General features: G+C 46.2%; 49 protein-coding genes and 1 pseudogene. 33 read left to right on the forward strand and 17 right to left on the reverse strand.

Going from position 1 to position 42,249, the window contains the following annotated elements; translation table 11 throughout:
- Window positions 1-1,324, forward strand: a 1,324-nt coding sequence (gene ltrA / locus AN618_RS07915) for a group II intron reverse transcriptase/maturase (RefSeq protein ID WP_222926422.1), incomplete at its 5' end; no start/stop codon positions are given.
- Between the two features lie 85 nt (window positions 1,325-1,409).
- Here the strand turns inward: ltrA and dapA are convergent.
- The 8 genes from dapA to AN618_RS07955 all read right to left on the reverse strand — a co-directional run bounded on the left by dapA (window position 1,410) and on the right by AN618_RS07955 (window position 7,631).
- Window positions 1,410-2,285, reverse strand: coding sequence for a 4-hydroxy-tetrahydrodipicolinate synthase (dapA, locus tag AN618_RS07920; protein ID WP_066353726.1), 876 nt, complete (start codon window positions 2,283-2,285; stop codon window positions 1,410-1,412).
- Window positions 2,286-2,380: 95 nt separating this feature from the next.
- Window positions 2,381-3,088: a zinc metallopeptidase gene (locus AN618_RS07925; protein ID WP_066353727.1), complete on the reverse strand. Its 708-nt coding sequence runs from the start codon at window positions 3,086-3,088 to the stop codon at window positions 2,381-2,383.
- Between the two features lie 60 nt (window positions 3,089-3,148).
- A complete protein-coding gene (locus tag AN618_RS07930) occupies window positions 3,149-3,982 on the reverse strand; it encodes a PSP1 domain-containing protein (protein ID WP_066353728.1) in 834 nt (277 codons plus the stop codon).
- A gap of 1 nt (window position 3,983) precedes the next feature.
- Entirely contained in the window at window positions 3,984-4,787 is an 804-nt protein-coding gene (locus AN618_RS07935) for a DNA polymerase III subunit (RefSeq protein WP_066353730.1), read from the reverse strand.
- Window positions 4,780-5,232, reverse strand: coding sequence for a YaaR family protein (locus AN618_RS07940; RefSeq protein WP_066353732.1), 453 nt, complete (start codon window positions 5,230-5,232; stop codon window positions 4,780-4,782). The genes AN618_RS07935 and AN618_RS07940 overlap by 8 nt, the downstream gene beginning before the upstream one ends.
- Complete coding sequence (locus AN618_RS07945) at window positions 5,229-5,552, reverse strand: cyclic-di-AMP receptor (protein ID WP_066353791.1); 324 nt, start codon at window positions 5,550-5,552, stop codon at window positions 5,229-5,231. Before AN618_RS07945 ends, AN618_RS07940 begins: the two co-directional genes overlap by 4 nt.
- A 14-nt stretch (window positions 5,553-5,566) precedes the next feature.
- Window positions 5,567-6,199 (reverse strand): dTMP kinase, encoded by a 633-nt coding sequence (tmk, locus tag AN618_RS07950; protein ID WP_066353734.1) that lies wholly within the window; start codon window positions 6,197-6,199, stop codon window positions 5,567-5,569.
- On the reverse strand, window positions 6,192-7,631 hold the full coding sequence (locus AN618_RS07955; RefSeq protein WP_066353735.1) for an aminotransferase class I/II-fold pyridoxal phosphate-dependent enzyme: 1,440 nt from the start codon (window positions 7,629-7,631) through the stop codon (window positions 6,192-6,194). The genes tmk and AN618_RS07955 overlap by 8 nt, the downstream gene beginning before the upstream one ends.
- Before the next feature lie 90 nt (window positions 7,632-7,721).
- Between AN618_RS07955 and AN618_RS07960 the strand changes: the two genes are divergently transcribed.
- Entirely contained in the window at window positions 7,722-7,970 is a 249-nt protein-coding gene (locus AN618_RS07960; RefSeq protein ID WP_066353737.1) for a hypothetical protein, read from the forward strand.
- Here the strand turns inward: AN618_RS07960 and gyrA are convergent.
- The 8 genes from gyrA to dnaA all read right to left on the reverse strand — a co-directional run bounded on the left by gyrA (window position 7,967) and on the right by dnaA (window position 17,106).
- Window positions 7,967-10,399: a DNA gyrase subunit A gene (gene gyrA, locus AN618_RS07965; RefSeq protein ID WP_066353739.1), complete on the reverse strand. Its 2,433-nt coding sequence runs from the start codon at window positions 10,397-10,399 to the stop codon at window positions 7,967-7,969. The two genes, AN618_RS07960 and gyrA, sit on opposite strands and share 4 nt — an antisense overlap.
- A 14-nt stretch (window positions 10,400-10,413) precedes the next feature.
- Window positions 10,414-12,324: a DNA topoisomerase (ATP-hydrolyzing) subunit B gene (gyrB, locus tag AN618_RS07970; protein ID WP_066353741.1), complete on the reverse strand. Its 1,911-nt coding sequence runs from the start codon at window positions 12,322-12,324 to the stop codon at window positions 10,414-10,416.
- Between the two features lie 16 nt (window positions 12,325-12,340).
- Window positions 12,341-12,598 carry an extracellular matrix regulator RemB gene (gene remB, locus AN618_RS07975; protein WP_066353743.1) on the reverse strand — a complete coding sequence of 86 codons (258 nt, stop codon included), beginning with the start codon at window positions 12,596-12,598 and terminating at the stop codon, window positions 12,341-12,343.
- A complete protein-coding gene (locus AN618_RS07980) occupies window positions 12,558-13,070 on the reverse strand; it encodes a DciA family protein (protein WP_066353745.1) in 513 nt (170 codons plus the stop codon). Before AN618_RS07980 ends, remB begins: the two co-directional genes overlap by 41 nt.
- Before the next feature lies 1 nt (window position 13,071).
- Window positions 13,072-14,193: a DNA replication/repair protein RecF gene (gene recF / locus AN618_RS07985; protein WP_083515129.1), complete on the reverse strand. Its 1,122-nt coding sequence runs from the start codon at window positions 14,191-14,193 to the stop codon at window positions 13,072-13,074.
- Window positions 14,186-14,404, reverse strand: coding sequence for an RNA-binding S4 domain-containing protein (locus AN618_RS07990; protein WP_066353748.1), 219 nt, complete (start codon window positions 14,402-14,404; stop codon window positions 14,186-14,188). Before AN618_RS07990 ends, recF begins: the two co-directional genes overlap by 8 nt.
- Window positions 14,404-15,510, reverse strand: coding sequence for a DNA polymerase III subunit beta (gene dnaN / locus AN618_RS07995; protein WP_066353749.1), 1,107 nt, complete (start codon window positions 15,508-15,510; stop codon window positions 14,404-14,406). Before dnaN ends, AN618_RS07990 begins: the two co-directional genes overlap by 1 nt.
- A gap of 246 nt (window positions 15,511-15,756) precedes the next feature.
- Complete coding sequence (gene dnaA / locus AN618_RS08000; RefSeq protein WP_066353750.1) at window positions 15,757-17,106, reverse strand: chromosomal replication initiator protein DnaA; 1,350 nt, start codon at window positions 17,104-17,106, stop codon at window positions 15,757-15,759.
- 150 nt (window positions 17,107-17,256) lie between these two features.
- Between dnaA and rpmH the strand changes: the two genes are divergently transcribed.
- The 21 genes and pseudogenes from rpmH to AN618_RS08100 all read left to right on the forward strand — a co-directional run bounded on the left by rpmH (window position 17,257) and on the right by AN618_RS08100 (window position 34,909).
- The gene (gene rpmH, locus AN618_RS08005; protein WP_066353751.1) at window positions 17,257-17,391 is read left to right on the forward strand and encodes a 50S ribosomal protein L34; all 135 of its coding nucleotides are present in this window, start codon (window positions 17,257-17,259) and stop codon (window positions 17,389-17,391) included.
- A 55-nt stretch (window positions 17,392-17,446) separates the two neighbouring features.
- Window positions 17,447-17,797 (forward strand): ribonuclease P protein component, encoded by a 351-nt coding sequence (gene rnpA / locus AN618_RS08010; RefSeq protein WP_066353753.1) that lies wholly within the window; start codon window positions 17,447-17,449, stop codon window positions 17,795-17,797.
- Complete coding sequence (yidD, locus tag AN618_RS08015) at window positions 17,790-17,999, forward strand: membrane protein insertion efficiency factor YidD (protein WP_187694907.1); 210 nt, start codon at window positions 17,790-17,792, stop codon at window positions 17,997-17,999. The genes rnpA and yidD overlap by 8 nt, the downstream gene beginning before the upstream one ends.
- A gap of 32 nt (window positions 18,000-18,031) precedes the next feature.
- Window positions 18,032-18,661, forward strand: coding sequence for a YidC/Oxa1 family membrane protein insertase (locus AN618_RS08020; protein WP_066353754.1), 630 nt, complete (start codon window positions 18,032-18,034; stop codon window positions 18,659-18,661).
- Between the two features lies 1 nt (window position 18,662).
- Window positions 18,663-19,295, forward strand: a complete 633-nt coding sequence (gene jag / locus AN618_RS08025; RefSeq protein ID WP_066353755.1) for an RNA-binding cell elongation regulator Jag/EloR — start codon at window positions 18,663-18,665, stop codon at window positions 19,293-19,295.
- 34 nt (window positions 19,296-19,329) lie between these two features.
- Window positions 19,330-20,715, forward strand: a complete 1,386-nt coding sequence (gene mnmE, locus AN618_RS08030; protein WP_066353757.1) for a tRNA uridine-5-carboxymethylaminomethyl(34) synthesis GTPase MnmE — start codon at window positions 19,330-19,332, stop codon at window positions 20,713-20,715.
- Window positions 20,716-20,726: 11 nt separating this feature from the next.
- On the forward strand, window positions 20,727-22,616 hold the full coding sequence (mnmG, locus tag AN618_RS08035) for a tRNA uridine-5-carboxymethylaminomethyl(34) synthesis enzyme MnmG (protein WP_066353758.1): 1,890 nt from the start codon (window positions 20,727-20,729) through the stop codon (window positions 22,614-22,616).
- Window positions 22,606-23,328, forward strand: a complete 723-nt coding sequence (rsmG, locus tag AN618_RS08040; protein WP_066353759.1) for a 16S rRNA (guanine(527)-N(7))-methyltransferase RsmG — start codon at window positions 22,606-22,608, stop codon at window positions 23,326-23,328. The genes mnmG and rsmG overlap by 11 nt, the downstream gene beginning before the upstream one ends.
- Before the next feature lie 79 nt (window positions 23,329-23,407).
- Window positions 23,408-24,211 carry a nucleoid occlusion protein gene (gene noc, locus AN618_RS08045; protein WP_222926426.1) on the forward strand — a complete coding sequence of 268 codons (804 nt, stop codon included), beginning with the start codon at window positions 23,408-23,410 and terminating at the stop codon, window positions 24,209-24,211.
- 124 nt (window positions 24,212-24,335) lie between these two features.
- The gene (locus tag AN618_RS08050) at window positions 24,336-25,097 is read left to right on the forward strand and encodes a ParA family protein (protein WP_066353763.1); all 762 of its coding nucleotides are present in this window, start codon (window positions 24,336-24,338) and stop codon (window positions 25,095-25,097) included.
- Window positions 25,090-25,941: a ParB/RepB/Spo0J family partition protein gene (locus AN618_RS08055; protein ID WP_083515131.1), complete on the forward strand. Its 852-nt coding sequence runs from the start codon at window positions 25,090-25,092 to the stop codon at window positions 25,939-25,941. Before AN618_RS08050 ends, AN618_RS08055 begins: the two co-directional genes overlap by 8 nt.
- A gap of 110 nt (window positions 25,942-26,051) precedes the next feature.
- Window positions 26,052-26,216, forward strand: a pseudogene (locus tag AN618_RS13725) (methyl-accepting chemotaxis protein); the annotation flags it as partial.
- Window positions 26,217-26,522: 306 nt separating this feature from the next.
- Complete coding sequence (iscB, locus tag AN618_RS08060; protein WP_066353765.1) at window positions 26,523-27,854, forward strand: RNA-guided endonuclease IscB; 1,332 nt, start codon at window positions 26,523-26,525, stop codon at window positions 27,852-27,854.
- 321 nt (window positions 27,855-28,175) lie between these two features.
- On the forward strand, window positions 28,176-29,603 hold the full coding sequence (gene hydG, locus AN618_RS08065; protein ID WP_066353766.1) for a [FeFe] hydrogenase H-cluster radical SAM maturase HydG: 1,428 nt from the start codon (window positions 28,176-28,178) through the stop codon (window positions 29,601-29,603).
- A 325-nt stretch (window positions 29,604-29,928) separates the two neighbouring features.
- Window positions 29,929-31,074, forward strand: coding sequence for an aminotransferase class V-fold PLP-dependent enzyme (locus AN618_RS08070; protein WP_066353799.1), 1,146 nt, complete (start codon window positions 29,929-29,931; stop codon window positions 31,072-31,074).
- 31 nt (window positions 31,075-31,105) lie between these two features.
- Window positions 31,106-31,801 carry a DUF554 domain-containing protein gene (locus AN618_RS08075; protein WP_066353768.1) on the forward strand — a complete coding sequence of 232 codons (696 nt, stop codon included), beginning with the start codon at window positions 31,106-31,108 and terminating at the stop codon, window positions 31,799-31,801.
- A gap of 18 nt (window positions 31,802-31,819) precedes the next feature.
- Complete coding sequence (locus AN618_RS08080; protein ID WP_066353769.1) at window positions 31,820-32,362, forward strand: DUF4446 family protein; 543 nt, start codon at window positions 31,820-31,822, stop codon at window positions 32,360-32,362.
- 46 nt (window positions 32,363-32,408) lie between these two features.
- Window positions 32,409-33,317, forward strand: a complete 909-nt coding sequence (locus AN618_RS08085) for a M23 family metallopeptidase (protein ID WP_245628455.1) — start codon at window positions 32,409-32,411, stop codon at window positions 33,315-33,317.
- 13 nt (window positions 33,318-33,330) lie between these two features.
- Complete coding sequence (locus AN618_RS08090; RefSeq protein WP_066353771.1) at window positions 33,331-33,705, forward strand: bactofilin family protein; 375 nt, start codon at window positions 33,331-33,333, stop codon at window positions 33,703-33,705.
- Window positions 33,702-34,571 (forward strand): diacylglycerol/lipid kinase family protein, encoded by an 870-nt coding sequence (locus tag AN618_RS08095; RefSeq protein WP_066353772.1) that lies wholly within the window; start codon window positions 33,702-33,704, stop codon window positions 34,569-34,571. The genes AN618_RS08090 and AN618_RS08095 overlap by 4 nt, the downstream gene beginning before the upstream one ends.
- Window positions 34,559-34,909, forward strand: a complete 351-nt coding sequence (locus tag AN618_RS08100; protein ID WP_066353773.1) for a YkuS family protein — start codon at window positions 34,559-34,561, stop codon at window positions 34,907-34,909. The genes AN618_RS08095 and AN618_RS08100 overlap by 13 nt, the downstream gene beginning before the upstream one ends.
- Window positions 34,910-34,934: 25 nt before the next feature.
- Here the strand turns inward: AN618_RS08100 and yyaC are convergent, their stop codons facing one another.
- Window positions 34,935-35,504 carry a spore protease YyaC gene (gene yyaC / locus AN618_RS08105; RefSeq protein WP_066353774.1) on the reverse strand — a complete coding sequence of 190 codons (570 nt, stop codon included), beginning with the start codon at window positions 35,502-35,504 and terminating at the stop codon, window positions 34,935-34,937.
- A 122-nt stretch (window positions 35,505-35,626) separates the two neighbouring features.
- Here yyaC and AN618_RS08110 point away from each other — a divergent pair, with 122 nt between their 5' ends.
- The 10 genes from AN618_RS08110 to AN618_RS08155 all read left to right on the forward strand — a co-directional run.
- The gene (locus tag AN618_RS08110) at window positions 35,627-36,199 is read left to right on the forward strand and encodes a CvpA family protein (RefSeq protein WP_066353775.1); all 573 of its coding nucleotides are present in this window, start codon (window positions 35,627-35,629) and stop codon (window positions 36,197-36,199) included.
- A 13-nt stretch (window positions 36,200-36,212) separates the two neighbouring features.
- Entirely contained in the window at window positions 36,213-36,812 is a 600-nt protein-coding gene (yedF, locus tag AN618_RS08115) for a sulfurtransferase-like selenium metabolism protein YedF (protein ID WP_066353776.1), read from the forward strand.
- 19 nt (window positions 36,813-36,831) lie between these two features.
- Window positions 36,832-37,680, forward strand: a complete 849-nt coding sequence (locus tag AN618_RS08120) for a mechanosensitive ion channel family protein (protein ID WP_066353779.1) — start codon at window positions 36,832-36,834, stop codon at window positions 37,678-37,680.
- Between the two features lie 26 nt (window positions 37,681-37,706).
- A complete protein-coding gene (locus AN618_RS08125; RefSeq protein ID WP_066353801.1) occupies window positions 37,707-37,892 on the forward strand; it encodes a DUF951 family protein in 186 nt (61 codons plus the stop codon).
- A gap of 68 nt (window positions 37,893-37,960) precedes the next feature.
- Window positions 37,961-38,248 carry a 30S ribosomal protein S6 gene (gene rpsF, locus AN618_RS08130; RefSeq protein WP_066353781.1) on the forward strand — a complete coding sequence of 96 codons (288 nt, stop codon included), beginning with the start codon at window positions 37,961-37,963 and terminating at the stop codon, window positions 38,246-38,248.
- 13 nt (window positions 38,249-38,261) lie between these two features.
- On the forward strand, window positions 38,262-38,696 hold the full coding sequence (locus AN618_RS08135) for a single-stranded DNA-binding protein (protein ID WP_066353783.1): 435 nt from the start codon (window positions 38,262-38,264) through the stop codon (window positions 38,694-38,696).
- An 18-nt stretch (window positions 38,697-38,714) separates the two neighbouring features.
- Window positions 38,715-38,939 carry a 30S ribosomal protein S18 gene (rpsR, locus tag AN618_RS08140; RefSeq protein WP_066353785.1) on the forward strand — a complete coding sequence of 75 codons (225 nt, stop codon included), beginning with the start codon at window positions 38,715-38,717 and terminating at the stop codon, window positions 38,937-38,939.
- Between the two features lie 44 nt (window positions 38,940-38,983).
- A complete protein-coding gene (locus AN618_RS08145; protein ID WP_066353786.1) occupies window positions 38,984-39,925 on the forward strand; it encodes a YybS family protein in 942 nt (313 codons plus the stop codon).
- A gap of 16 nt (window positions 39,926-39,941) precedes the next feature.
- Complete coding sequence (locus AN618_RS08150; RefSeq protein WP_066353787.1) at window positions 39,942-41,609, forward strand: DHH family phosphoesterase; 1,668 nt, start codon at window positions 39,942-39,944, stop codon at window positions 41,607-41,609.
- Window positions 41,610-41,693: 84 nt separating this feature from the next.
- Window positions 41,694-42,249: IS110 family transposase (locus AN618_RS08155; protein ID WP_157081675.1), on the forward strand; the 556-nt coding region annotated here is incomplete at its 3' end.

A 42,249-nucleotide genomic window follows, 5' to 3' on the forward strand; every position in this document is an offset into this window, starting at 1 on the left:
GGGAGGGCCGAGTTCTTCTCCGGCACGAAGCGGAGAGTCACCTCGCGGGGACAACGATAGCGGCCTGATGGAGCGGGTGGTAGAAAGAAACAACATGTTAGCAGCCCTAAAGCGAGTAGAACAAAACGGAGGCGCGCCAGGCATAGACGGCATCCCGACCGAACGGCTTCGGGATCAACTCCGTGCCGAATGGCCGCGCATCCGGGAAGAACTACTTGCGGGGACCTACAAGCCCAAGCCCGTGCGCCGGGTCGAAATCCCGAAACCCGGAGGAGGCAAGAGGCTTTTAGGAATCCCCACTGTAATGGACCGCCTCATCCAACAGGCTCTCCTGCAAGTATTGACACCAATATTTGACGCGGGATTTTCGGAGCACAGTTACGGATTTCGGCCCGGGAAAAGGGCCCACGATGCGGTGAGGGAAGCAAGACGATACGTACAAGAAGGATATGAATGGGCAGTCGACCTGGATATAGAGAAATTCTTTGACCGAGTAAATCACGACATACTCATGGCAAAAGTAGCTCGAAAAGTGAAAGATAAGAGGGTATTGACCCTCATTCGCCGATACCTACAAGCAGGCGTCATGATAAACGGAGTAGTAATGGAGACAACAGAAGGCACACCCCAGGGAGGCCCACTAAGTCCACTTCTAGCCAACATACTACTGGACGAGCTGGATAAAGAACTTGAAAAGAGGGGCCACAAATTCGTCCGCTACGCTGACGACTGCAATATTTATGTCAAGAGCAAACGAGCCGGAGAAAGAGTTATGGAAAGCGTAAAGAGATACTTGCAGGAGCGGTTGAAGCTCAAGATAAACGAACAAAAGAGTGCTGTGGACCGACCGTGGAAGCTGAAATTTCTAGGATTCAGCATGCATAAAGCGAAGAATGGGCAAATCCTCATCCGCCTAGCGCCTCAGACCATTGAACGAGTAAAGACGAAAATACGGCAGATAACAGCCCGGAACAAACCAGTAAGCATAGCCGAACGCATAGGACGCCTCAACACCTACCTTGGGGGGTGGATGGGATACTTTGCCTTGGCCGAAACACCCAGCGTATTTGAAGAACTGGATGGTTGGATACGCAGGAGGCTACGCTTATGCCTTTGGAAGCAGTGGAAGCGAGTACGCACGAGATACCGAGAACTAAGGGCGTTGGGACTGCCCGAGCAAGTAGTGCATGAATTTGCCAATGCGCGGAAGGGTCCATGGCGGATGGCCCACGGGCCAATGAATAGAGCCCTGGGCAACGCCTACTGGCAATCCCAGGGCCTAACGAGCCTGACCGAACGCTATCAGAGGCTTCGTAAAGCTTGATGAACCGCCGGATGCGGACCCGCATGTCCGGTGGTGTGAGGGGACGGGGGTTAGTCGCCCCCTCCTACTCGATTTCCTGATTTTTTTATAAAAGTCCAAGTTCGCTCAAAACTTTTCTCAAAATTTCCCTCGTCTTTTCATCGGCGGCCAGAAGAGGCGGCCGAAGCCCTCCGACTTTAATCCCGATCATGTTGAGAGCTTCCTTTACCGGTATTGGATTTGCGACGACAAATAGGGCCTTAAAAAGCTCAAAGAGTTCAAGGTGGATTTTGCGGGCTTTATCCACTTCGCCCTTTTCGAAGGCCTGTATCATTTCCTTTATCCTTTTTCCCACAAGGTGGGAGGCCACGCTTACCACGCCTTTGGCCCCAATGGCCAACATGGGCAGGGTGAGGCTGTCGTCCCCGCTGTAGACCTGAAGCTGCGGCGCAAGCGCCACGGTCTTGCTGGTCTTATCCAAATTGCCGCCCGCGTCCTTTACGGCCACTACGTTCTTTACCTCGGAAAGCCTCATCAGGGTTTCGGGCTCAATGGTAACGGCGGTCCGTCCCGGAACGTCGTAAAGCATCACAGGAATGTCGACCGATTCGGCTATCATTTTGAAATGCTGGTAAAGCCCTTCCTGGGTGGGCTTGTTGTAATAGGGGCTCACCAGGAGAAGTCCATCGACGCCTATTTCCTGAGCTTTAAGGGAAAGTTCGATGCTGTGGCGGGTGTCGTATGAACCGGTGCCGGCTATTATGGCGGCCCTATTATTTGCAACTTCCTTTGCTAGTCTGTAAAGGGTGAGCTTTTCTTCATCTGTAAGGGTCGGCGACTCTCCTGTGGTCCCGGTCACCACCAGGGCGTCGCTTCCGTTTTCTATCAGGTAGTCCACCAGGTTTTCGAAAGCTTTGTAATCCACCTTTAAGTCTTCATCAAAAGGCGTCACCATCGCGGTAATAACGCGGCCGAAATCCATAAGTCAAACTCCCCCTTTAAAAACTCCTTTAGAACAATTATATTTACACAAGCACAAACGGGCCACACGATTAAAAAAATAAGGGGGTAAAACCCCTACCTGTCGTCCCTGTTGTAAATGCCGAACAATGCGAGTAACCTCAAAAGCTGAAGTATGGCCATAAGGGTGGCAGCCACGTAGGTGAGGGCTGCGGCGTTTAAGACTCTTTTAACCGGCTCGACTTCATCGTAGGAAATAAATCCCGCGCTTTCCAACGCCGCCACCGCCCTGCTGCTGGCGTTGTATTCTACCGGTAATGTGACGAACTGAAAGAGCACGGCGGCGCTGAAAAACAGTATACCCATCGTCGCCAGGAAATCGGAACTCAAAAGAAGCCCTATGAAAAACAGCGGAAAGGCCATCTGCGAACCTATTCCGGCCAGCGGCACTATGGTATTCCGCAAGTTGAGCGGCGCATACCCTACATTGTGCTGTATTGCATGACCGCATTCGTGGGCCGCAACGCCGAGGGCGGCAAGGGACCTGCCGCCGTACACTTCCGGCGAAAGCCTCAGCACCTTGCTGCGGGGGTCGTAGTAGTCGGTTAGCCTTCCACGCGTCATTTCCACCGTAACATCGTATATGCCGTTGGCCCTCAATATTTCCCTCGCCACTTCCGCCCCTGTGAGGCCTATCCTGGCTGGTACCCGAAGATATCTTTCAAATGTCGTGGATACTTTCGCCTGGGCGTAGAAGGCGAGGATGAGGGCTGGCAAAACGATAATCCACGTGGGGTCGTAATAATACCATCCAAACGGGAACATTAATCCCACCTCCTCAAAGCAGCATCCTTAAAACTATAATAACCCGCAAAGCAAAACCTTTCAATCCCCTTTAAGCTCCACTTCTTCCATGGAAAAGTCCTTCTCTTTCCCGCTGTCCGCCAGTTTTACCGTCACTATTCCCTTTTCTTTGTCTAGAGAAGCAACCGTTCCTTCACCCACGGGAGTTATTACCTTTGAGTCTACCTTCAGTATTTCCTCCGCTTCCTTACATTCATCGCAGCATTTCGTTTCCCCGCAGTAATTTTCGTATTCGAACCTGAGGCAGCACATTAGCCTGCCGCACAGTCCAGAGATTTTTCCGGGGTTCAGCGAAAGGTTCTGCTGTTTCGCCATCTTTATAGACACGGGGTCGAATTCTCCTAAAAAAGTGTGGCAGCACACGATCCTGCCGCATGGGCCAAGACCTCCTATCATCTTTGCCTCGTCCCTTACTCCTATCTGCCTAAGCTCAATGCGGGTGCGGAAAATCGACGCCAAGTCCTTTACAAGTTCCCTGAAATCCACCCGGCCATCAGCCGTAAAATAAAAGATGAGCTTCGACCTGTCGAAGGTGTACTCCACATCCACCAGTTTCATCTCGAGGCCGTGTTCTTCAATCTTCTTTTCCGCGATTCGGGCGGCTTCTTTCGCCTTTGTCCGGTTTTCTTCCACCACCCTCTCGTCTTCCTCGTTAGCTTTCCGTATTACGTCCTTCAGGGGTGATATTACATCTTCCTCCCTGACTTCCTTGGGGCCTATCACCACTTCTCCGAACTCCACGCCTCTCGAGGTTTCGACGATCACCTTGTCTCCCACCGAAAGCTCCAGATCTCTGGGGTTGAAATAATATATCTTGCCTGCCTTTTTGAATCTCACGCCTATGACCTTGACCATGCTACATCACCTCCTGCTCCTTCAGCCCCACGAGTAAATTATACCACGCAAGGGTTTCATTTCCTTTTGCCTTTACCACCTCTATTTGCGAATACAGGGTATCTATAGCCCTTACCAATGCCCGGGGTGATAAATCTTGTGCTCTTTTTTTTAATTTATCCGACAAATCCCAATTCTTTAAGCCGGCCCTACTTTTAGTCTTAATCACCAAAATATCTCTATACACCGAAGCCATAAATTCCATCAGTACATCGGATTCCACTTCAGCATCAGCGAATTTTTGAACATAAAAGTTAATTTTCGAAAAATCAAGGCCAGCTAGGATTACTTCGAGCAGAATTTCTTTTACATCCCGGGGGATATCCTTACCTTCATCCGTTTTTGAGTAATCCAAAATCTGGCATCTGGAAACAACTGTGGGAAGCAAAGCCTTAAGATTCCGGGCCAGGAGCAGGAAAAGCAGGGACGTAGGGGGGTCTTCTAAAGTCTTCAAAAGGGCATTTTGAGCCTCATGGGTCATTTTATCCGCTTCGTGAAATACGTAGACCTTCCTTCTCGCCTCTATCGGCGGCTGATGGGAGCCCATTACCACATCCCTTATTTTTTCCACCTTTATGGAAGACCCATCGGGAAGTACGTGAAAAAGGTCAGGATGGCTTCCCGCCTCCATTCGGCGGCAACAATCACAGTCATCGCAGAAAGACGGAGTTTCGCTGCAGTTAGCAGCTTTTGCGAGCTCTATCGCCTTTTTTATCGTCTCCTCTTCAGGTCCAAGGAGAATGTAAGCGTGAAAAATTTTACGCATAAAGGTCCAGGAGCAGCCCTCGGATTTCATCCACCAACGCCAACACCCTAAATGCATCGGCATTCTTGGAAAGCAAAAGCTCTGTAAGCTCGATGAGCTTTTCATCCACAATTCTCACGGTGGTCAGAACCTTTTGCCTCCCCTGACCGGAAAAAAGCCTTTCCTCTTTCAGTTCCAAACCCAGTTCAAGACAGTATTTAACGAGGCGCCCGACCATTTCTTTGTATTTTTTAAGGTCGGCAAGGCTCATGGTTTTAACGAGTCTCTTCCCCTGCTCTTCTATAGAAGAGAGCATCAAAGAAAGCTGCTCCTTTGAATACACCTCCTGAGCGTTTTTCAAAAAGTCCCGAAAGCCGCCGACCACGGAAGACGGCTTTGGGGGGTGAAAACTTATCCCGGATAAATCACCCTTTGAAGACAGGCCCCGGACCTTTACGGTATTCATATTTTCTCAAACCTTTCCACGTTCATTACGAAAACTGTAGCTCCCCCCACCGTCACCTCTATCGGATAAGGAGCCATGGTTTCTCCGGGAGAGGCCGGGAAGGGTGCTATTACGTGCTTCCTGGGACGGCAAATTTTCTCAATTATTTTTAAAACTTCGTCCAGCCTTTCTTCTTCCACGCCCATCAGCAGGGTCGTGTTACCCCGCTGCAGGAATCCTCCGGTGCTTGAAAGTTTCGTGACGCCGATATTGTTCCGGGTTAGTTCCGCTACCAGTTTAGGTGAATCGATATCCTGCACCACAGCCATTATGAGTTTCACGGGCAACCCCCCTTTCATTCGAGTATACCCGCTTTTTCCAGCTCGGCCACGAGTCTCTCGAAAACTTCTTTAACCGGCAGCGACGCATCGATTACTTTTATCCTTTCGGGGAACATTTCCCTGACCTTCATATAGCCTTCCCTCACCTTCTGGTGGAATTCCAAAGCCTCACTTTCGAGCCTGTCCTTTCCACCTGTCAACCGCTTTAAGGATTCGGCCGGGTCTATGTCCAGCAATATAGTGACGTCGGGCCAATAGGGTCCAATTACCCACTTGTTGAGCTGCAGTATGCGGTTTATTCCTATTCCCCTGGCGTATCCCTGGTACGCCAGGCTTGAGTCCACAAATCTGTCGCAGACCACTATGAACCCTTCTTTAAGGGCCGGAATAACCATCTTCTCAAGAAGCTGAGCCCTGCACGCCGCGTATATCAGGGCTTCGGCACTGGAAACTGGGCTACCCTCCGGGTCCAAAAGTATCTTCCTGAGTTGTTCCCCCAATGCGGTACCCCCGGGCTCCCTCGTCGCGATCACCCTTTTCCCCTTGCTTTTGAGGTATTCCACCAGTTTTTCGGCCTGAGTTGTCTTTCCCGCCCCATCGGGGCCTTCGATGGTTATGAATTTTCCTTTTCTTGCGCTCCTACCCATTTTTCACCACCGCTACAAAACCATTTTTTATTCCAAGGCAAGTTCCACCCGCTTTTAATATTTCACCGATAATCTCTATATGCTGTTTTTGTATAACTTCGCCGGGACATAAGATGGGAACTCCCGGCGGATATGTAATTATTGCGTCCTTTGCTATTCGTCCCACGGCATTTTCAAGCTTTACCTTTTCCGCCGAAGAAAAGTAGGCTTCCTGCGGACTCATAGCGCTTTCCGGTACATCAGGAGTGAAGACAACCGGCCTTAACTTTTTTTTGCGAGCGCCAAACCGCTTTAAAGACGAGATCAACCTCGCCACATCGGCTAAAGTGTTTCCTCCGGTCAAAATGAAGTACACGTTGCAATAATCGGCATACTCGGCGTATATTTTGAACCTGGTCCTCAAAATCCTTTCCACTAAAAAACCCGTATAGCCGGCGATGGAAACGTTAACCATGAGTCGAGAAAGGTCCACATCGTAAATACCGCCCTGCCCCTTTAGTTCACTGCCCACGCAGTAGAATGGAGTTTCCTCGTTTATCATCTTCCTAGCCCTTTCCGCAAGGTACAGCCCCTTTTCCACCCACCTTTTACCCACATCTTCCATCAGAGCTCTTGTTAAATCCAGGGATGCCATCAGGATGTACGAAGGGCTGGTGGTGGTGAGCAGCGAAAGGTAAGACCGGAGCTCGTCCGCTTCCAGATTTTCACCCTTCAGGTGGAGCCATGCACTCTGGGTTAGCGAGCACAGCGTTTTATGGGGGCTCTGCACCCACGCGTCTACCTCGTGCGTTCCTGCAGAGGCAGGCAGCTTGTCGCTGAAGGCAAGGTGTGCCCCGTGCGCTTCATCCACCAGAACTTTCATTCCCAGGAGTCTTGCTTTTTTAATTATCTTTGAAAGGTCGGGACAGAAACCCTGGTAATTTGGATTGGTCAAAAAGACCGCCTTTGCATCGGGATTAAGCGTGAATTTTTCTTTCCACTCAAAATCGGGCACTCCAACGGCTACGCCGAGCTCTTCGTTCACCTGCGGTTTCAAGTAGACGGGCTTTGCCCCCGAAAGAATCACGCCCATCAATGCCGATTTATGGCTGTCGCGGGGCAAGAGGATTTTATCTCCCTTTTTTAAAGCCGCCCCCAGCATGGCCATGATTCCCGATGTAGCGCCGTTCACCAGGAAAAAGGATTTTTCGGCCCCGTACAGCCTTGAAAGAAGCTTCTGGGCCCTTTCTATCGCCCCCGCAGGCTCGTGATAGTTGTCCATTCCCGGAATTTCCGTCACATCCCAGCGAAACAGGTTCTCCTTCATCAAATTCTCAAAATGACGGATCAAGCCCATGCCACCCTTGTGGCCGGGCACGTGGAATCTCACGGCGTCTTTTTCGGAATAAGCAATCAATTTTTCCAAAAGAGGCACCGAAAATTTTTTTCTCATGGCTCCCCTTTTCTATATTTCTTTTTTTTAGAATATAATACCATAAATTTTCGAATCTGTAACCGGAAACAATATAAAGGGTGAGTGCAAATGGAATTGGAATATAACTGCCCTTTGTGCAACGGCCTTATCACAATCCGGGAAAAATGCCCGGAATGCGGCGGCCCAATGGAAGACTGGGGAAGGGTCCAGGATTACGTAGACCCCTATCAACCCTACCTAGATATGAATATCACGGCCTCCGAAAAGCATGATGAGGGGAGGTGCGTTCACCTCTTTCTGTGCCCCCGGTGCGGCCGTGACATCAGGATTACAGTAAATCAAATACCGGGCCCTTAGTCTTTCTCGCTTTCCCTTATGACCGCCACCGCTGATACCGTATCGTTATTTTCCAGTTTCATCAGGGTGACTCCGCGGGCATTGCGGCTCATCCTGGAAATCCCCGAAACTTCCAGCCTTATCATCATGCCGGAAGCGGTGCATAAGATTACCTCATCTTTTTCCGAAACCACCCTGAGCCCTACGAGCTTTCCTGTAGTATCGCTTATCTTCTGAGTGATAATCCCCTTTCCTCCCCGGGACTGCAGCCTGTACTCTTCAATCGGGGTTCTCTTTCCGTACCCCTTTTCCGTTATTACCAAGACTTCATCGCCCAAAGACGTCACATCCATCGAGGCTACTTCGTCGCCTTCTTCCAGGGTTATGGCTTTTACTCCGCGAGCCGTCCGACCCGTGGGGCTCACATCGCTCACCGGAAACCTTATGCTCATTCCGAGAGCAGTGCCCAGGACCAGTTCGTCTTTTTCGCCCACCAGCTTAACTCCAATCAACTCGTCTCCGGGATTCAGCGTAATGGCTATTATGCCGGATTTCCGGGTATTTTCGTATTCCGAAAGGAGGGTCTTTTTTACCATTCCCTCGCGGGTGACCATGATTAGATACCCATCCTGGGAGAAATCTTTTATGGGAATTACCGCATTTACTTTTTCCTGACTTTTTAACGGCAAAAGGTTCACAATGGCGGAGCCCTTGGCCGTGCGCCCGGCTTCGGGTATTTCGTGGGCTTTCAGCCTGTATACGTTGCCCTGGTTGGTGAAAAACAGAACCACATGGTGGGTGGTAGCGACGAAGATCCTGTCTACGAAGTCCTCCTCCCTGGTGGTGATTCCGTTCACACCCTTGCCGCCACGCCTCTGGCTCTTATACGACGAAAGAGGCATTCTTTTTATATACCCCAAGTGGGTCATCGTAATAACTATGTCCTCTTCGGGTATCAAATCTTCCTCATCAAAATCCTTTGATTCCGCAACGATCCTGGTTCTCCTCTCATCGCCGAAGCGCTCCTTTATTTTTAAAAGCTCCTCCTTGATTATGCCGTAGACCATCTTCTCATCGCCCAAGACTTTCCTGTAATATTCGATTTTGCCCAAAAGTTCGCTGTACTCTTCCTCAATCTTTTGCCGCTCTAAGGCGGTAAGCCTCTGGAGCCTCATATCCAAAATGACCTGGGCCTGCTTTTCGGTAAGGCCGAATTTTTTCATCAGCCCTTCCTTCGCCGCCGGCACATCCTTTGACTTTCTGATGAGCGCTATCACTTCATCCAGGTGACTGAGGGCTATCTTGAGCCCTTCCAAAATGTGTACTCTTTCCTCCGTCCGGGCAAGTTCATATTTCGTCCTCCTTATCACCACATCCTTTTGATGTTCCAGGTAGTGGTATATCAAATCCCTCAAAGTGAGCACCTGAGGTTTGTTGTCCACCAGAGCCAGCATTATCGCGCCGAAGGTGACCTGCATCTGGGTATGCTTGAAAAGCTGGTTTAGTATGACGCGGGCGTTGGCATCCCTTTTTAATTCTATAACTATCCTTATGCCGTTCCTGTCGCTTTCGTCCCGAAGGTCCGTAATTCCTTCCAGATGTTTTTCCCTGACGAGTTCCGCGATTTTCTCTATCAGGCGGGCTTTGTTCACCATGTAGGGAATTTCGGTCACCACTATCCTTTGCTTTCCGCCTTCCATCGGCTCTATGACCGCCTTTGCTCTAATCACTATGGAGCCGCGCCCCGTTGAATACATTTCCTTTATGCCGTCTTTGCCCAGGATGATGCCTCCCGTTGGGAAATCGGGCCCCTTTATGGCGGCCATAAGCTCCAGCGACGTGACGTCAGGGTTTTCTATCATCATGATGACCCCGTCTATTACCTCTGAAAGGTTGTGGGGAGGTATGTTGGTGGCCATACCCACCGCTATACCCGAAGAACCGTTCACCAAAAGGTTTGGAAAGCGGGAGGGCAGCACCGCCGGTTCTTTCAGTGTGTCGTCGAAGTTCGGTACAAAGTCCACCGTATCTTTGTCGAGGTCCGCCAGCATCTCCAAAGCTATCCTCGAGAGTCTGGCTTCGGTGTACCTCATGGCCGCCGGTGGGTCCCCGTCTATGGAACCGAAGTTTCCATGCCCGTCGACGAGCGGGTACCGGATGGAAAAATCCTGGGCCAATCTCACCATCGCCTCGTATATAGCCGCATCGCCGTGAGGATGGTATTTGCCCATTACATCGCCCACGATGGTGGCCGATTTTCGGTGGGGCTTATCCGGGGTGAGATTGAGCTCGCCCATGGCGTAAAGAATCCTGCGATGGATGGGTTTCAAACCGTCCCTCACGTCGGGCAGAGCCCTCCCCACTATAACGCTCATGGCGTAGTCAATGTATGACTTTTTCATTTCATCCTCTATAGCAACAGGTACCACCTTATTTGCCAATTCAGACATCTACAAAACCTCCGTTAAACATCGAGATTTCTTACTTCCGCTGCGTGTTCAAAGATAAATTGTCTCCTGGGTTCTACCTTTTCTCCCATGAGTATCGTAAAGATTTCATCGGCCTCTATGGCATCCTCTAAAGTTACCTTCAAAATTGTCCTGGTCTTGGGATTCATTGTGGTCTCCCAAAGCTGGTCGGGATTCATCTCTCCAAGACCCTTGAATCTCTTGACATCGGCCTTTTCCCTGTCATTGCCCAATTTTTCTAATATCGCTTTTAACTCTTCATCGCTGTAAGCGTAATAGACCTCTTTCCCTTTTTTCACCTGGTAAAGAGGAGGTTGGGCTATATATACCATTCCTGCTTCTATCAAAGGTTTCATGTAGCGGTAAAGGAAAGTAAGCAGCAAGGTCCTTATGTGCGCACCGTCCACATCGGCATCAGCCATGATAATCACCTTGTGATACCTAAGCTTTCCGATATCGAAGTCCTCCCCTATTCCGGTGCCAAGGGCGGTTATCATGGCCCTTATCTCTTCATTGCTCAGTATCTTGTCTAGTCTTGCTTTTTCCACGTTCAATATCTTGCCCCTCAGGGGAAGGATAGCCTGAAACCTTGGGTCTCTGCCCTGTTTCGCCGAACCTCCAGCCGAATCCCCTTCCACCAGGTAAAGTTCGCAAAGCCTGGGGTCTTTTTCCCTGCAGTCGGCGAGTTTTCCGGGGAGGGAATTCTTATCGAGAGCATTTTTTCTCCTAACCAGTTCCCTGGCCTTTCGGGCTGCTTCCCTGGCCCTCGCCGCGCTGATGGCCTTTTCAACAATGCTGCGCGCTACAGCCGGATTTTCCTCCAAAAAGCGGTCCAGTGCTTCCCCTACCACCGATTCCACTATGCCGCGCATTTCGCTGTTTCCGAGCTTCGTCTTTGTCTGCCCTTCAAACTGCGGATTGACCAATTTTACGCTGATGACCGCCGTCAGACCTTCCCTCACATCTTCTCCGGAGAGATTGGCATCCTGTTCTTTCAAAAGGTTCATCTTACGCGCGTAATCGTTGATGGCTCGAGTCAGCGCCGACTTGAAACCTATGAGGTGCGTTCCGCCTTCCTGGGTATTTATGTTGTTGGCAAAACTGAGCACGTTCTCCACGTACGAATCGTTGTACTGCAGTGCAACCTCGACCTGCCACTCGTCTTTTTTCGAAGCTTCGATATAAATGGGCTCATCGTGCAGCACGTCCTTATTTCTGTTCAAATACTTCACGAAAGAAACGATGCCGCCTTCGTAGTGGAAAACCTGATGCTTACCCGTCCTCAGATCATGCAGCTCTATTTTCAGCCCTTTGTTTAAAAAGGCCTGCTCCCGCAATCTCTGGGCTAAAACGTCGTAGTTAAAAGTAGTATCCTCGAATATCTCGTCATCGGGCATAAACGTAACTTTCGTGCCCGTATCCTCGGCTTTTCCCAAAACTTTGACATCCGTCACCGGCTTTCCCCGTTCGTATCGCTGGTAGTACCTAAAGCCTTCCCTTTTTACCTCCACCTCGAGCCATTTAGAAAGGGCGTTTACAACAGAAACGCCCACCCCGTGAAGACCTCCGGAGACTTTATATCCTCCCGTTCCAAATTTGCCTCCGGCGTGAAGCATTGTCAGAGCCACTTCTAGGGCGGGTTTCCCCACTTTCGGGTGGATTTTTACGGGAATGCCGCGCCCGTCGTCTTCCACCGTCACCGAACCGTCCTTGTTAATCGTTACCAATATGTTCTTGCAAAATCCGGCGAGCGCCTCATCGATGCTGTTGTCCACCACCTCGTAAACCAGATGGTGCAGGCCCCTGCTGTCGGTGGAACCGATGTACATTCCAGGCCTTAACCTTACGTGCTCCAATCCTTCGAGGACTTCTATTTTTGTTTCATCGTAAACCGTGTTCTTCTCCAATCTTACTACCTCCAACTTAGAAGCTTTCTTCGCTTATATTTTTAAGAAAATAGGACCTTTTAAAAAGAGTGGTGGAAGAAATAGGCGAGAAGTATATCTTCTTGTCCGTAACCACCAACGATTTTCCCTCTTCCTCACCGGGTACAACAAATCCCTCTTCTCTCGCGACCTGCAGAAAATCCCGGGTATCCCGGGAATGGGTGCACTCCCTGTCTAGAATCATAATGATGTCCTTAGTTCGCACCACGGTATTCTTGCCTATGTGGATGAACACTAGTTTCACCTCTTTTCATTTTAAATTCGAAGTCTTTTATGCAAAGTTCTATAAATTTGTTCCGCAGCTTCTCATCCTGTATGCCCGCTGCAATATTATAAAACATTTGCTTTTTTTTGTCAGGAATCTCGATTTTAACGTCCTCAGCAGGATTTTTTTCGCTCTCGCTCTTAGACTTCCTTTCATCGAGGGTGATTATCTGAAATCTTATATCCCTTATCAAAGGAGTTGCTAAAAAAGAATTTATCTTTTCCATAATTTCGGTTTTAAAAAACAAAAGCTGATGGGCCCAAACGGAATTCTTTACGCCTATAAAGAGGGTGTCTCCTCGAAAAAAAATCGGTTTTGAAACCCTCGCTATTTTTTCGCCCACTATATCGTCATACCTCACGAATATCATGGCTTCTTTCAGTTTCCGATCCATGTTGCCCTTTTTTAATACGTTCCACAGGACGTTTTTTATCTTTTCCACGCTAAGACCACCATCCCAAAACGCCCGCCTTAATTCTGAAGACCGATGCCTTTTTTAAGACATCCTCTGGAATCGCAGAAAGGTCGGAAGTGGTGACGAACACCTGCCAAACTTCTTCCTCTTCCAAAATCCACTTTCTCCGATTTATGTCCAGTTCCGAAAGCGCATCGTCCAAAAGGAGTATGGGGGAGATGCCGGTGACCTCGAAAAACATTCGCCTTTCGGCAAATTTTATGCTAAGACACAGAGTCCTTTGTTCTCCCTGCGAACCGAAATATCTCAAATCTCTTCCACCCAGTAAAAACTGCAAATCATCCCTGTGGGGACCGACCTGGGTAAAACCGCTTTTCAAGTCCTGGGGCAACGATTTTCTTAAAGCCAAGGAAAATGCTTCGCGGAAGGAATCCGGCAGCACATCCGCCGAAAAAGAACTGTTTTCGTATTTTACTTCGAGCTGTCGTTCATCCCGGGAAAAATAAAGATAATATTTTTTAACCCACGGATAGAGTTTTTCCAAAAAAGCCATTCTGGCCCTCAATATCGCAGCGCCCAGTTCGGAAAGTTGCTCATCCCAGACCTCCAAGGCCGAAACGAGCGTCCTGTCGTGCCTCAACTGCTTTAAAAGGATATTTCTTTGGAAAAGCGCACGGTTATATTCCGCAAGGTACCGCCCGTACTGGGGTTTTAAACGGCTTATTACAAGGTCGAGAAACCTCCTTCTTTCGGCGGGCTTTCCCTTTACCAGGCTGAGGTCGTCGGGAGAAAAAAATACGGCGTGGATTTGCCAAAAGAGTTCCGAAAAACGCTTTTTTTCAACGCCGCATTCGCGGACTTTTTTCTTCTCGCCGGTGTTCAACCATATTTCCCTGTCTATCGGACCGGAAGAAGTGGAGAAAACTCCTTTTAAGTATGCCTTTGTTTCGTCAAAGAAAATGAGGTGCTGTTCTTTGCTGGTCCTCATCGGCCTCAAATTGCAAAGAAAATATATGGCTTCTAAAAGGTTGGTCTTCCCCTGCGCATTATCTCCGAAAAACACGTTTAAACCTTTTGAAAAGTCCGCTTCGAGCTCTTTAAAATTTCGAAAGTTTACAAGCCGTATTTTTTCAAGGTGCAAATTATTCACTCCTGCCTTTCACTAGAAAGGTCTGCCCTTGAAATTCCACCACATCTCCCGGAAAAAGCTTTCTGGACCTCCTTGTCTCCACCTGTCCGTTTACTTTAACAAGGCCCTGCTTTATCATCAGCTTAGCCTGCCCACCTGTCAAAACGACACCCGACCATTTTAAAAACTGGTCAAGGTTTATAGTTTCCGTTTTTATGAAAACCTCCTTCACTAACCATCACTCCTTAACCTGACGGGCAGGATGAAATTTACGTGATTTTCCACCCCCAGAGGCCTTATAACACAGGGCCCCACTTCTCCGGCGAACTTCATCTCTACTTCGGGTTTTTCAACAGACTTTAGAGCCTCGATAAAGAAGCGGGCGTTAAAGGCTACAAGAAGTTCCTCGCCGGCTGTATCGCAGTCCACTTTTTCGTAAACGCTGCCTATGTCCGACTCGGTGCTTATCTTTATGCAATTGCTTTCTATATTAAATTTAATCAGATTATTTTTGCTGCCTTCCCTTGCAACAACGAACGCCCGTTCTATACTGGAAAGCAGCAAATCGGTGTTTGCCACTGCTGTGACCTTTGGCTCTATTTCTACCACCTGTTCATAATCGATAAATTTTCCCTCCAGCAGCCGGCTAGATATGGTCGTATTTTCCGTGCGGAATACCACCCTGTTGCCTCCGGTATGTATCTCGAGAAAATCTTCTCCGTCTGAAATTGCCCTGGTCAGCTCCAAAAGGGCCTTTCCCGGAACCACTACGCTGAAGTCGGACCCTTCCAATTCCTCCCACCGCCAAGCTATCCTGAAACCGTCCAGAGCCACTACGTGGAATTTGCCCTCTTTTAACTCCAAGAGCTCACCGGTTAGCACCGGTCTTGCTATGGAGTCCTCCGCTCTTGCAAAAATCGTCTGCTTTACCATATTTTTAAAAACTTCTTTCGGAAGTTTAATCAAGGGGCTGGTCTGCTGAGGAACCGCTTCGGGAAAATCATCGCTTTCTAAGGCCGGCATGGTAAGGTGAAAATCTCCAGACTCGACGTATACCCGTCCTCCCTCACACTTAAATAGGACCTGTCCTTTAGGCAATTTCCTCAATATTTCGGAGAGTGCCTTGGTAGATATTACTATATCGCCCTCTTCCATAATTTGCGCAGGCAGTCTGCATTCTATACCCATCTCCAGGTCGGTAGCGGAAAGCTCAAGCGTGCTGCCATAAGCCGAAAATTTAACACCGGATAGAATGGGCATTGTGGTCTTTCCGGCGATAAACCTTTCCGCAAGAGAGATACCCGAGAGCAATTCGTCTTTGTCGATGACAAATTCCATATTTAAGACCTCCATATAGAATAATCTGCAAGGGCTCGATATTCAAAATTAGCAGTAGTAGTAGTACAGCCTGTGGATATGTGGATAAATTATGTGAATAATTCTACTTGTAGTTTTTTTGATGTGGATAACCTGTGGGAAAAGGAGGTTATTTTGTCCACTTAGTGCACATAATAAAATTGTGCTTAGTAATTTGTCCACACATTTCCACATGTTATCAATATAATATCAATAAGTTTTTCCACATCAGCCGCTTAGAATTTTCTTTTTAAGGTTTTCTATAAGCGATGCAAACTGAGGGTCTTTCTGTATGTCCCTGGATATTTTTTCACAGGCGTGTATTACCGTGGTATGGTCGCGTCCGCCGAATTCTTCTCCTATCTTGGGGAGCGAAAAATCGGTCAATTCCCGGCACAAATACATAGCGACCTGTCTTGCATAAGCGATTTCCTTAGTCCTCTTTTTTGACTTAAAGTCCTCGATTTTAACGGAAAAGTAGTTCCCCACAACCTGAAGTATATCCATTACCGAAACCGATTTAGGCTTGCTGTTGGGCAAAATGTCTTTTAACACGTGTTCGGCCAGTGCGAGGTCTATGGGTTTGTTGGTAAGAGAAGAAAAGGCCACTATGCGAATCAATGCGCCTTCTAATTCCCTGATGTTGGTTTCGATTTTGGTGGCAATGAAATTGATCACTTCGTCGGGTACAGTGAGTTTTTCCATCATGGCTTTTTTCCTAAGAATTGCGATTCTGGTTTCGAAATCCGGCGGCTGTATGTCGGTTATGAGCCCCCACTCGAAACGGGAACGCAGTCGTTCTTCCAAAGTTGGAATCTCTTTAGGAGGCCGGTCGCTCGATATTATTATCTGCTTGTTCGCCTCGTAGAGGGCGTTGAATGTGTGGAAAAATTCCTCTTGAGTCCTTTCTTTGCCGGCTATAAATTGAATATCGTCTATTAAAAGCACGTCGATATTCCTGTATTTGTTTCTGAATTCCACATTTTTGTCGTCGCGGATGGAGTTTATCAATTCATTAGTAAATTTTTCCGAAGAGACGTACATGACTTTACTTGAAGGATTGTGCTCCAAAATGTAATGGCCTATGGCGTGCATAAGGTGGGTCTTACCGAGCCCCACCCCTCCGTATATAAAAAGGGGATTATATGCTTTGGCTGGTGCTTGAGCTACGGCCAAAGAAGCGGCGTGGGCAAAACGGTTGCTGTTTCCAACGACGAAAGTGTCGAAAGTGTATTTGGAATTCAGGTTGCACTGAATTTCTTCGTTGTAATTCTTGGTATCCTTTTCGATCGCATCTACGGTGGAGGCCTGCTCGGAGCCGGAGGAACTATCGATTTTAAAGAAAATACTGACATTACGGTTCAAGATTGAACTCAATATGTCCTTCAGGAGGTTTGAGTATCTTTTCTCCAGAACTTCCTTCAAAAAATCGTTAGGGACCTCTACTATGGCGATGTCATCTTCTATTCCAAGGAGTTTTGTGGGTTTCAAGAAGGTGTTGAAGGAGACGTCGTTGTTAAGTTCGCTGCTCAGAACCTTGAGTACCTGCTGCCAAAGGTCGGGAAGGTTGTGGGTCATAAAAAAACCTCCTCAAAAGAAAAAAGAACTAGAAGCTAATAAAATGATAACAAAATACGACATTACATTCAATAAGAAACATATTTTCTTGACAATTATTAATATTATCGGCTATAATCTACTTAGTTTTCAGCCTGAGGGGGTGAAGTGATGAAACAGACGTACCAGCCAAATAAAAGACACAGGAAAAAGGTTCACGGTTTTAGAAAGAGAATGAGCACGAAAAGTGGAAGGAACGTAATCAGAAGAAGAAGGTTAAAGGGAAGGAAGAGGTTAACAGCTTAAGGGCCGCAAAGAAGAAAAAGCGGCCTTATTCCAGATTTTCGGAGGAAAAGGAAATTTGAACAAGCGCTTAAGATTAACTAAAAATTTCGAATTTATGTCAGTCTACAAAAAGGGAAGGCGTGCGGGATGCCCTCTTTTTACCATGTACGCAAAAGAAAATGATTTGGGGTATACGAGATTAGGAGTTTCCGTTAGCAAGAAGATTGGAAAAAGCGTAGCGAGAAACAAGGTAAAAAGAAGGATAAAGGAAGCTTTCAGGACGAGTTACGATGAAGTAAAAAGAGGTTTCGATGTGGTGATATCGGTCAAGGAAGAGGTTAAAAACGCAGATTACCACGAAATAAAAAGGCAGATGATCAATTTATTAAAAAAATTAAACCTCTGGGCTGGGAACGAAAGTGATTAAAAAAATTATCATTTCCTCAATTGTATTTTATCAAAAAGTGATATCGCCTTTGAAGCCAAAAAGCTGTAGATTTTATCCTTCCTGTTCTGAATACGCGAAACTTTCTATTGAAAAATACGGAGTGCTGGTGGGAGGAATAAAGGCTTTTAAACGTATAATTAAATGCCACCCCTTCCATCCCGGCGGTTACGATCCTGTTTAATCAGTCATAAATTTAAAAGGGGGAGCGCATGAATGGCTTTTTTGCAGAACATAATGAAACAGATGCTGGATTTTATATTCATTTATACGAAGAACTACGGCGTCGCCATAATAGTGCTTACGGCTTTAATAAAGTTGATATTACTGCCCTTCAGCTTTCAGCAATTTAACTCGATTAAAAAAATGCAAGAAATAGCTCCGTTGCAGAAGAAGATTCAGGAAAAATATAAAAACGATAAAGAAAAACTGAATAAAGAACTAATGAAACTTTATCAGGAACATAAAGTAAATCCCATGGGCGGATGCCTGCCTCTTCTTATACAATTTCCGTTCATTATTGCACTATTTCAGCTGTTGCAGAGTTACAATTTCGGGAATACCGGTTTCCTCTGGATAAAAGATCTGGGTGCGCCGGATACCACCTTCATTTTGCCGATTCTGGCGGCAGTTACGACCTACGTTTCTTCAAGAATAGGGATGCCACAGGGAGCTGACAGCCAGCAAAGCACTATGAATATAGTGATGTCGGCTTTTATAGGTTGGATGGCGACGAAGTTTCCGTCGGGCCTTGCGCTGTACTGGGTTGTGAGCAACCTTTTGCAGATATTGCAGCAGGTTTTGATAATGCGCTCCCCAGCCTCTGCGAAGGAGGAGGCAAAATGATATGAAAACCGTGGAAAAACTGGGCAAGACGGTGGAAGAAGCGGTTGAGCTGGCGTTAAAAGAACTGAAAGCAAAAAGGGAAGAAGTGGAAGTAGAGGTTCTGGACGAAGGAAGCAGGGGACTTTTCGGTTTGCTTTCGAGGATGGCTAAAGTAAGGGTTACTCTGAAGAAAAAGCCGGAGGAAAAGGCATTAGAATTTTTGAGAGGACTTTTTAATATTTTAAAAATCGCACCGGATATTAATATGGTATACGAAGAGGACGGCCTGTGCAAAATAGAGATGAAAGGGAAAGATCTGGGAATTATCATTGGCAAGCGGGGGGCTACTTTAAATGCTCTGCAGTTTTTGACATCGCTGGTGGCAAACAAAGAAAGCGGGGAATACCAGAGGATAGTGCTGGATGTTGAAGGTTACAGGAAAAAGAGGGAAAAGGTATTAAGGGAATTGGCCTTAAAGGTAGCGAAAAAAGTTAAGGAAACGAAAAAGAGCATAGCCTTAGAACCGATGCCCCCATCGGAGAGAAAAATTATCCACAGCACGCTTCAAAACGACAGTCGAGTAAAGACTCACAGCGAGGGAGAAGAACCTTATCGGAGAGTCATAGTTTCGCTAAAGTATCCTCCTGTCAGATGACAGGAGGATATGTTGTAGTCGGGGGAGATAATTAATGGATTATGAAAAGGATACCATCGCCGCTATTTCCACCCCTTTGGGAGAGGGCGGAATAGGGATAATAAGGATAAGTGGGGACGATGCTTTCCGCATAGCGGACAAAATATTCGTTCCGAGAAAGATAAAGCCAGGTGAGATGAAGCCCAGGACTCTGTACCTGGGAGACATTATCGACCCGGAAACCAAAGATACGATTGACGAGGTACTTGTTGTAAAATACAAAGCTCCGCATACCTACACAAGGGAAGATATGGTGGAAATAAACAGCCACGGAGGGTTTACCGTACAAAGCAGAATTCTGGAAGTGGTTTTGTCTTGCGGGGCTAGAATGGCACAGCCCGGTGAATTTACGAAAAGGGCCTTTTTAAACGGAAGGATAGACCTTTCCCAAGCTGAAGCGGTAATTGACGTGATTCGCGCTAAAACCGAAAGAGCTTTAAAAGTAGCTATGGACCAGCTAAGAGGGGGTTTATCAAACCGGATAGGTGAATTGCGGCAGGATTTAATAAAAGTACTTGCTCATATAGAGGCCAGTATAGATTTTCCCGAAGATGATATACCTGGTTTGGATTCAGCAACGATTGCAATGGAAGTAAAGGATTTGAGAGAGAAACTGGAAGAAATTTTAAGAAAATCGAAAGCCGGGAAGATAGTGAGGGAAGGATTATCAACGGTGATTTTGGGGAGGCCTAATGTGGGCAAATCTTCGCTTTTGAATTCTCTTTTGCGGGAAAAAAGAGCGATAGTTACGGACATTCCCGGCACGACGAGAGACATTATCGAAGAGTATATAAACATAAAAGGAATTCCGGTAAAAATCATCGATACTGCAGGAATAAGAGAGACCCTGGATGAGGTTGAAAAAATAGGAGTAAAAAAAGCTCTGGAATACCTTGAAAAAGCAGAACTTGTGCTCCTGATGTTTGATGCATCCGAGGAGTTAAAAAAAGAAGATCTGGATATTGTCGAACTTGTCAAGGATAAATTTGTAATATTGGTGGTTAACAAGGTGGACCTGCCGGAAAAGATAGACATGGAGAAATTGGAAAAAACTTTTCCGGAGAGGAAGATAATAAGGATATCTGCCCTTAAGGAAGAAGGGATTGAGGAGTTAAAAGAAGCCATATTCCAGGCGGTGACAAAAGAGATAGGTTCTTTGGATGAAGGGGTTATGGTTACCAGGGCAAGACACAGCCAGGCCATACAAAAAGCCGTGGATGCTCTGAAAAGGGCTGAAGGGGCTTTAAAGGAATCAATTCCCATGGAAGTAGTTGCTATGGAAGTGAGGGAAGCCTTAGAGTTTTTGGGAGAAATAACAGGAGACAACGTAGGTGAAGATGTGATTAAGGCTATATTTGAAAATTTCTGCATCGGAAAATGAGGGTGGTGAGCATGGAGTACACTGCGGGCTATTACGATGTTGCCGTTGTCGGAGCTGGCCACGCCGGATGCGAAGCTGCACTGGCCGCTGCCAGGTTAGGATTGAAAACTGTCGTGTTTTCGTTAAACCTGGACAGCATAGCCATGATGCCTTGCAACCCTTCTATAGGAGGGCCTGCTAAAGGTCACCTGGTGAGAGAAATAGATGCCTTGGGCGGGGAGATGGCCAAAAACATCGATAAAACGCTGATTCAGATGAGGCTGCTGAACACGAAAAAGGGGCCTGCGGTGAGGGCTTTAAGGGCGCAGGCTGATAAGAAAGCTTATCAATTTTCCATGAAGCACACTTTAGAAAGACAAAAGAACCTCGATATAGTTCAGGCTGAAGTGACAAAAATCCTGGTTGAAGGCACCAGGGTTAAGGGCGTGGTTACGAAGACGGGCGGTATATTTTACGCAAAGGCCGTTATATTGACAACAGGTGTGTATTTGAGGGGAAGGATTGTGATCGGGGATGTGAGCTACAGCGGTGGACCTAACGGACTTTTCCCGGCGAACGAACTTTCGAAATGTTTGGAGGACCTCGGATTCGAATTGGGGAGGTTTAAGACTGGGACACCCCCTAGGATTCACAGAGATTCCGTTGATTTTTCAAAAATGATTGAACAGCCGGGCGATGAAGTTATAATACCTTTTTCGTATGAGACGGAACGGATTGAAAGGCCTCAGGTTTCATGCTGGCTCACTTATACCAACGAAAAAACGCACGAAATAATCAGAAAGAACTTACACAGAGCGCCGCTTTACACAGGACAGATAACCGGTGTGGGTCCCCGTTATTGTCCGAGTATTGAAGTGAAAATAGTAAATTTCCCCGAAAAAGAATCCCATCAGGTTTTCGTAGAGCCGGAAGGGCTGAACACTTGTGAGATGTACCTGCAGGGAGTTTCAACCAGCCTCCCCGAAGATGTTCAGCTAGAAATTTTGAAGACGATAAAGGGACTTGAGAATGTTAAAATGATGCGCCCGGGATACGCCATAGAATACGATTACGTTGTGCCAACGCAGTTAAAGCTCACTCTGGAGACAAAGGAAATCGAAGGGCTATACATGGCAGGGCAGATAAACGGGACTTCCGGTTATGAAGAGGCGGCGGCCCAAGGATTGGTGGCGGGTATCAATGCGGCATTGAAAATAAAAGAAAAAGAGCCGCTCATATTGAAGAGGTCCGATGCATATATAGGAGTGTTGATAGATGACCTCGTGACTAAAGGGACTGATGAACCTTACAGGATGCTGACATCGCGAGCCGAATACAGGCTTTTGTTGAGGCACGATAATGCCGATATGAGATTGACGGATATAGGTTACAAAGTGGGTTTGATAAGCGACGAGAGATATCAAAAGTTCCTTATAAAAAAGAGAATGATTGAAGAGGAGATCGAAAGATTGAGATCCACCAAAGTAACGCCGACTTTTGAAGTGAATTCGGCGTTGGAAGAAATAGGTTCGTCACCTCTGACGACACCAGCGACTCTGGAAGACCTTTTGAAGCGCCCGGAGATAAATTATGAGTTATTAAAAGTGTTAGACAGAGAAAGACCCGAACTACCTGAAGAAGTGATAGAACAGGTTGAGATAATGATAGCCTATGATGGATATATAAAGAGGCAATTGAAGCAGGTGGAGAACTTTAAAAAGATGGAAAACAAAAAAATACCGGACGACATAGATTACGATAAGATATACGGTCTCAGAACTGAAGCAAAGGAAAAATTGAAAAAGATAAGACCTGAATCTATCGGACAGGCGTCAAGGATTTCGGGAGTCAATCCTGCGGATATTACCATTTTGTTGATATATCTGGAAACCGAACGAAAGAGGCGGAAGGATGAAAAATAACTTTGAAGAAAAATTGATAGAACTGGCTAAGAAAATTGATATTGAAATTGAAGAACATGATGCTGTTTTATACGGACTTTATAAAAAAGAAATTGAAAAATGGAGCAAAAAGGTCAACCTGACTTCTATAAGAGAAGACGAGGAATTTATAGTAAAGCACATTATAGATTCGTTAATGTTATTAAAAAAAATAGAAATTCCGTTTGGAGCGAGGATTATCGACGTCGGGACGGGTGCAGGATTTCCCGGAATTCCGATAAAGATTTTGAGAAAAGACATAAATGTATATTTAATGGATTCCAACAAAAAAAAGGCGGATTTTCTGGAAAATGCGATAAAAAACCTGGGATTAAAGGAAACATACGTTCTATATGGTCGGGCCGAGAATTTCGGGAAAAACCCGGAATACAGGGAGAGTTTCGATTTTGCCGTGGCAAGGGCTGTATCGGCTTTAAATGTAATTTTGGAGTTGTGCTTACCTTTTGTGAGAATTGGAGGTTTTTTTGTGGCATTAAAAGGTAAAGAACCGGAAAAAGAAATCGAGCAGGCACGAGGTGCGGTTGAAATTTTGGGTGGAAAGATTAAAGATGTAATTTATTACGAACTGCCGGGAGAAATTCAAAGAAGTATGGTAATTGTGGAAAAGATGAGAAAAACACCGGAGAAATACCCGAGACGGGAAGGGATACCCGAAAAAAAACCTCTTTCATGAAATAATTTCCAAAGAAAGAAGGAGTTTGAAAAAGTTGTATAGAATATTACACTAAAAAACCATGAGGCGGTGGTTACCTGTGTGGGGGGGAAAGAAAAGCGAAATTATTAACATCCCTGTCGATGCCATAAAGCCGAATCCGTATCAGCCGAGAAAAAATTTCGACGATGAATCTTTAAAGGAACTTACGGATTCGATAAGGATTTACGGAGTGCTGCAGCCCATAGTGGTAAGAAGAATGGGGAAAAACGAGTACGAATTGATCGCCGGTGAGAGAAGGTGGAGGGCATGCCAGCAAGCGGGGTTAAAAGAAATCCCCGCCATCGTGCGGGATGTCAGAGAAACCGAATCAGCTATAATGGCATTGATTGAAAATTTGCAGCGGGAAAACTTGAATTTTATAGAAGAGGCGGAAGGTTATCGGCAACTGATGGACGAGCACGGACTTACGCAGGAGCAGCTGGCGGAAAGGTTGGGCAAAAGCCAGTCAACCATAGCCAATAAGATAAGGATTTTAAAGATGCCGGAGGATATTTTAAAAATTATTTCCCAGGAAAATTTGACCGAAAGGCACGCGCGGGCCTTGCTGAAGCTGCCGGAAGAAAGCCTTCAAAGAGAAGTGCTGAAAAAAGTGGTAGAAAAAAGATTAAACGTAAGACAGACCGAAGAACTGGTGGAAAAAACTCTACAGAGACTGGAAGCCCGAGAGGATAGCTCACGGCGAAAGCGGACATTGAAGGTTGCCATAAAAGATATAAGAATTTTTATTAACTCTGTTAAAAAACTGGTGAGCAATATAAAAGAAACTGGATATAAAGCCGAATATAAGGAGTATGACAGGGGTGATTACATAGAAGTGGTGGTTCAGATCCCTAAGAGGTGATGAACCATTTTTTTATACCAAAAAGAAGGAAAAAGAGGCGGAAAAAAGAAATGTTTAAATAAGGTGAACTTGCTTTGGAAATCATCAGAGAAGTATACGGATAAAAATTTGCGGGAGTGATATGATGGCAAAGATAATCGCTATTGCCAATCAAAAAGGCGGTGTAGGAAAAACAACCACTGCTGTAAACCTGGCAGCATGCATTGCGTCTTTCGGAAAAAAAGTTCTGCTTGTGGATATAGATCCCCAGGGAAATGCCACTAGCGGAATCGGAGTTGACAAAAACACTACGGAAAAATCAATTTACAACGTCCTTATTGACGAAGAGAGTATAAATAATAACATAATAAAGACAAAATACGAAAACCTTTTCCTCCTTCCTTCCAATATTCAGCTGGCCGGCGCAGAGATCGAACTGGTGATGGTGATATCGAGAGAATACAAGCTGAAAAATGCCCTTGATGAAGTAAAAGAAGAATTCGATTATATTTTTATCGATTGTCCTCCTTCGCTAGGACTACTCACGTTAAACGCATTGACAGCGGCGGATACGGTTTTGGTTCCCATACAGTGTGAGTATTACGCTTTAGAAGGTTTAGGGCAGCTGATGAATACGATAGGATTGGTAAAAAAACACCTGAATAAAGCACTGGAAGTCGAAGGAGTACTGCTCACTATGTTCGATGCAAGGACAAACCTTTCCATCCAGGTAGTTGAAGAAGTAAAAAAATATTTTAAGGATAAAGTTTACAGAACAATAATTCCGAGAAATGTGAGATTGAGCGAGGCTCCGAGCCACGGAAAGCCCATAATAGTTTACGATTCAAAGTCAAAAGGAGCGGAAGTTTATATGGAACTTGCCAAGGAGGTGCTGGGAATTGACTAAAAAAGGTCTCGGAAAAGGTTTGGGAGCTCTAATTCCGATGATAGAAGAAAAAGATGAAAAAAACATACAGGAAATTGACATAGATGAAATTAAACCGAACGAAAGGCAGCCACGAAAAGCATTTGATGAAGAAAAGATAAAAGAGCTGGCTTCATCAATAAAAGAACACGGCGTTCTTCAGCCAGTAATTCTGCGAAAGATAAAAAGCGGATACGAACTGGTTGCTGGAGAGAGGCGCTGGAGAGCTGCCAAGCTGGCGGGAGTTAAAAAAATTCCGGCGGTGGTAAAGAACCTGACGGATGCAGAAGTAATGCAAATTGCATTAATAGAAAACTTGCAAAGAGAAGACCTAACGCCGTTGGAAGAAGCGATGGCATATAAAAGGTTGATGGAAGAATTCGGAATGACTCAGGAGGAACTGGCATCTAGAATCGGGAAAAGCCGCTCACAGATTGCCAATACGGTGAGGCTTTTAAATCTTGAAGCCGAAATCCAGGAGATGATAAACCAGGGGAAAATAACGGCAGGCCACGCCCGGGCACTTTTATCGGTGGAAGACCCTAAAGAAAGGATAAAAATAGCAAAAAAGATTGCTGAAGAAAACATTTCGGTAAGGGAGACGGAAGAGTTAACAAAAACATTATCATTAAAATCCGGGAAGAGAGCGAAAAAAAATCAGGAAGAGGAAATAAATCCAGCGCTAATACATGTAACAGAGCAACTCCAGAGAGCTTTGGGCACTAAGGTGAGAATTAAGGGCAGCGAAAGAAGGGGAAAAATAGAAATTGATTTTTATTCTGAAGATGACCTAGAAAGGATATTAGAAGTAATAGTAGGTTGTTAGATTTTTAAAAGTGAGTGTTTCACGTGAAACATTCTATTCCGTTTTTGGAGGGGAAATTTTTATGATAAGCGTAGGAATCGTGGGAGCGGGTAAAGGGGGTACGGCTATTTGCGGTCCAAACCAATCTCCTCGGCCTGAACGCGGCTATAGAGGCTGCGAGGGCCGGCGACTATGGAAGGGGATTTTCCGTGGTGGCGGGAGAAGTCAGAAAGATGTCCACCGATAGCGCAAAAGCAGCCGAACAGATAGGGGAGATTTTAAGCAACATAGAAAAATCTGTAGGTCAACTACCACCCGTCTGTAGAGGCGGTGGCTTGCAAAAGCCATAGTTGACCAGCCTAAGGAACTGACTCGAAGGACAAGGGGATGATGTTCCTACGTTATCCCTGTCAGGGCACTCTGGGGTGCGTCCCAAGCTCCAGACACTGCCGTGCAGGCTTAAACAGTCCTGAGTGGTAGGGACAGTGGCCTGCACACAACAAGCAGGGATAACATTGGCGATGGGAGATGCAGACATAGTCCAGTCTGCACGTCACCCAGTAGGGTTTTAACCCGCTGGAGAAAGGAGGAAAACTTCAAAAATGGTGTTTGTACTGAACAAAGACAAAACTCTTCTGGCACCATGTCACGAAGCTGTAGCAAGAAGATTGCTTAAACAAGGAAAAGCAGTAGTTTCTAAAATCTATCCTTTCACTATAAGACTTAAAGAACAGAAAGATACATCAACGTTCAGACCAAATTACAGACTCAAAATAGACTATGGGAGCAGACACACAGGAATTGTTATATTGAAGAACGATTGCGAAGTGGTTTTTATGATGCAGATACATCACAGAACAGATGTGAAAGAAAACATGGACAGGAGACGTGCATTTCGACGCAGCAGAAGAAATAGAAAAACAAGATACAGAAAGCCAAGGTTTTTGAATAGGAAGAAAAATGAAAGCTGGCTGCCACCTATATTACAAAGTAGAGTAGAAAATATCAAAACATGGGTAAGAAGACTTTGTGAGTTATGTCCTATTACTGCAATTTCCTATGAAAATACTAAATTTGATACACAAAAGCTGAGAAATCCAGAAATTTCAGGCATAGAATATCAGCAGGGGACCCTGCAAGGATACGAAGTAAGAGAATATCTTCTTGAAAAATTCGGCAGGAAATGTGTTTATTGTGGTGCTACAAACGTTCCACTTGAAATTGAACACGTTATTCCAAAGTCAAGGGGTGGAACAGACAGGATAGATAATCTTGTTATAGCTTGCCATGAGTGCAATCAGAAGAAAGGGAATAAAACAGCAGAAGAATTTGGATACCCTGAAATCCAGAAGCTTGTCAAAGAATCGCTAAAGGACTGTGCGATAGTTAACGCTACCAGATGGAGAATATACGAGGTTTTGATAGAAACCGGTCTGCCAGTAGAATGTGGAAGTGGTGCGTTGACAAAAATGAACAGAATGAAGTTAGGATTACCTAAGGACCACCATTTTGATGCTGTATGTGTAGGGCATTCAACTCCCGATAGGATTTGGTTTAGAACTAGAACGATATTGCACGTAATAGCAAAAGGTAGAGGGACAAGACAAATTGCTAATGTAGATAAAAATGGTTTTTCACGTGGGTATAGAGCAAGACAGAAACTATTCTATGGTTTTCAGACAGGCGATATGGTAAAGGCAGTTGTTCCAAAAGGCAAGTATAAAGGAACATGGATAGGAACAATAGCGTGCAGGAAGAATGGATATTTTGATATAAAGGACAAGACTGGGGAAAGAATTGCTCAGGGTATATCTCATAAATACTGCAAAATAATTCGGCGGTTTGATGGGTATTGCTATGAATTAGAGCAAACAAAAATTAACGGCACATTTCCTCTCCAACCTGCAGAGGTTGGAGAGGAAATGTGCCAGTAGCGCGATAAACGGGATACTGGAGACCAGCTAGGTTGCTGGCAGATTGGCCGCGCTGAAATGATTCAAATTCTTATTGATTTTTCAAGTCAAAAATAATATAATTTTTTGCTGAAAAGAATGTAATATACCGTAAGCAGCCCTGACGCAAGGGGAGTCCTGAGCGAAGGGGGGAAGGCGCAAAAAGGGAGTGCTTATTTTTCGCTGCTTTTCCTCCGGGAAAAGCTTTTTTATTTTCCTATTTCCACCGAGAAATTTACGGTTACGGTGGAATTTTTAAAAGATAAAACTCGTGATGATTTTCACTAAAAGGGAGAGGATATTATGTATATCAACAAAAATGGGAATTTAGAAGACCTTAAAGCCAATTTTATTGACGACGAAGCCATCCGTCTTGCTTTGGAAGCTGGAAAAAAAGCTTCGAAAGAGGACGTAAGGGAAATCCTTCAAAAGGCCAGAGAAGCAAAAGGCCTCGATATCGAGGACGTTGCAAAGCTATTATTTTGCGAGGACGAAGAACTCCTGGAAGAAATGTATGCTGTGGCGAAAGAATTGAAAGAGAAGATTTACGGAAAAAGGATAGTGATATTTGCCCCCCTTTACTATAGCGATTACTGCGTAAACAACTGCCGCTACTGCGGCTACCGAAGGGACAACAAGATTTCTCGTCGGAGGCTGACGATGGAAGAAGTAAGGCGGGAAGTGGAGATTTTGGAGGAAATGGGACATAAAAGGCTGGCCCTCGAAGCCGGCGAGGACCCCGTCAACTGTCCCATCGAGTACACGCTCGAAGTGATAAAGACCGTATACGACACGCGGTTGAAAAACGGGAGCATCCGCAGGGTAAACATAAACATTGCCGCGACGACGGTAGAAAACTATAGAAAATTAAAGGATGCCGGAATAGGCACCTACGTCCTTTTCCAGGAGACTTACCATCGGCCCACGTATAAATTTATGCATCCTTCAGGTCCGAAGAGCGATTACGATTATCACACGACGGCCATGGACCGGGCTATGGCGGGAGGTATCGACGATGTCGGGCTTGGGGTTTTGTTCGGCCTTTATGACTACAAATACGAGGTGCTCGCCCTGCTTCAACATGCAAAACACCTGGATGAGACCTATGGAGTAGGTCCCCATACCATATCCTTCCCCAGGATTAAGCCGGCGTTCGGCGTTGACGTAAAAGAATTTCCACACCTTGTGTCCGACGGTGAATTCAAGAAAATAGTTGCAATAATGCGCCTTGCGGTCCCGTATACCGGCATGATACTTTCCACCAGGGAACGCCCGGAATTCAGGGAGGAAGTTATTTCCGTGGGGATATCACAGATAAGCGCGGGGTCGTGTACAGGTGTTGGCGGATACTATGAAGAAATAGCGAGAAAGGAGAGGAAAACCTGCACTCAATTTCAGGTTGAGGATCACCGCACCCCCAATGAAGTCCTGCTTTCCCTCTGCGAAAGGGGTTATCTTCCCAGTTACTGCACGGCCTGCTACCGCAGGGGGCGCACCGGCGACAGGTTCATGGAGCTTGCAAAATCGGGAAACATACAGAACTTTTGCCAGCCAAATGCCATACTCACATTCAAAGAATTCATCATGGACTACGCTGACCCGAAACTTAAAGAGATAGGAGAAAAGGTAATAGAAAAAAGCCTTGATGACATTCCCAACCCGACTATAAGGGAAAGAACGGTGGAAAGGCTAAAGAGAATAGAAAAAGGAGAAAGGGACCTTTTCTTTTAAAGGGAGGCAGCTATGTCGAAACATTTGAACGATAATGATGTCAAAGAGGACTTTGCCAACATCATAAAGAAAGTCGAATTAGGACAGGACCTCACTATAAAAGAAGTGGAGCGCCGCGAACAATAGTTTGCAAAGATACCGCATGACGCCGAAAGAATCACAACCGCAATGGCCACCGTATCCCCAGACGGACAAAGAAGGGGCTTGCTTTCTGGAGCATAGAAAAAAGCGGTTTAAATTTTTAAAAGGATATCTGCGAAAGTGCTTTTCGCAGATTCTTTTTTATGATAAAGTAATTATTGATTTTAAAAAAGAGGTGCTGCCGATGGCGTATTTCGATAATGCAGCTACTTCATGGCCGAAGCCTGAAGAAGTTTATAAGACGGTGGAAAACGTGATGAGAAATTTCGGGGGGAATCCGGGCAGGAGCGGCCACAAAAAGGCCTTGGAAGCGGCAAGACTCATATATGAGGCAAGAGAAGTAATCGCAGAATTCTTGAATGCCGAAAGCCCCACCAACATCGTGTTTACGATGAACGCCACCGACGCCCTGAATATCGCTATAAAAGGGGTCCTTCGCCCCGGAGACCACGTTATAACCAGTTCCATGGAGCACAACTCGGTGGCAAGACCCATATACGCCCTGACTAAATGCGGGGTAGAATGGGACATAGTAAAATGCGCGAGTGATGGAACATTGGACCCCGAAGACGTTTTAAAGGCTATAAAGCCCAACACCCGCCTCATCGCCATGACCCATGCCTCTAATGTGACGGGAACCGTGATGCCCGTCGAGGAAATCGGTAAGATTGCTCGAGAAAGGGAGATCGTATTTCTGGTCGATGCGGCTCAGTCCATAGGTGTTCTTGATATAGACGTGAAAAAACTCAATATAGACCTCCTGGCCTTTCCGGGGCACAAAGGCCTTTACGGCCCCCAGGGCACCGGTGGGCTGTACGTCAGGGAAGGGATTAAGCTGACGCCGTTAAAGCAGGGGGGTACGGGTAGTTTTTCGGAAGAACTCATGCAGCCCGATATACTTCCCGACTTGCTGGAGGCCGGAACTCTTAACACTCCCGGGATTGCTGGGCTTGCAGAGGGGGTAAGGTTTTTGAAAAAGATGGGGCTTTCCCGCATCCGCACTCACGAGGAAATGCTTGCCCGGAGGTTTTTGGAAGGCCTCGAGAAAATCGAGGGCATAACCGTTTACGGCTGCCCGAAACAAAGAAGCGAAGTAGCGGTGATTTCCCTGAACTTAAAAAATCTGGATTCATCCGAGCTTGCCTTCTTGCTGGACAGCAGATACGACATTCAGGTGAGGCCGGGACTCCACTGCAGCCCGCTGGCGCACAAGACCATTGGCACCATCGAAAGGGGGACCGTAAGGTTCAGTTTTTCGATATTCAACACGATTGAGGAGGTTGAAAAGGCTCTTTCTGCGCTGGAAGAGATTTCTAGTGAAATCGGGTAAGTTTTAATCCGCGAAAGGAGGATAACGCAATTTGTTTGGCACGATAGTAAACTCGGTAGCCATCATAGCAGGTGCCCTGATGGGGAATCTCCTAAAAGGCCGCTTTTCCGAAAACATCAGCACCACTCTCATGCAGGGCCTAAGCCTTGTGGTGATGCTGATAGGACTATCGATGGCTTTAAAAACGGAAAATCTCCTCATCGTGACCCTCAGCATCGTTAGCGGCGCGATTCTGGGCGAGATTATGAGAATTGAGGAAAGGTTGAACCGGCTTGGAGAAACGCTCGAAAAACGCTTCGGCAGCGGCGACGGAGATTTTACCAAAGCTTTTGTATCTGCCAGCCTGATTTACTGCGTCGGGGCCATGGCCATTATGGGGGCCATCGAAAGCGGTCTTACGGGGAATCACAGCATATTGCTGGTGAAGTCTATATTGGACGGCGTGTCCGCAGTGGTTTTTTCGTCCACTTTGGGTATAGGGGTGGCTTTTTCGGCGGTGACGGTCTTCCTTTATCAGGGTAGCATAGCTTTGGCGGCTGGGTTTATAAAGTCATACCTTACCGATGCCATAATTGCGGAAATGACGGCAGCCGGCGGGCTTTTAATTTTTGGAATAGGAATCAATATGCTGGAGGGGAAATCCCGGGTAAAGGTCGGCAATCTGCTGCCTGCCGTTTTTACCGCCATTGTCTTTACGATGCTGTTTTCAAAGTTTCCGAAGTTGTAAAAGTTGGAGGAATCTTATATGGCGCTAAATTTTACCAATTTATTGCATGGCTTTTTTGAGGCAAACCTGGACAAGGTTTTAATGTTGCTGACTGTAATCTCGCTTTTAAGTCTTATTGTCTTCATAGCCATAAATGTCAAGCTGAACAGAATTGCGAAAAATTATGCCGCCCTTATGAAAGGAGCCGAAGGCAAAAATTTGGAAGAAATGCTGATCGAATATTTCCAAAGCGTAAAACAGGCGATGTCAGAGGTGGCGGCCGTCAAGGAACGGGTTAATATTCTGGAAAAGGACATGCTTTTTGCGGTCCAGAAGGTACATATAAAAAAATACAATGCCTTTGCAGATATGGGCGGCAATCTGAGTTTTTCGATGGCCCTGCTGAACGGTGAAAACAGCGGGGTCATTATCACGGGTATTTACGGCAGGGAAGAGAGCCGTGTGTATTTGAAACCGGTCGTAAATGGAGACTCAACCTGTGTGCTGAGCCCGGAAGAAAAAGAAGTTCTCGAAAAAGCGAAGACAAAAGCAGGATTTTGGGACTCAAAGAGCGAATTTTAAGTTTTCGAAAACCCTGGCAGCAACCTGAAAGGGGGGCGGGAAATAGGTGAGAAGCGGCAAGAAAAAGCTTGTCACATTTATGATAATACCTCATTCTGAGAAATCAATTTATTCCATTTCGCTTTCCTATTCATTTTTAAAGGCTTTAAAGTACATAGCCGCCGCATCTGCCTTTTCACTGGTGGCAGCGGGCATTTATTTTTTCGCATCTTACAGCGAACTTAAGGCAAAAAATGAGGAATTGTCGTCAAAGGTGCAAAGGTACGCGGAAGTACAGGCGAGACTAAATTATTACGAAGAAAAAACAAAAAGCATGGAACAAAAGGTAAAGGAAATGGAAATGCTGGATGCCAGCTTGAGGCAACTTTTGAAGGACGACCCCTTTTTGAAGGACAAGCTCAACAAGACGAGTTCGAGAAGTTTGCCGTCTGAACTTGCCAGCAGAAGCGGTGTGGATAGAGAAGCGGCGTTAGAAAGGCTGGAGGACCTGGAACTAAAGCTCGAAGAACGAGAAAGGAGCATGAAGGAACTGATTTCGGCCATAGAACAGAGAATTTTAAGACTTGCTGCGACGCCTTCGATATGGCCTGTACAAGGGAGTATTACTTCACATTTTGGCTACAGGCGCTCTCCTTTTGGGAAAAGCATGGAGTTTCATGATGGGATAGACATTGCGGCTCCTTACGGCAGCGAGGTTAGAGCCGCGGCGGATGGACGGGTTATCTTTTCCGGGTACAAATCGGGCTACGGTTACATGGTGGAAATTAATCACGGCTACGGGCATGTAACGGCTTACGGCCACCTTTCAAAAATATTGGTGAGGGAAGGGCAGTACGTTAAGAAAGGTCAGACAATAGGAAGGGTGGGAAGTAGCGGCAGAAGTACAGGTCCCCATGTTCATTATATGGTAAAGGTGAACGGCTCTCTTGTAGACCCGGATGAATATTTAGACTAATGAGGAGGTTAGCATGTTTGGACGAAAAAATGAAGAGATAAAGATAAACCCTGAGGCGGTAGATACCCTTATAGGTAAAGGGACGGAAATCAAGGGCACAATCAGAGCTACCGGAGTTCTTCGAATAGAAGGCAGGATAGAAGGGGAACTGGAAAGTACCGGCGATATAATTATCGCCGAGACCGGTGTGGTAAACGCCCAGCTGAAAGCAAGAAATGCTGTAATTGCAGGGGAAGTCAATGGAAATGTTTTTCTTTCGGGGAAACTGGAGATTAAATCTTCCGGCAGGGTATTGGGGGATTTAAAGGTAGAAGGCTTAACCGTTGAAGACGGCGCCTTTTTCGAAGGCAGGTGTGAAATGAATAGGACCAAGGAGGTTGAGAGTTGAAAGCTTTTTTTGTAGTAAATCCGACTGCCGGAAAGAAAAGGGCTTTGACAATTTGGAACCGCTTGAAAACATTAATAGACATTCCCTATGAATTTGCACTGACCAAAAGTCCCGGGCAGGCTACCGAGATTGCAAGAGAAGCGGTAAAAGCGGGTTACGGCAAAATTGTCGCTGTGGGCGGTGACGGCACCGTTCGGGAAGTTGTCCAGGCCCTTTCGCATAGCGAGGCCTGTTTGGGAGTAATTCCCGCAGGTACAGGCAACGATTTTATACGATCAGTGGGAATACCATCAGAACCCAAAAGAGCGCTGGAAATAATAAAAAACGGTAACGTTCGACGCATAGATTTATTGAGGGCGGGTGACAATTTTTTCGTAAACGTGGTGGGAGCCGGTTTGGATGCCGAAGTAGCCGATGCAGTCAATAAAAGTGTGAGGTTTTTTAATGGAACCCTAACTTACTTGGTACAGCTGATGAAAGTTTTAACGGTATATACTACCAGGGATGTAACCATAGAAATAGACGGCAAGACGGTAAAGCGAAGGGCATGGCTGGTTTCCGTGGGCAACGCCAGGTATTACGGCGGCGGCATGATGATATGTCCGGATGCTCTCGTAGACGACGGTTTTCTCGTTGTCTGCATAGTCAACGAGATAAGTAAAGCAGAACTTTTGAGGTTTTTACCCTGCGTGTTTTCGGGAAAACACAAAAATCACCCGGCTTACGAGGTCCTGAAAGGGAAAAAGGTAAAAATAAAATTTGCTCCTCCCGCCAAGGTTCACGCCGACGGAGATGTTATAGGCGTTACTCCTGTGGAGTTTTCGGTCGAGCCTGGAGCTTTGAAGGTATTGACGTGGAAAGCATAATTCTGCCAGCTTCCGAGAAAAATAGAATCGGAGGTGGCAGGATGACCCGGGTAATAGCAGTGGAAGATGGTCTTGAGGATCTGAGCGAATATTTAACAGCGCGGGGGTTTATAGCCATGCCGTGGAGCAAGGTGAACGGCCCCGTGGATGCCGTAATTTACAGAGGGAAAAAACTGAAAGAAATAACCGCCATGCCTTTCGCCGCTTTGACGGAGCAAACGGCGGAAGAACTCTATTCCAGAAACTCTTTCGGAGTATTGCTCGTAAATGCCGAAGGCAGGACGCGGGAAGAAATATACGAGATAATAAAAAACAGGATTTATGATCATTTTATCTAAAAAAAAGCTGCCAGAAGGCAGCTTTTTAAGTGAAAAACTGCTTCATTCCCAGAGCTATTCCTTCGGAAATTACCTTTGCCATCTTCATTACCAAAAACAAGCGGGTATTTTGCAAAACAAAGAATTCCATAAATCCTCCTACGTTGACGACCCCGGTGATGTGGAGTTGACCTACCTCAGGCAAATTCTTGTTGACTCCCGCTCCCGGTTTAATAGGTCCTCTTCCAATCTTTACCGTTCCCACATTTTCAGAGCGGCCCAAAGACGCGTCCACGGCGACTATGTAAGGTTCTTTGAAACTATAAAGTTCCTGAAGTATATTCTCGAGATTGCCGGCGTGGACCGGTTCGGCGAGACAACCCTTCACCTGGGCGTGGAGAAAGTTTTTTTCCTTGAGCATGTTTCCTACCAAAGGGCCGAGGGAATCTCCGGTAGAGCGGTCGGTGCCTATGCAGAGAAACACTATCGGCGAAGGGGGACAATAAGTTTCGGATAGAAGGGTGGCAAATCCGTGAGCGATAGCTTCTACAGCATTGGGATTGTCTATATGAACCCTTATGCCGTAGGGTCTCAATGCCTGGGGGTCTAAAAGCATATTTTTCCTCCTGAAAACCTTTTTTAACATTATATGTAATTTTTTTGGGTAGTATGCATCGACAACTTGAAATAAAATTAAAGAGAGGTCTTTTATTTTCTGAAAGAAAGGGGGAATCAGGTATGAATTGGCTGGACATACTGCTACTTCTCATTTTCTTAAAAAGCGCGATAGAAGGTTTCACCAGGGGGTTTGTTCTTTCGGCATTCAGAATACTGGGCGTTTTAACGGCTCTTTATGTGGGCCTTTTTTACAGGGATACGGCGGCGAACTTTATAAAAGGCAATGTAAACGTCAACGAAGCACTCAAGCCAGTGCTTAACATGACAGGTTCCCGAGCAAATCCGGGAGCCCTTCCTGCGGGGCCGGCCATCGATTCGCTCGTCCAAATGGCATTGTCAGCGATAAGCTTTCTCATAATTTTTCTTGCAGTCCAGCTTCTTTTTGCCGTGCTGGGATTTTTCGTAAATGGGATGTTCAGATTTTCCGGGCTTTCCTTACCGAATCGCATATTGGGGTTTTTGCTGGGACTTTTATCCACTTCCTTGTGGGTTGTGCTGATAAATTCCGTTATCACTCCTTTCGTAATGGCGTGGCCGGGAAGCGTTCTTGAAAGAGGTATATCCGGTTCGTATATCCTTCAAAAATTGAAGTTTCTGGATTTTATAACTCCTGTTGTGATAAAATTGATATAGAGGAGGGAGAAAAATGGCAATAGAGGTGGACTGCAGAGGGAAAAAATGTCCCGAGCCGATTATCATGACGAAAAAAGCCTTAGATTCAATTGAATGTGGAAAAGTCATGGCTGTTGTAGACAACGAAGTTGCCCGGGACAACATCATTAAATTGGCGAAGCACAATGGATACAATTACTTTTATGAAGAAAAAGAAGGGGAGTACCGCATATACATTGAGAAGAATCCCGGGGAGAAAAAAACGGATGAAAAGGAAAAGGAAAAGGTTGAAAAAAGAGCCTACTCATACGTGATTCTAATTACCGGCGATACTCTAGGTAGAGGTTCAGAAGAGCTAGGAAAACTTCTCATGAGAAACTATATTTATACTTTGAAGGATATCGAGCATTTGCCGGAGTGCATAATGTTTTTAAATAAAGGAGTGTACCTCACCACCAAAGGATCGGAAGTTCTGGAAACCTTAAAGCAACTGGAATCTAAGGGAGTGGAGGTGCTTTCCTGCGGCACCTGCCTTGACTACTACGGATTGAAGGAAGAGCTGGCCGTAGGGAGCATCACCAATATGTACGCGATAGCGGAAAAGCTCTCCGAATTCAGAGCTGTCGTACTGTAATTAGGGGGATACTTCCGCTATGAATTTCCAGAACGTAATGGACGTAATTTCCGAGTTTCCGGAAGTTTATAGGTACATTGTCAAAGTCCTTTTTATTCTGATTTCGGCGACACTAGTCATAAAAGTAGGTGCCGGGGTCATAGACCGTGTTTTTGCGGTGCGATTCAAAAGGATGCCTGTAGACGAAAGCAGGATGAGAACCCTGGCGGGACTTTTAAAAAGCATCCTAAGATACACCGTTTATTTTATAGCCATAGTGGTAATGCTGGAGACTTTTGGCGTTAAAACATCGTCCATCATAGCCGCTGCGGGTATAGGGGGCCTTGCCATTGGATTTGGCGCTCAGAGCCTTGTCAAAGACGTTATTTCCGGCTTTTTCATAATCTTTGAAGATTATTTTCAAATAGGCGACTACGTGGAGACGGCAGGGGTCTCCGGCATAGTGGAGGAGATGGGGCTTCGGACGACAAAGCTTCGGGACTTTGGCGGTCAGCTCCATATAATACCCAACGGAGAAATCACCCGGGTTACCAACCATTCGAGAGGCAACCTCCGAGCTATGGTGAACGTGAGAGTATCCTATGAAGAGGACCTGGATAGGGTAATAAAAGTCCTCGAGGAAGTGGCCGAAGAAATACGCCAAAAAAGGGACGACATAGTGGAAGGCCCCACCGTTCTCGGCGTCAGCGACTTTGGTCCCAGCGAAGCTGTTATTACTATATGGGCCAGGACTTTGCCCATGCAGCAATGGAGCGTTGAAAGGGAATTGAGAAAAGCGATAAAGGAAAGGTTCGACAGGGAGGGAATAGAGATTCCCTATCCCAGGATGGTCGTTGTCGATAAAAAAAGTAAGGAGGCGAAAGATTGAAGTTCCATATCGGCGACGTGGTAGAAATGAAGAAAAAACATCCTTGCGGCAGCTTTGAATGGGAAATCTGGAGGATGGGAGCCGATTTCGGGATAAAATGCCTAGGCTGCGGGCGTAAAGTCATGATACCAAGGTCCAAGTTCGAAAAGAGCGTGAAAAAGATAGTAAAATGCATACAGCCGGAAGACCTTGAAAAACCCGCTGATAAATGATATAATACGCAAGAAGCATCTCTGCTCTAGATAAAAATCTAGGGCCATAAGTCCGAGGAGGTGAAAAGATGAGGGAATACGAAACCATGTACATCCTCGACCCCGGGCTTGACGAGGAGGCCATTAACGGCCTGGTGGACAAGTTCAAGGCTCTCGTCGAGGAAAGAGGGGGAGAGGTGAAGGAAATCGACCGGTGGGGGAAAAGAAAACTGGCTTATCCCATCAAACACCAGAAAGAAGGCTACTACGTGGTGATGAATTTCGCGACCGATGCGGAAACGGCAAGAGAGATGGAGAGGGTTTTCAGGATAACCCCCGCTGTGCTCAGGCATATCGTCATCCGCAAGGATAAATAAAGGGGTGAAAACCTTGAATAAAGTTATTTTGATTGGGAGATTGACAAAGGATCCCGAATTGCGGTTCACCCCTGCCAACGGAGTTGCGGTGACAACTTTTACCCTCGCCGTTGATAGGCCTTTCTTGAACCAGAAGGGAGAAAGGGAGACGGACTTTATCCCGGTGGTAGTATGGAGGAAACTGGCAGAAACCTGCGCCAACAACCTCAAGAAAGGCCGCCTGGTGGGTGTGTCGGGCAGGCTTCAGGTGAGGTCCTACGACACTCCCGGAGGGCAGCGGCGATACGTCACCGAAGTGGTCGCCGATGAGGTGCAGTTTCTGGACAGGCCGAAAGCGATGGAACAGGATCCCGGTTTGGGTGATAACAACGAGGGAATCGGAGATATAGATTTCGATTTCAATTTTGACGATGAAAGTCTGAACGAAGGGGACGACGTACCTTTTTAGGGAAAGGGAGGGAAAAAGTTGAAATCCAAGAAGAACAAGAAGAAAAAGGTCTGCAGCTTTTGTGTGGATAAGATAGACTACGTCGACTACAAGGATGTGGCAAGGCTCAAGAAATTTATAACCGAGCGGGCCAAAATCCTGCCCCGGCGCATAACCGGCAATTGCGCAAGACACCAAAGACAACTTACGGTTGCCATAAAGAGAGCTCGCAACATGGCACTTTTGCCTTTTACGACCGAATAGGGAGGGGTAAACCCTCTCTTTTTTGTAGAAGTGAGGAGGAAAAGATGCACCGCTTTAGTACGAAGGCCATTGTTGAAGGGGCACTGCTTTCGGCTATAACCGTAATACTGAGCTTCTTTTCAATGTACGTGCCGGGGGTGGGCCTTTTAGCGGACCTGGTGCTGCCCGTGCCGGTGATAATCCTCGGAATGAAGCACGGACTTAAAATTAGTTTGCTTTCGGTGGTGGTTTCGGGAGCGGTGATTGCCGCGTTTTCCGGACCCATCAGGGCCGTAACCGGAGTTTTAAGTTTCGGCCTGGTAGGAATGGGTATGGGCTGGGCCTTAAAAAGGAAATACTCGCCCTTTAAAGTTTTCGCCGTAGGAGCCGCAGCTTCATTGGTATCGAACATAGCCCTTTTCCTGCTTTCGCTGGCGATAATGGGCATTAACCCCTTTTTGCAGGAGATAGAAATATACAGGGAAAGCCTTAACTCCGCAGCGGAGATATACAGCCGCATGGGCGTTAACCCCGAAACCGTAAAACCAGCCCTGGAGATGTACGGGAAAATATTGGACTTGATGCCGCTTCTGATACCGGCAATGTTGGTCCTGGCTTCGGTAAGCAGTTCATTTTTGAGCTTTCATATTTCAAAAATGATTCTGAGGCGTTTGGGCTACGGCATGGAGGATTTTCCCCCGTTTTGGCAGTGGAGGATGCCTTCCTATACTCTGTTTTTGTTCCTGCTGGGGCAAATATCCACCCTAATGGAAGCTTACTGGCCGGCGGGAATTTTAAAACAGGTCGGGCTTAACCTTCAGATGCTTTTTACCTTCGCATTTTTTATCCAGGGGCTTGCCGTTCTGGCTTTCTTCCTTGGAAAGTACAACGTTTCAAAAGTTTTGAGGGTTTTCATAGTTTTGTTTTTGTTCTCCAATCCCCTTATGGCCCAGTTGGTATTCCTGCTCGGAATGATAGATACGGTATTTAATTTCCGCAGATTGTGATGGCGGGGAAAGAGTTATGCAGACCCTATCCGACTTTATTAAAAAAAACAGCCTTCTTTTGGGAATCATAATCTTCCAGCTTCTTACAACAGCTGTAATAAGCCCCAAAACCGCTTTATGGCTTGGAGTCATTATTCTTTTGGTTTTAGCCGGCGCATACTTTTTCCATAAAAAGACATTGGAGCAGGAGATAGAAAAAGGCGAGGAGGCAAATAGGCAGCCTTTTGAATTCCCGGCAAAATCCGAACTGGCCATCATGTACATTCAGATAGATAATTACGACGAAGTTTTGGCAGCCACGCCGGAAGAAAACCGGCCGGAACTTCTGGCGAGAATAGACAAGGCCATAACCCAGTGGGTTCAAAGCTACGAAGGATTTATAAAAAAGTTTGACGATGACAAGTTTTTATCCGCGGTAACCGCAGAAAAATTCCGCCAGATAGAGGAAAATAAATTCAACATCCTCGAGAAAATAAAGGAGATAAAAACCTCCAATGCGCTGCCCGTAACTTTAAGCATAGGAGCGTCTTACGGAAAAGGCAGCCTTCTGGAACTGAACAGGACGGCACAAAACGCGCTGGAACTCTGTCTGGGCAGGGGAGGAGACCAGGCGGTAGTAAAGGCCGAAGGCAAAACGTATTTTTACGGCGGCAGGACGAAAGAGATGGAAAAATACACCCGCGTAAGGGCAAGGGTCATAGCCCATGCCCTTCGCGATTTGATAGAGGAAGCGGATAAGGTGCTGGTGCTGGGACATATATTCCTCGACATGGATGCCCTCGGCGCCGGTATCGGCATGGTAAAAGCTGCAAGGAGCCTGAAAAAAGAAGGGTATTTTGTCCTATCTCCGAATCAGGGCCACTCGGTAGAGACGCTTTTAAAGCTTTTGCAGGAAGACGATGAAACGCAAAGGTATTTTTTAGCCGAGAAAGATGCCTTAAAGGTCCAAACCAGAGATACTCTGGTGATCATCGTGGACACTCACAAGCCCTCCTTTTGTTATTCCCAGAAAATCTTACAGCTGGCTGAAAAGGTAGTTTTGATCGATCATCACCGGCGGGGAGAAGAGTTTATCGAAAAGGCCATGCTGGTTTATCTTGAGCCGTACGCGTCTTCTACCAGCGAGATGGTGACCGAAATGATCCAATATATGGGGGAAGAAATAAAGTTAAATCCGCGGGAAGCAACGGCCCTTTTGGCCGGTATATGTGTGGACACCAGAAACTTTGCGTTTAAAACCGGAGTCAGGACCTTTGATGCCGCTTCTTATTTGAGGAGGCACGGTGCGGATCCCACGCTTGTATTCAAACTGTTTCAGGAAGACATAGGAGAATTTCAAAACAGGGCGGAAGTGGTAGCGCGAATGCAGATTCTCCCCGGTCATATTGCCCTGTCTTATTACGATAAAAAATGCGAAAACCCCCGCCTGACCGCAGCCCATGCCGCTAACTCGCTCCTTGAGATAAAGGGTGTTTACGCCGCTTTTGTTCTGGTGCCCTTCGAGGATGGTGTGGCCATAAGCGGCAGGTCCCTGGGGGATATAAACGTCCAGAGAATTTTGGAAAAACTAGGTGGGGGAGGGCATTTGACCGTGGCCGGAGCACAGATTCCCAATGTAACGGTGGAAGAAGCGATGAAGCGATTAAAGGAGGCCATAGATGAATTTTTGAAAGCATTCCTGTAATAAATTGAAATAGCCTTTGCAAACTAAAAACCCTCCTGGTAAAAAAGTAATTGAAGACACCAATCAACCAGGAGGGTGAAAGACATGAACAAAATTGAAAAACTCCTTTTAGTCCATGGTTCAGATTTAATTTTTATCGGTATTGATGTAGCTAAGAAGAGCCACTACGCAAGAATCATAGACCACATCGGCCTCGAACCGGTAAAACCTTTCAAGTTTAATAATAGCAAAGATGGGTACTTTCGTCTAGTCTCAAAAATACTCGAAGCCAAAGAAAAATCGAAAGCGACAAGGGTAATAATAGGCCTTGAACCCAGCGGCCATTACTGGAAGCCCCTAACTTGGTTTCTAAAAGAACAGGGATATCAGGTAGTCCTGGTAAACCCATATCACGTAAAGAAAAGGAAAGAAGAGGAAGACAACAGCCCCACCAAAAACGACCGAAAGGACGCACTAATAATTGCAAAACTCGTAAAAGAGGGTAAGTTTCTAAACTGCCTCTTACCCGAAGGGATTTACGCAGACTTAAGGAACCTTTCGGTAGCAAGAAAGCAGCTAATAAACAAGCTCAACAGCGCAAAAAACAAGCTAATTTCTATCTTAGACGAATACTTCCCCGAATTCGAAGAAGTATTCAAGA

Origin of the sequence: Fervidicola ferrireducens (genome assembly GCF_001562425.1) — a bacterium.
GTDB classification, from domain to species: domain Bacteria; phylum Bacillota; class Thermosediminibacteria; order Thermosediminibacterales; family Thermosediminibacteraceae; genus Fervidicola; species Fervidicola ferrireducens.

What these genes read in the sequence shown, in the direction of transcription:
- dapA (WP_066353726.1), bottom strand. Translation starts at nt 2,285, where the DNA reads ATGGATTTCGGCCGCGTTATTACCGCGATGGTGACGCCTTTTGATGAA.
- AN618_RS07925 (WP_066353727.1), bottom strand. Translation starts at nt 3,088, where the DNA reads ATGTTCCCGTTTGGATGGTATTATTACGACCCCACGTGGATTATCGTT.
- AN618_RS07930 (WP_066353728.1), bottom strand. Translation starts at nt 3,982, where the DNA reads ATGGTCAAGGTCATAGGCGTGAGATTCAAAAAGGCAGGCAAGATATAT.
- AN618_RS07935 (WP_066353730.1), bottom strand. Translation starts at nt 4,787, where the DNA reads ATGCGTAAAATTTTTCACGCTTACATTCTCCTTGGACCTGAAGAGGAG.
- AN618_RS07940 (WP_066353732.1), bottom strand. Translation starts at nt 5,232, where the DNA reads ATGAATACCGTAAAGGTCCGGGGCCTGTCTTCAAAGGGTGATTTATCC.
- tmk (WP_066353734.1), bottom strand. Translation starts at nt 6,199, where the DNA reads ATGGGTAGGAGCGCAAGAAAAGGAAAATTCATAACCATCGAAGGCCCC.
- AN618_RS07955 (WP_066353735.1), bottom strand. Translation starts at nt 7,631, where the DNA reads ATGAGAAAAAAATTTTCGGTGCCTCTTTTGGAAAAATTGATTGCTTAT.
- AN618_RS07960 (WP_066353737.1), top strand. Translation starts at nt 7,722, where the DNA reads ATGGAATTGGAATATAACTGCCCTTTGTGCAACGGCCTTATCACAATC.
- gyrA (WP_066353739.1), bottom strand. Translation starts at nt 10,399, where the DNA reads ATGTCTGAATTGGCAAATAAGGTGGTACCTGTTGCTATAGAGGATGAA.
- dnaN (WP_066353749.1), bottom strand. Translation starts at nt 15,510, where the DNA reads ATGGAATTTGTCATCGACAAAGACGAATTGCTCTCGGGTATCTCTCTT.
- dnaA (WP_066353750.1), bottom strand. Translation starts at nt 17,106, where the DNA reads ATGACCCACAACCTTCCCGACCTTTGGCAGCAGGTACTCAAGGTTCTG.
- rpmH (WP_066353751.1), top strand. Translation starts at nt 17,257, where the DNA reads ATGAAACAGACGTACCAGCCAAATAAAAGACACAGGAAAAAGGTTCAC.
- AN618_RS08020 (WP_066353754.1), top strand. Translation starts at nt 18,032, where the DNA reads ATGGCTTTTTTGCAGAACATAATGAAACAGATGCTGGATTTTATATTC.
- jag (WP_066353755.1), top strand. Translation starts at nt 18,663, where the DNA reads ATGAAAACCGTGGAAAAACTGGGCAAGACGGTGGAAGAAGCGGTTGAG.
- mnmE (WP_066353757.1), top strand. Translation starts at nt 19,330, where the DNA reads ATGGATTATGAAAAGGATACCATCGCCGCTATTTCCACCCCTTTGGGA.
- mnmG (WP_066353758.1), top strand. Translation starts at nt 20,727, where the DNA reads ATGGAGTACACTGCGGGCTATTACGATGTTGCCGTTGTCGGAGCTGGC.
- rsmG (WP_066353759.1), top strand. Translation starts at nt 22,606, where the DNA reads ATGAAAAATAACTTTGAAGAAAAATTGATAGAACTGGCTAAGAAAATT.
- AN618_RS08050 (WP_066353763.1), top strand. Translation starts at nt 24,336, where the DNA reads ATGGCAAAGATAATCGCTATTGCCAATCAAAAAGGCGGTGTAGGAAAA.
- iscB (WP_066353765.1), top strand. Translation starts at nt 26,523, where the DNA reads ATGGTGTTTGTACTGAACAAAGACAAAACTCTTCTGGCACCATGTCAC.
- hydG (WP_066353766.1), top strand. Translation starts at nt 28,176, where the DNA reads ATGTATATCAACAAAAATGGGAATTTAGAAGACCTTAAAGCCAATTTT.
- AN618_RS08070 (WP_066353799.1), top strand. Translation starts at nt 29,929, where the DNA reads ATGGCGTATTTCGATAATGCAGCTACTTCATGGCCGAAGCCTGAAGAA.
- AN618_RS08080 (WP_066353769.1), top strand. Translation starts at nt 31,820, where the DNA reads ATGGCGCTAAATTTTACCAATTTATTGCATGGCTTTTTTGAGGCAAAC.
- AN618_RS08090 (WP_066353771.1), top strand. Translation starts at nt 33,331, where the DNA reads ATGTTTGGACGAAAAAATGAAGAGATAAAGATAAACCCTGAGGCGGTA.
- yyaC (WP_066353774.1), bottom strand. Translation starts at nt 35,504, where the DNA reads ATGCTTTTAGACCCCCAGGCATTGAGACCCTACGGCATAAGGGTTCAT.
- AN618_RS08110 (WP_066353775.1), top strand. Translation starts at nt 35,627, where the DNA reads ATGAATTGGCTGGACATACTGCTACTTCTCATTTTCTTAAAAAGCGCG.
- yedF (WP_066353776.1), top strand. Translation starts at nt 36,213, where the DNA reads ATGGCAATAGAGGTGGACTGCAGAGGGAAAAAATGTCCCGAGCCGATT.
- AN618_RS08120 (WP_066353779.1), top strand. Translation starts at nt 36,832, where the DNA reads ATGAATTTCCAGAACGTAATGGACGTAATTTCCGAGTTTCCGGAAGTT.
- AN618_RS08125 (WP_066353801.1), top strand. Translation starts at nt 37,707, where the DNA reads ATGAAGAAAAAACATCCTTGCGGCAGCTTTGAATGGGAAATCTGGAGG.
- rpsF (WP_066353781.1), top strand. Translation starts at nt 37,961, where the DNA reads ATGAGGGAATACGAAACCATGTACATCCTCGACCCCGGGCTTGACGAG.
- AN618_RS08145 (WP_066353786.1), top strand. Translation starts at nt 38,984, where the DNA reads ATGCACCGCTTTAGTACGAAGGCCATTGTTGAAGGGGCACTGCTTTCG.
- AN618_RS08150 (WP_066353787.1), top strand. Translation starts at nt 39,942, where the DNA reads ATGCAGACCCTATCCGACTTTATTAAAAAAAACAGCCTTCTTTTGGGA.